The 44,709-nt window shown below is 71.7% G+C and carries 44 protein-coding genes and 2 pseudogenes; 28 read left to right on the top strand and 18 right to left on the bottom strand.

What is annotated here, in order from left to right; genetic code table 11:
• Window positions 1–304: 304 nt before the first annotated feature.
• The 3 genes and pseudogenes from ACZ45T_RS36260 to ACZ45T_RS36250 all read left to right on the top strand — a co-directional run.
• Window positions 305–637: pseudogene (locus tag ACZ45T_RS36260) on the top strand (acyl-CoA thioesterase); the annotation flags it as partial.
• Window positions 638–1,289: 652 nt separating this feature from the next.
• Window positions 1,290–2,693, top strand: coding sequence for a sulfatase family protein (locus tag ACZ45T_RS36255; RefSeq protein WP_468448406.1), 1,404 nt, complete (start codon window positions 1,290–1,292; stop codon window positions 2,691–2,693).
• Between the two features lie 81 nt (window positions 2,694–2,774).
• Window positions 2,775–3,686, top strand: a complete 912-nt coding sequence (locus ACZ45T_RS36250) for a formylglycine-generating enzyme family protein (protein ID WP_468448405.1) — start codon at window positions 2,775–2,777, stop codon at window positions 3,684–3,686.
• Window positions 3,687–3,716: 30 nt separating this feature from the next.
• Here the strand turns inward: ACZ45T_RS36250 and ACZ45T_RS36245 are convergent, their stop codons facing one another.
• A complete protein-coding gene (locus ACZ45T_RS36245; RefSeq protein WP_468448404.1) occupies window positions 3,717–5,963 on the bottom strand; it encodes a sulfatase-like hydrolase/transferase in 2,247 nt (748 codons plus the stop codon).
• 171 nt (window positions 5,964–6,134) lie between these two features.
• Here ACZ45T_RS36245 and ACZ45T_RS36240 point away from each other — a divergent pair, with 171 nt between their 5' ends.
• Window positions 6,135–6,713, top strand: coding sequence for a TIGR03086 family metal-binding protein (locus ACZ45T_RS36240; RefSeq protein WP_468448403.1), 579 nt, complete (start codon window positions 6,135–6,137; stop codon window positions 6,711–6,713).
• A 378-nt stretch (window positions 6,714–7,091) separates the two neighbouring features.
• Entirely contained in the window at window positions 7,092–7,667 is a 576-nt protein-coding gene (locus ACZ45T_RS36235) for a rhodanese-like domain-containing protein (RefSeq protein WP_468448402.1), read from the top strand.
• 60 nt (window positions 7,668–7,727) lie between these two features.
• On the opposite strand, the gene ACZ45T_RS36230 is transcribed toward ACZ45T_RS36235, so the two are convergent.
• On the bottom strand, window positions 7,728–8,300 hold the full coding sequence (locus ACZ45T_RS36230) for a TetR/AcrR family transcriptional regulator (RefSeq protein ID WP_468448401.1): 573 nt from the start codon (window positions 8,298–8,300) through the stop codon (window positions 7,728–7,730).
• A gap of 131 nt (window positions 8,301–8,431) precedes the next feature.
• Here ACZ45T_RS36230 and ACZ45T_RS36225 point away from each other — a divergent pair, with 131 nt between their 5' ends.
• Complete coding sequence (locus ACZ45T_RS36225) at window positions 8,432–9,289, top strand: class I SAM-dependent methyltransferase (RefSeq protein ID WP_468448400.1); 858 nt, start codon at window positions 8,432–8,434, stop codon at window positions 9,287–9,289.
• Between the two features lie 41 nt (window positions 9,290–9,330).
• Here the strand turns inward: ACZ45T_RS36225 and ACZ45T_RS36220 are convergent, their stop codons facing one another.
• Window positions 9,331–10,215 (bottom strand): MBL fold metallo-hydrolase, encoded by an 885-nt coding sequence (locus tag ACZ45T_RS36220; protein WP_468448399.1) that lies wholly within the window; start codon window positions 10,213–10,215, stop codon window positions 9,331–9,333.
• Between the two features lie 131 nt (window positions 10,216–10,346).
• Here ACZ45T_RS36220 and ACZ45T_RS36215 point away from each other — a divergent pair, with 131 nt between their 5' ends.
• On the top strand, window positions 10,347–10,775 hold the full coding sequence (locus ACZ45T_RS36215) for a MarR family winged helix-turn-helix transcriptional regulator (protein WP_468448398.1): 429 nt from the start codon (window positions 10,347–10,349) through the stop codon (window positions 10,773–10,775).
• Window positions 10,776–10,840: 65 nt separating this feature from the next.
• On the opposite strand, the gene ACZ45T_RS36210 is transcribed toward ACZ45T_RS36215, so the two are convergent.
• Window positions 10,841–11,488, bottom strand: a complete 648-nt coding sequence (locus tag ACZ45T_RS36210; protein ID WP_468448397.1) for an HAD family hydrolase — start codon at window positions 11,486–11,488, stop codon at window positions 10,841–10,843.
• A gap of 209 nt (window positions 11,489–11,697) precedes the next feature.
• On the opposite strand from ACZ45T_RS36210, the gene ACZ45T_RS36205 reads away from it, so the two are divergent.
• A complete protein-coding gene (locus ACZ45T_RS36205) occupies window positions 11,698–11,838 on the top strand; it encodes a hypothetical protein (RefSeq protein WP_468448396.1) in 141 nt (46 codons plus the stop codon).
• Between the two features lie 74 nt (window positions 11,839–11,912).
• Here ACZ45T_RS36205 and ACZ45T_RS36200 read toward each other — a convergent pair whose 3' ends face one another.
• Both ACZ45T_RS36200 and ACZ45T_RS36195 read right to left on the bottom strand, forming a co-directional pair.
• A complete protein-coding gene (locus ACZ45T_RS36200) occupies window positions 11,913–12,479 on the bottom strand; it encodes a DUF1062 domain-containing protein (RefSeq protein WP_468448395.1) in 567 nt (188 codons plus the stop codon).
• Between the two features lie 322 nt (window positions 12,480–12,801).
• Window positions 12,802–13,992 (bottom strand): FAD-dependent monooxygenase, encoded by a 1,191-nt coding sequence (locus ACZ45T_RS36195; RefSeq protein WP_468448394.1) that lies wholly within the window; start codon window positions 13,990–13,992, stop codon window positions 12,802–12,804.
• Window positions 13,993–14,184: 192 nt separating this feature from the next.
• Between ACZ45T_RS36195 and ACZ45T_RS36190 the strand changes: the two genes are divergently transcribed.
• The 10 genes from ACZ45T_RS36190 to ACZ45T_RS36145 all read left to right on the top strand — a co-directional run bounded on the left by ACZ45T_RS36190 (window position 14,185) and on the right by ACZ45T_RS36145 (window position 24,650).
• On the top strand, window positions 14,185–14,991 hold the full coding sequence (locus tag ACZ45T_RS36190; RefSeq protein WP_468448393.1) for a cupin domain-containing protein: 807 nt from the start codon (window positions 14,185–14,187) through the stop codon (window positions 14,989–14,991).
• Window positions 14,988–16,079 (top strand): hypothetical protein, encoded by a 1,092-nt coding sequence (locus ACZ45T_RS36185; RefSeq protein WP_468448392.1) that lies wholly within the window; start codon window positions 14,988–14,990, stop codon window positions 16,077–16,079. The genes ACZ45T_RS36190 and ACZ45T_RS36185 overlap by 4 nt, the downstream gene beginning before the upstream one ends.
• Window positions 16,076–17,209 (top strand): TFIIB-type zinc ribbon-containing protein, encoded by a 1,134-nt coding sequence (locus ACZ45T_RS36180; RefSeq protein WP_468448391.1) that lies wholly within the window; start codon window positions 16,076–16,078, stop codon window positions 17,207–17,209. The genes ACZ45T_RS36185 and ACZ45T_RS36180 overlap by 4 nt, the downstream gene beginning before the upstream one ends.
• A complete protein-coding gene (locus tag ACZ45T_RS36175) occupies window positions 17,206–18,159 on the top strand; it encodes a hypothetical protein (protein WP_468448390.1) in 954 nt (317 codons plus the stop codon). The genes ACZ45T_RS36180 and ACZ45T_RS36175 overlap by 4 nt, the downstream gene beginning before the upstream one ends.
• Before the next feature lie 43 nt (window positions 18,160–18,202).
• The gene (locus ACZ45T_RS36170; protein WP_468448389.1) at window positions 18,203–18,754 is read left to right on the top strand and encodes a hypothetical protein; all 552 of its coding nucleotides are present in this window, start codon (window positions 18,203–18,205) and stop codon (window positions 18,752–18,754) included.
• 112 nt (window positions 18,755–18,866) lie between these two features.
• Window positions 18,867–20,648 carry an asparagine synthetase B family protein gene (locus ACZ45T_RS36165; RefSeq protein ID WP_468448388.1) on the top strand — a complete coding sequence of 594 codons (1,782 nt, stop codon included), beginning with the start codon at window positions 18,867–18,869 and terminating at the stop codon, window positions 20,646–20,648.
• Between the two features lie 34 nt (window positions 20,649–20,682).
• Complete coding sequence (locus ACZ45T_RS36160) at window positions 20,683–22,074, top strand: aldehyde dehydrogenase family protein (RefSeq protein WP_468448387.1); 1,392 nt, start codon at window positions 20,683–20,685, stop codon at window positions 22,072–22,074.
• 152 nt (window positions 22,075–22,226) lie between these two features.
• Complete coding sequence (locus ACZ45T_RS36155) at window positions 22,227–23,591, top strand: (2,3-dihydroxybenzoyl)adenylate synthase (RefSeq protein ID WP_468448386.1); 1,365 nt, start codon at window positions 22,227–22,229, stop codon at window positions 23,589–23,591.
• 59 nt (window positions 23,592–23,650) lie between these two features.
• On the top strand, window positions 23,651–23,992 hold the full coding sequence (locus ACZ45T_RS36150; RefSeq protein ID WP_468448385.1) for an EF-hand domain-containing protein: 342 nt from the start codon (window positions 23,651–23,653) through the stop codon (window positions 23,990–23,992).
• Between the two features lie 172 nt (window positions 23,993–24,164).
• Window positions 24,165–24,650: a VOC family protein gene (locus ACZ45T_RS36145; protein WP_468448384.1), complete on the top strand. Its 486-nt coding sequence runs from the start codon at window positions 24,165–24,167 to the stop codon at window positions 24,648–24,650.
• 64 nt (window positions 24,651–24,714) lie between these two features.
• Here ACZ45T_RS36145 and ACZ45T_RS36140 read toward each other — a convergent pair whose 3' ends face one another.
• Entirely contained in the window at window positions 24,715–25,257 is a 543-nt protein-coding gene (locus ACZ45T_RS36140) for a GNAT family N-acetyltransferase (protein ID WP_468448383.1), read from the bottom strand.
• A gap of 94 nt (window positions 25,258–25,351) precedes the next feature.
• Between ACZ45T_RS36140 and ACZ45T_RS36135 the strand changes: the two genes are divergently transcribed.
• Window positions 25,352–25,705 (top strand): VOC family protein, encoded by a 354-nt coding sequence (locus ACZ45T_RS36135; RefSeq protein ID WP_468448382.1) that lies wholly within the window; start codon window positions 25,352–25,354, stop codon window positions 25,703–25,705.
• Between the two features lie 36 nt (window positions 25,706–25,741).
• Here the strand turns inward: ACZ45T_RS36135 and ACZ45T_RS36130 are convergent, their stop codons facing one another.
• From ACZ45T_RS36130 to ACZ45T_RS36120, 3 genes are all read right to left on the bottom strand, one after another.
• Window positions 25,742–26,203 (bottom strand): hypothetical protein, encoded by a 462-nt coding sequence (locus tag ACZ45T_RS36130; RefSeq protein ID WP_468448381.1) that lies wholly within the window; start codon window positions 26,201–26,203, stop codon window positions 25,742–25,744.
• A 5-nt stretch (window positions 26,204–26,208) separates the two neighbouring features.
• Window positions 26,209–26,451: a hypothetical protein gene (locus ACZ45T_RS36125; protein ID WP_468448380.1), complete on the bottom strand. Its 243-nt coding sequence runs from the start codon at window positions 26,449–26,451 to the stop codon at window positions 26,209–26,211.
• A gap of 189 nt (window positions 26,452–26,640) precedes the next feature.
• The gene (locus tag ACZ45T_RS36120) at window positions 26,641–27,117 is read right to left on the bottom strand and encodes a MarR family winged helix-turn-helix transcriptional regulator (RefSeq protein ID WP_468448379.1); all 477 of its coding nucleotides are present in this window, start codon (window positions 27,115–27,117) and stop codon (window positions 26,641–26,643) included.
• 88 nt (window positions 27,118–27,205) lie between these two features.
• Here ACZ45T_RS36120 and ACZ45T_RS36115 point away from each other — a divergent pair, with 88 nt between their 5' ends.
• Both ACZ45T_RS36115 and ACZ45T_RS36110 read left to right on the top strand, forming a co-directional pair.
• Window positions 27,206–28,075 (top strand): SDR family oxidoreductase, encoded by an 870-nt coding sequence (locus tag ACZ45T_RS36115; RefSeq protein ID WP_468448378.1) that lies wholly within the window; start codon window positions 27,206–27,208, stop codon window positions 28,073–28,075.
• 199 nt (window positions 28,076–28,274) lie between these two features.
• The gene (locus ACZ45T_RS36110) at window positions 28,275–30,653 is read left to right on the top strand and encodes an Orn/Lys/Arg family decarboxylase (RefSeq protein WP_468448377.1); all 2,379 of its coding nucleotides are present in this window, start codon (window positions 28,275–28,277) and stop codon (window positions 30,651–30,653) included.
• Here the strand turns inward: ACZ45T_RS36110 and ACZ45T_RS36105 are convergent.
• A complete protein-coding gene (locus ACZ45T_RS36105; protein WP_468448376.1) occupies window positions 30,639–31,622 on the bottom strand; it encodes an aldo/keto reductase in 984 nt (327 codons plus the stop codon). The genes ACZ45T_RS36110 and ACZ45T_RS36105 overlap by 15 nt on opposite strands.
• A 112-nt stretch (window positions 31,623–31,734) precedes the next feature.
• Here ACZ45T_RS36105 and ACZ45T_RS36100 point away from each other — a divergent pair, with 112 nt between their 5' ends.
• The 4 genes from ACZ45T_RS36100 to ACZ45T_RS36085 all read left to right on the top strand — a co-directional run bounded on the left by ACZ45T_RS36100 (window position 31,735) and on the right by ACZ45T_RS36085 (window position 36,170).
• Window positions 31,735–32,322, top strand: coding sequence for a TetR/AcrR family transcriptional regulator (locus tag ACZ45T_RS36100; RefSeq protein ID WP_468448375.1), 588 nt, complete (start codon window positions 31,735–31,737; stop codon window positions 32,320–32,322).
• A 143-nt stretch (window positions 32,323–32,465) separates the two neighbouring features.
• Window positions 32,466–33,110: a dihydrofolate reductase family protein gene (locus ACZ45T_RS36095; RefSeq protein WP_468448374.1), complete on the top strand. Its 645-nt coding sequence runs from the start codon at window positions 32,466–32,468 to the stop codon at window positions 33,108–33,110.
• Window positions 33,111–33,484: 374 nt separating this feature from the next.
• A complete protein-coding gene (locus tag ACZ45T_RS36090) occupies window positions 33,485–35,002 on the top strand; it encodes a flavin-containing monooxygenase (protein ID WP_468448373.1) in 1,518 nt (505 codons plus the stop codon).
• 91 nt (window positions 35,003–35,093) lie between these two features.
• Window positions 35,094–36,170 (top strand): Rieske 2Fe-2S domain-containing protein, encoded by a 1,077-nt coding sequence (locus ACZ45T_RS36085; protein WP_468448407.1) that lies wholly within the window; start codon window positions 35,094–35,096, stop codon window positions 36,168–36,170.
• On the opposite strand, the gene ACZ45T_RS36080 is transcribed toward ACZ45T_RS36085, so the two are convergent.
• From ACZ45T_RS36080 to ACZ45T_RS36070, 3 genes and pseudogenes are all read right to left on the bottom strand, one after another.
• Window positions 36,092–36,694: a GNAT family N-acetyltransferase gene (locus ACZ45T_RS36080; RefSeq protein WP_468448372.1), complete on the bottom strand. Its 603-nt coding sequence runs from the start codon at window positions 36,692–36,694 to the stop codon at window positions 36,092–36,094. The genes ACZ45T_RS36085 and ACZ45T_RS36080 overlap by 79 nt on opposite strands.
• Before the next feature lie 42 nt (window positions 36,695–36,736).
• Window positions 36,737–37,105: pseudogene (locus ACZ45T_RS36075) on the bottom strand (GNAT family N-acetyltransferase); the annotation flags it as partial.
• Between the two features lie 19 nt (window positions 37,106–37,124).
• On the bottom strand, window positions 37,125–38,063 hold the full coding sequence (locus ACZ45T_RS36070; protein ID WP_468448371.1) for a MerR family transcriptional regulator: 939 nt from the start codon (window positions 38,061–38,063) through the stop codon (window positions 37,125–37,127).
• A gap of 122 nt (window positions 38,064–38,185) precedes the next feature.
• Here ACZ45T_RS36070 and ACZ45T_RS36065 point away from each other — a divergent pair, with 122 nt between their 5' ends.
• From ACZ45T_RS36065 to ACZ45T_RS36055, 3 genes are all read left to right on the top strand, one after another.
• Entirely contained in the window at window positions 38,186–39,043 is an 858-nt protein-coding gene (locus ACZ45T_RS36065; RefSeq protein ID WP_468448370.1) for a GNAT family N-acetyltransferase, read from the top strand.
• Window positions 39,044–39,387: 344 nt separating this feature from the next.
• Window positions 39,388–40,374, top strand: a complete 987-nt coding sequence (locus tag ACZ45T_RS36060) for a hypothetical protein (protein ID WP_468448369.1) — start codon at window positions 39,388–39,390, stop codon at window positions 40,372–40,374.
• Window positions 40,375–40,415: 41 nt separating this feature from the next.
• The gene (locus tag ACZ45T_RS36055; RefSeq protein WP_468448368.1) at window positions 40,416–41,426 is read left to right on the top strand and encodes a TauD/TfdA family dioxygenase; all 1,011 of its coding nucleotides are present in this window, start codon (window positions 40,416–40,418) and stop codon (window positions 41,424–41,426) included.
• Between the two features lie 84 nt (window positions 41,427–41,510).
• Here the strand turns inward: ACZ45T_RS36055 and ACZ45T_RS36050 are convergent, their stop codons facing one another.
• The 4 genes from ACZ45T_RS36050 to ACZ45T_RS36035 are packed head-to-tail and all read right to left on the bottom strand — an operon-like array spanning window position 41,511 to window position 44,543.
• Window positions 41,511–41,897 carry an aldo/keto reductase gene (locus tag ACZ45T_RS36050; protein ID WP_468448367.1) on the bottom strand — a complete coding sequence of 129 codons (387 nt, stop codon included), beginning with the start codon at window positions 41,895–41,897 and terminating at the stop codon, window positions 41,511–41,513.
• Window positions 41,824–43,227, bottom strand: coding sequence for a sensor histidine kinase (locus tag ACZ45T_RS36045; protein ID WP_468448366.1), 1,404 nt, complete (start codon window positions 43,225–43,227; stop codon window positions 41,824–41,826). The genes ACZ45T_RS36050 and ACZ45T_RS36045 overlap by 74 nt, the downstream gene beginning before the upstream one ends.
• A complete protein-coding gene (locus ACZ45T_RS36040) occupies window positions 43,224–43,964 on the bottom strand; it encodes a response regulator transcription factor (protein WP_468448365.1) in 741 nt (246 codons plus the stop codon). Before ACZ45T_RS36040 ends, ACZ45T_RS36045 begins: the two co-directional genes overlap by 4 nt.
• A gap of 27 nt (window positions 43,965–43,991) precedes the next feature.
• The gene (locus ACZ45T_RS36035) at window positions 43,992–44,543 is read right to left on the bottom strand and encodes a hypothetical protein (protein ID WP_468448364.1); all 552 of its coding nucleotides are present in this window, start codon (window positions 44,541–44,543) and stop codon (window positions 43,992–43,994) included.
• Window positions 44,544–44,709 lie beyond the last annotated feature (166 nt).

Raw genomic sequence — 44,709 nt, 5'->3', positions numbered from 1 at the left:
AGCCCGCTGGGCATCGGTCACCGACAACGGCGGAATCTTCGGACCCGGACGACTCATACCGAACTAACGACAAACCTCCGACTCAGGTCACTAGGTGCCCGCCGGGAAACCGGCAGGCGTGCCCGCGAGTCCGAAGACCTGCCCGTTGCCCGCATGGCCGAAGTGTCATGCGGGGTCCCGCGGAACCCTCTCCGGGACCTTTCCGCCGCGACTCGCGAAGGAGAGTTGACGTGGCCGACCCGACCGTCCTCATGGGTGCGTTTCCAAGAATCCGGGTGAGTCCCGGGTGACGCTTGCCCACATCATGAGTGAGCACGACACCAACCTCTACGGCACCATCCATGGCGGCGTGGTGATGAAGCTCATCGACGACGCGGCCGCTGCAGCGGCAGGGCGGCATGCCGACGGCCCCGCCGTCACCGTGGCCGTGGACCGGATGTCATTCCTGGCACCGGTGCGCGCCGGTGACCTGCTCAGTGTCGACGCCGAGCTGGAACGTGCCGGCCGGACGTCGATGACGGTCGCCGTGCGCGTCGGGGCCGAACGCTGGAACGCGTCAGGGCCCACGACCGAAGTGGCCACGGCGAGACTGACCTTCGTCGCGATAGATGCCGACGGCAGGCCGCGTCCCGTCCCGGCCCTCGATGTCCCCGGGCCGATCGCCTCGTAGGGGAGGGGCCGGTACGCCGGCCAGTCGACGGCGGCGCTCGGCAGGCGCGCCGCCGCGCCACCCCGGCGGGCCGCCGCAGCCGCAGGTGGATTACGAACTGCGGCGGTTCGTCAACGACTGCGTGGCACCGCCGACGAGGCCGGCGAAGCTGTCCCTGGCGGCGCCGGCACTCGACGACCCCGCGTGGCAGGTCCGTGCGCCGGCGCCGCGACCACCCTCCGTTCGGCCCTGCCCGCCGAGGCGGTCCCCGCGCTCGCCAAGACCCCGGCAGGCCCCCCGCGCCCCGGCCGGCCCACGGCCATGCAAGCGGAGTTCGATTTCACATGCCGTACATGGACCGGCCTCACCCCTCGCCCCTAGCCTGATCCGCATGGCAGCAGGAAGCCTTCTCACTGCTCGCCGCCACCTCGATCTGGGCAGGCTGGCGAGCGCGCTGTGTCCGATCGCCTGGTCGCGACGGTAATCACGCCTCTTCGCACGGGATCCCCACCTGGCATCTCGCATGGGTCCGCCCCCGAGGGCCGGCCGGTCGATGCCTGATTCTCGTCTCTCTTCCATCCCTTCACGGCAGTTGATCTGCCGTGCCCGTATGAGCTGCGGAACCAGGAGAAGACATCCCATGAGCGACAACAGCAGACCGCGGGTGAGCCGCCGCGGATTCCTCGCCGGTACGGCGGCCGCCGCAGCCGCCGTGACGGTTCCCGCGATCACCCAGCCGGCGGCCGCCGGTCCCGCCGCTGCCGCGACCCGTCCCAACATCCTGCTCATCGTCACCGACGACCAGCCCAAGCACACCGAATGGGCGCTGCAGAAGACCACGGCCTGGCTGGCCGACCAGGGCGTGAAGTTCACCAACGGGCACGTCACCACCCCGCTCTGCTCGCCCTCCCGGTCGTCGGTCCTCACCGGCCGCTACGCCCACCACCACGGCGTCCGCAACAACACGGCCTCGTACCGGCTCGACCAGAGCACCACCCTGCCCCGGTACCTGAAGCAGGCCGGCTACCGCACCGGCCTCTTCGGCAAGTGGCTCAACTCCTGGACCCTGTCGGACAATCCCCCGCACTTCGAGGAGTTCGCCCTGCTCCAGCCGGGCTACGTCGACGCGCAGTGGAACGTCAACGGAACGGTCCAGACGATCAACGGCTACACCACCAACATCATCAAGAACCGCACCCTGAACTTCCTCGACAAGGCGGCGGCCGACTCCCGGCCCTGGTTCGCGTACGTCACCCCGTACGCCTCCCACGGCCCGCGCACGCCCGAGGCGAAGTACGCCGCCACGGCCGTCCCGGACTGGAGCGGCAGGCCGTCCGTCCCGGAGAGCGACCGCAGCGACAAGCCGGCCTACATCCGGAACGCGACCGGGACCCTCGCCGACGGGAAGGTGATCCGCGAGGAGCAGCTGCGCACACTGCTCTCCGTCGACGACACGGTCCAGGCGTTCAAGGACAAGCTCCAAGCGCTCGGACAGCTCGACAACACCCTGGTCATCTACATCGCGGACAACGGCTTCGGCTGGGCCGACCACGGCTGGACCAAGAAGTCGGTGCCCTACCGCCCGGCCCACGAGGTGCCGTTCTACCTCTCCTGGCCGGCCGGCGGCCTGAGCTCGGGGACCACCGACAGCCGCATCACCGCCAACATCGACATCGCCCCCACGATCCTCGACGCGGCGGGCATCACGCCCGCCCACTCGGTGGACGGCAGGTCCCTGCTCTCCTCGTACAGCCGCGACCACCTGCTCGTCGAGTGGTGGGCGCAGGGCGCGAACGCGGGCGGCCCGCCCACATGGGCGTCGTACGTCGCCAAGAACAAGCAGTACACGGAGTACTACGACCTCACCACCGACGGCAACGGCACCGTGTCCGGCACAGGACAGCTGAAGTTCCGCGAGTACTACGACCTGGCCACCGACCCGTACCAGCTGACGAACAAGCTGTACCAGGCCACCCCGGCGGACGAGCAGAACCTGGGCATCCCCGCCCTGGCCGCACAACTCGCCGCGGACCGCGCCGCGTAGCACGACCCGGCCGGGTGCCCCTCGGCATCGCCCGCGGGGCACCCGGCCCCCACCGCCCCCACCCACACTGAAGGAGCCGCCATGCAATCCTGCTGCACCCCCGGACACGGTGACGCCACCGCCGTCGCCCTCTCCCTGGCGCCGCCGCCGGACGCCGCTGCCGCCGAGCGAGCCGCCCGGCGACTGATCGACCTTCCGGGCGGGCGCTTCCTCATGGGCACGGAGGACCCGGACGCCTTCCCGGCCGACGGCGAAGGTCCGGTACGCGAGGTCGCCGTCGACGCGTTCCGTATCGCCACGACGACGGTGACCAACGCCCAGTTCGCCACCTTCGTCAAAGCCACCGGCCACGTCACCGAGGCCGAACTCTTCGGTGTCTCCTTCGTCTTCGGCGGCTTCCTGCCCGAGGACGTCGCCGCCGAGTCCCCGGCCGTGGCGGCCGTCCCCTGGTGGCGGGCGGTCCCCGGCGCGAGCTGGCGCCACCCCGAGGGCGCCGGCTCGTCCGTCACCGCCCGCCAGAACCACCCCGTGGTCCACGTCTCCTGGATCGACGCCCAGGCGTACTGTGCCTGGTCCGGTACCCGTCTGCCCACCGAAGCCGAATGGGAGTACGCGGCCCGCGGCGGCCTCGAGCAGCGGCGCTACCCGTGGGGCGACGACCTCGCCCCGGGCGGCCGGCACATGTGCAACATCTGGCGGGGCGACTTCCCCACCCTGAACACCGCGGCGGACGGCTACGAGGGCACGGCGCCGGCGAAGTCCTTCCGCCCCAACGGCTTCGGGCTCTACAACGTCGTCGGCAACGTATGGGAATGGTGCGCCGACTGGTTCACACCCGGAACCAGCCGCGTGATGCGCGGCGGTTCCTACCTCTGCCACGACTCGTACTGCAACCGCTACCGCGTCGCGGCCCGCAGCTCCAACACGCCCGACAGCTCCACCGGCAACATCGGCTTCCGCGTGGCCGCGGACAGCCTCACGCCCGGCCCGTAGGCCGGCGGCGGGACATCACGCCCCACACGCTCACGGCCGCACGGTCACCCGGGCGAGGGCCCAGGAGGTGTGATCGAACGCCGTGTTGGCGTTGGCGTCCTCGACGACCAGGTGCAGCAGCTTCACCCCCCGTACGTCGAGATCCACCTGTACGGGACCGCCCGCGCCGGTCAGCTGGCCGCTGGTGAACAGCACCTTCCCGTCGCCCCGCACCGAGGCCTTCGTCGCGCCGGTGGCGGCCTGGTTCGTCGAGAAGTCGTCGATGCCGACGAGCGCGGTGAAGCGGTCCGCCTTTCCGCCGAGGTGGTAGACGATCTCGGAGGGTGCGTGGACGCCGAGGCCCTTCGCGTACGTCACTCCACCGAACGAGATCGGCGTGCCGTCCCCGGCCGCCTTTCGCCCGTTGGACCGGTCGCGTTCCACCGGACCCCAGCCGTTGGTGGCCGACACCCACGCGAGGTCGCTCAGATAGGCGTCGGCGACCGGAGCCGGCGGCACCGTGGAGACCCGTTCCGTGGCGGAGTAGCGCAGCGGCCCGGTCGGTGACTCGGCGGTGCCGTCGACGGTCAGCGGCCACTGCGTGCCGGTGGCGGCCGTCGCCGGCGGGGTGACCCGCCAGGTCGTGGTCAGCGTGGCACCGGCGGCCAGCAGGTCCTGACCGGTCGCGGTGGTCGCCTGGACCTGCCAGCCTGCCGGGGCGTGCAGCGCGAGGAGTGCGCGGGTCCAGGGCTTGCCCGACCCGTTGCCCAGGGTCGCGGTGACCGTGAAGGCCTCACCGGGGACGGCCGGCTCCTGGATCTGCGCGCGGACTCCGAAGGGCTTGCGGACGTACGTGTCCACCCAAGAGGAACGCATGAGGGCGACCAGGCCGGACACCACGGACGGGTTGACCTCGGCGACGTCGCGTCGCTCACCGAGGTCGGAGGCGAGGTCGTAGAGCTCGACCTGCCACTGTGCATCGGGCAGCGCGTGGTCCCTGACGGGCGCGAACCGCACGGCCTTCCAGTTGTCCTTGCGTACGGCCTCGGCGAGCCAGGTGGCGCGGCCGTCGTCCTCGGTGTTGGCGCGGCTGGTGACGCCGCGTTCGTCCCGGTACCAGTACAGGTGGTTGTGGCGTGCGGCGTCCGGGCCTCCGGCGAGCAGCGGGGCGGCGGACAGTCCGTCGATGTCCGTGGGTGCGGGTGCGCCGCCGAGTTCCGCCAGGGTGGGCAGCACATCGGTGAGCGAGGTGGGACGGTCGCTGGTGCTCGCGCCGATCCGGCCCGGGGACCAGGCGATCAGCGGGACGCGGATGCCGCCCTCGTACAGGTTGCGCTTGTAGCCGCGCAGTGGGCCGTTCGCGTCGAACAGGTCGGGGTTGACGCCGCCTTCTTCGTGCGGGCCGTTGTCGCTGGTGACGAGGACGACGGTGTTCTCGGCGATACCGAGCTCGCGCAGCCGGTCGGTGACCTTCCCGACGAGCGTGTCGAAGTAGGTGATCTGGGCGGCGTGGCCCTTGTTCTGCTGGGTCCAGGTACGGGAGGCGTACGCGCCGACGTCGGGGATGTCGCTCGGTGCATGGGGCACGGTCGGCGTGAGGAAGAGCAGGAAGGGCTCGGCGGCGTGGGCGCCGATGAAGTCCAGCGCGCGCTGCTCGATGAGCTGGGGTGCGTAAGCGCCCTTCGCGCCGTCCGCGTTGGCGGCGATCGTCTCCTTCGCGCCGTTGTGCCAGAGGTACTGCGGGTAGTACTCGTGCGCATGCCCGTGGTCGATGTATCCGTAGAACTCCTCGAAACCGCGGGAGTTGGGGTGGCTGGGCTGGTCGCCCTCCTCCGGCCCGAAGCCCCACTTCCCGATCACCGCGGTCCGGTAGCCGCGGGCGCGCAGCACTTCGGCGAAGGTGGTGTCGCCGGCCTTCAGCGCGCCGGGGACGGCGCCCGGATTGGCCCGGACGGCGGAGTGGCCGGTGTGCAGGCCGGTCAGCAGCGAGCAGCGGGACGGCGCGCAGACTGCGGCCGTCGAGTAGGCGTCGGTGAACCTCAGGCCCTCGGCGGCGAGCTGGTCGATCCGCGGCGTGGTGATCAGCTTCTGGCCGTACGCGCCGAGGTCGCCGTAGCCGAGGTCGTCGGCGAGGATCACGACGAGGTTCGGAGTCGCCGTGCCGGCGGCCGTTGCGGCCGTTGCGGCATGGGTTGCCTGGGTTGCCTGGGCCGCCGCCTGGGCCTCCGGTGCGGCGGGGAGCGAGCCGAGGCCGAGGGCGGCCGCGGACCCGGCGAGGAAGTGACGGCGGGTGGGCATCAGGGGGCTCCTTGGCTCTCGCGGACGGGATTCGATCATGCGGAGAGCACCGGCCCGAAGGCCATGCACACGGCATTAAGAGCGTGTGACAGCACGTGTCCCGGCGCGTGTGGCGGGGCGGGCCGGGCGAGGCTCCTCGTCGCAGGCGGGGAAGGGGCATACGGTCGGGGAATGGACGACAGCAGCATCAGTTCTCTGCTCGCCTCGGCCGTCGCGCGGGCCGTGCCGGTCGTACGGACGGTGCGGCAGGAGCAGCTCGGCGATCCGACGCCCTGCGCCGGATACGACGTACGGGAGTTGATCGACCACCTCTTGGACGTGGTCGTGAACTTCACCCTGCTCGCGCGGAAGAAGCCCAGCGCCTTCAAGGAGGATCCGGACTACCTGAGCACAGGCGACTGGCGTGAACTGTTCGCCGACGAGGCAGACCGACTGGTCGCGGCCTGGGCCGAGCCGGGCGCCGAGGAGGGCACGACCGGCGGGATGCACCAGCCCGCCCGCGTCGTCGGAACCATGGTGCTGCTCGACATGACCGTGCACGTATGGGATCTCGCGCGGGCAACGGGGCAGGACTTCACCCCGGATCCGGTGGGCGTGGAGGTGCTTTCCGGGGTGATCGGAGACCTGGCTCCGGCCGCCCGGGACGCGGGGATGTTCGATGAGCCGAAGCGGGTCGCGGCGGAGGCCTCCCGCTTCGAGGCGCTCCTGGCCGCGACCGGACGGGACCCCGACTGGCACCCGTCCGCCTGAACTCCGCTCCGGCTCAGGCTGGACCGTGCGGCAGCAACGCACCATGGCCTGCGTGCCCTGCCCGGCCCGAGACGCGGCCGGGACTGCGCATGGTCTCCCCGCGGGTGCAGCTCCATCACCCGCGCGTGCGGAACAGAGGTGGTGTGGCGGTCGGCGCCGTTGTCGAGGACCAAGATGATGCCGCCCGCTCCCGCGCGGCTGTGTCTATCATCCCGGCATGGCTCTCACGTCGCGTGGCATCCCGCGCCTCTGTTGTTGTCGCTGAAGCCTGCCCCCTCCTGCTGCCCCCGCCCGGGCCCCCAACGGTTCGCGGCGGGCCCGGCCGCGTGCGCCGCCCGCGTGTGCCCACTCCCCCCTCTGCCAAGGATCTGATCCGCCATGAGCGATCCCGTCGCCACACTGAGCGTCAGCGAGGCGCAGCCCCGCCTCCACGAGCTGACCGTCGTCGATGTCCGTACCCCCGCCGAGTTCGCGTCCGGCCATGTGCCGGACGCCGTCAACGTCCCGCTCGACCGCATCGGGCGGGCGCTGCCGGAGCTGCGGCAGGCCTCCGGGCGCAAACCGCTTCTCCTGGTGTGCGCCTCGGGCGCCCGCTCGGACAACGCCGCCGGGACCCTGGCCTCCCACGGCATCCCCGCCTCGAGTCTGACCGGCGGCACCACGGCCTGGGCTGCCGCGGGTCACGGCCTCCAGTACCCGGACGGCCGGCCGCGGGCCGTCTGGGCCATGGAACGCCAGGTCCGCTTCACCGCGGGCAGCATCGTGCTGCTGGGCCTGGTCCTGGGCCTGTTCGTCCATCCGGCGTTCCAGCTGCTGTCCGCGGGGATCGCGGCCGGTCTGGTCTTCTCCGCCCTCACCAACACCTGCGGCATGGCCGTCGTACTCGGCAAACTGCCGCTCAACCAGCGGGGGAAGGAGCACCTGGACAGCGCGCTGAAGACGCTGCGGGGCTGACCCCGACGCCGGTGATCCGCCTTCGGTGGTCCCGGCCGGCCAAGGCCGGGACGGCGCCGTCTACGGTCCGAGCAGAACGGTGAGCAGGCGTTCGGTCGTGCTCCGCACATCCGCGCTCTCGCCTGGCGCGCGCGTCATCAGCAGGTGGTGGATGGTGCCGACGAGAGCGAGTGCGATCGTGGCCACGTCGGCATCCGGCGCTGTCCGTCCGATGCTCCGCTCCTCCTGGAGGTACGCGGTGAACGAGTGCTGGATCGCATCGAACGCCGGCGCGCCGGACCGAAAGCCCTCCCGGGTGTGGAGCGCGGCCGCCGGGCGGGTCATGGCCAGGCCAACCACCGCAGGGGGCAGGGATTCCAGCAGCGCGAGCGCGATCTCCTGGAGGTTGCCCACGACGCTGCCCTGCCCCACCCGGCCGGCCAGCCCCTCGGCGTGGCGGGCGCTACGGGCGAAACGGTCCAGGACCAGTTCGGCGACGAACTCGTCCAGGCCGGCGAAGTGCGTGTGCAGGACCCCCTTCCCGCAGTCGGCTTCCGTCGTGACCGCGCGGCTGGTCAAGCCCGCGGCCCCGTCCCGCGCGACCACGCGTTCCGCGGCCGCGAACAGCCGCTCCCGCAGATCCGGAATCGCCACTCCACGAGGTGACACAACAGCCCCTTCCACAAAGCCCATTGCAAGTATGGGCATCCGCCCATACTGTTTGGGCACTTGCCCATACTAGGGGTCGGGGATGCTCGGCGTCCCCGCCGGGACGGATGTGCCGCATGGATCAGGTCGCCAACACCGCGCAGGCGCAAGCATGGAACGGTTACGAGGGCGCGCAATGGGCCCGCAGCCAGGAACGCTGGGACGCCATCAACGACGGCTTCAACGAGCCGCTGCTCGACGCCGCCGACATCGGCCGCGGCGACCACGTGCTCGACATCGGCTGCGGCGCCGGCCGCACCACCCGCCTGGCCGCCCAGCGGGCGAGCGAAGGCCGGGCCGTGGGGCTGGACCTTTCAGGTCCCATGCTCGAGCGGGCCCGGGTGAGCGCCGAACACGAGGGGGTCCACCATGCGTCCTTCACCCAAGGCGATGCCCAGGTGCACCCGTTCGAGCCAGGGTCCTTCGATGCGGCCATCAGCCGCTACGGCATGACCTTCTTCGCCGACCCGGTCGCCGCCTTCACCAACATCCGCGGCGCGCTGCGCCCGGGCGGAAGGCTGGCGTTCATCTGCGCGGCGGAAGCCGCGGCCAACGAGTGGCTCCACGCACTGACTTCGCTGAGCGGCATCCTGCCGCTCGGAGGCTTCGGCGCGCCCGGCGCTCCGGGGATGTTCTCGCTCACCGACCCCGACCACACGCTCGCCCTGCTGACCTCGGCCGGTTTCGGGAATGCCCGCGCGCAGCGGGTGGAAGCCGCCGGGAACTGGGGGAAGGACGCCGAGGACGCAGCGGCATTCCTGCTCGGCTCCGGCCCCGGCCACCACCTGCTCAGCCAGGTGACGCCCGAGGCGCAGGAGCATGCCCGCCGGGCACTGATCGAGGCCCTGCGCCCCTACGAGGACGCCGGGGCGGTGTGGCTGCGCAGCAGTTCCTGGCTGATCACCGCCGTACGGGAGCGGACTGCGCACAGCTGACACCGCCGTCCGATCCGCCGATGGCACCCGGCTCCGGCGGATCAGGCGTCCAGGGGCCGCCAGGCGGGGCCGTCGCCATCCTGCTGTACGTGCCCGAACACCACGTCGGCGAAGTGGACGCCGAAGCCGATCGTGCCGGGCTCCGCCAGCTCGGCGACGAGGCGGCGGCGGTGGTCGGCGGTCAGGGCGGGGTCGTGGTCGAAGCCCGCGGACCAGTCGGGGTGGTCGATCTGGATCGGCGAGTGCACGGCGTCACCGAAGGCGATCAGACGCCGTCCGCCGCCGGTGATGACGTACTCGGCGTGCCCGACGGTGTGGCCGGGGGTGATCCGTACGCGCACGCCGGGGAAGATCTCCTGCCCGTCCGTGACCGTACGTACGCGGGGCGCGAGGGCCGCGACCTGCTCGGCCATGCCCTGGGCCTCCAGGAGGTCGCGCCGGTCCCACTCCGGCTCGGAGATCAGGTAGTCGGCGTGTGCGAACAGGAGCCGGTCACTGCCGGGGGCGGGGTGGCAGGCCCAGCCGAGGTGGTCGGCGTGGAGGTGGGTGAAGGCCACCGCTTCGATGTCCTCGGGGCCGCGGCCGAGTTCGGCCAGGCTGTGCGGGAGCGCACCTCCGTGGATCGCGCTGATGAGGCCGTCCGGACCCTCGTGCGACTGGGGGCCGAAGCCCGTGTCGATCAGCAGCGCGCGGTCGCCGTGCTCCACCAGCAGACCGCCGACGCTCCCCACGAGGTGACCCGTGGCGTCCAGGTACTCCGGGTGTGCGGCCCACACCTCGTCGGTGGTGTCCTGGAGCAGTTCCAGCGGCCGGAGCCGGACGTCGCCGTCCGGCACGTACGACACCTTCGTGTCGCCCAGCCGGATCGAGCGGATTCCCGCCGGCCGGCGCAGTCGCTCGTCCTGGTTCACCATCAAGTCAGCCATGGGTTCTCTCCTGTGAGTGGTCGTCAGGTCGTCGCAGGGCTTCCTGCGGCGACGACGCCAACCATAAGCATCAAGCTCGAATCATTCAAGCTGTAAATGTTTTGTCTTGACGGACTTGCTAGGGTGATGGCATGACGACGCCCCCCGAGCAGCAGGCCATCGCCGAGCGACAGCTGTGCGGTCTGGTGAACGGACTGGCCCAGCGGATCGCCGAGCACGTACGGGAGCGCGCCGCCACGCTGGGCCTCACCGCGTCCCAGGCGACCGCGCTGCGGGAGATGAGCGGGCCGATGACCATGCGGGAGCTCTCCGAACGCATGAGCTGCGAGCCCTCCAACACCACCTTCGTCGTCGACAAGCTGGAGAAGCAGAGCCTGGTCGAGCGCCACCCGCACCCCACCGACCGCCGCGCCAAGCACCTCGTCCTCACGGCCGAGGGCACCGCACTGCGGACGCGTCTCCTCGAACTCCTCGCTGTGGACTCCCCGCTGTCCGGCCTCACCCCGCAGGAGCAGCGCGTCCTTCACGGCCTCCTGGAGCAGGCCATCACCTCTCCGTGAAGGCCGGCGCGGCGTGGACCTGCTGGGCAGCCGCTCCCCCGCCCCTTGCCAGACCATCCCAACCCCTACTGCATGAGCAGTGCCGGCAATTCCCTCATCTCATGGAAGACAACCGTGTGGGGCCCTGCGAGCCACTCGGCGGGGGTCAGACCGCCGGCGTAGCCGAAGGCTCGCATCCCTGCGGCGCGGGCCGCCTCCACGCCGGACCGGCTGTCCTCGACCACGGCGCAGGCTGCCGGATCCACGCCCATTCGCTCCGCGGCGTGCAGGAAGAGGTCAGGGGCCGGTTTGCCCCGGGCGACGTCGGTGGCACTGTGCAGGCGGCCCTCGAAACGTTCGTACAAGCCGGTGCGACCCAGGACATGGCGCAGCTTCTCGTGGCGGCTGTTGGACGCTACGCAGACCGGCAGCGAGATCGCGTCGAGTGCTTCGACGACTCCGTCGATCGGCGTGATCTCGACGTCGACCGCCTCTTTGTGTCTGCGCAGGAGTTGCTCCCACCAGATCCCAGCCGTCTCGTCGCCGAGCCGCACGGCGATCTGCTCCATGATCGACTCCTTGGAGCGGCCGACGAAGCGCTCGATCGCCTCGCTCTGGGTGAGCGGCCAACCCAGCTCCGCGCCGAGGGCGATCTGGAGGCGTACGAAAATGCGCTCGCTGTCGACGAGTACGCCGTCACAGTCGAATATCACGAGCTCAATGGGATTGATCATCCCCATAGGGTAGGCAGGGCCTGCCGGCTACTTGCGTGAGCGGACGGAGCACGGAGCGGGTGGGTGAGGGCGTCGCCGAGAGCGAGGTCCACAGGGCCGGTGTGCAGCAGGGCCCAGCCGGCCAGCGTGGCCGGCGCGTGGAAGGCAACCGCCAATCCGTAGCCACAGCAGATGCGGGTCGGGAGAGGTGAGCCCATGGACAACGCGATATGGCCGCTGAGCAGGTCTGCGCGGGCTCGATCTTTGGTGCGGACGCAACATCCATGGACGACGCTGAGCGCGACTTCATCAACGCCACAGACGAGTTCAACTCACTGGCGAAACAAAGAATCACGCTCAGCACGGGGTAGCCGGAGAGTTTCGTGGGTTCTTGGGGCCTGTCCGGCGGATGGGATGCCACCGGACAGGCCCCGGGCCGGGAGGATCAGCGCTTGAGCGTGAAGGTGAAGTCGCCCGAGAGCTTGCCGCTCAGGCGGACCGTCGACACGAGGTTCCCCTCGGCGAGCAGTCGCTCGACTTCGGCTCGCGAAAAGCCGAAACCTTCGGCGATCAGTCGCACCGGCCGCACAGGAACCCGCGCCGCAAAGCGGACCGAGACCTCGATCGCCTCACCCTCCGGCCGATGCGGCTGATGCGGCTGATCCGGCGCGCCGCTGTCGAGGCGCCAGGCGTTGTCCCAGTCGAGGGCGATGCGATTGCGGCGCCGTACGACCGGGTCCTGGAGCAGTTCGGCTGCCAGGCCGGGGTCGTTGTCGTGCAGCAGGTTCAGGAGCTCGGGTGGTACGGAACGCACGTTCATCCGCTCCAGGACAGTGAGCTTGGTGGTGTCCCCGCACACGGTGCACAGTGCGAGGAGCCAGGCGTCGAGGAGCTTGTGGTTCGCGTTGACGCGGAATTTGCCGTTCGCCCGGAAGCGCCCGGAGGCGCACCTGTGGCAGCGGCGGAGAAGTATCGGCAGGCAGGTGGGCACGACCACCCAGTTTTCGGACACAGAAATACACCGGTTCCAGTGAGAAGACCGCAGCGAAAAGGAGCGCGGCGCACATGTGCGACGCGCGACGGATCAGCGCTCGGGGGGTCTCACTTGGTGTACAACGGCACGTCCTTGACAGGGCGACTGTGGGCGGGAGCACGGTAACGGGACACGGAAACGCGGCTCCACTGATTTTTTCGGGCGGGTGGCGATGCCTCGCGACGGGCGCCCGCACCACCCTCAGCCCACCGGGACGGCGGCCCATTGGGCGGTCGAGAACGAGGACGCCGAGAGCCTGCGTCGTCTGCTGGCGGGTTCGGCGGGTTCGGCGGGTCCCCCGCTACCCGGGGAGGCGGAAGCCGTTGAACAGGTCGTCCATGCCGCGCAGGGCCAGGCGGGCCGGCGTGGCGCGGACCGCGAGGTCGCGGGCCGCCACCGCGAGCGGGTTGCGCAGGGCGCCCAGACGGCCGACCCGGCGGGCGCGGACGCGCACGGAGTCGGTGCGGTCGCGTCGGGCCGCCGTGTACGCGGCGAGGGCGGCCGGGATGGAATCCGAGCTGCCGCCGCTGCCACCGCAGTCTCCGGCGGGCAGCAGGTGGGCGAGGACCGCCGCGTCTTCGATGGCCTGGCAGCCACCCTGGCCGAGGTTGGGGGCCATGGCGTGGGCGGCGTCGCCGAGCCAGGCGATCCGGCCGTGGTGCAGGCGTGGAAGCGGGGCGGCCAGGTCGTAGAGGTCGTTGCGGAGGACGTCGGCGGGGTCGAGGCGGCCGACGCGGTCCAGCAGCGCCGGAATCGGGTCGTGCCACGAGCCGAAGCGATGGCGGAGTTCGGCGCGGGGGTCGGCTGACCGGGTGCCGGCCGGGACGACTGCGGTGGCGTAGAGGTAGTACCGGCCGTCGGAGAGCGGGGTCACCCCGAACCGCTCGCCCCGTCCCCAGGTCTCGCTCATGGCTGGGATCTGGAGGTCCGGGGCGTCCACGAGGGCCCGCCAGGCGATCTCGCCGATGTAGTGCAGGCCGGGATGGGCGGGGAAGTACGCGCGGCGCAGCGGGCTGTGGATGCCGTCGGCGGCGACGACCAGGTCGGCGGGAAGGTCCGGGCCGGCTGCCGTACGGATGGTCGGGCGGCCCGCGGCGTCGTCGACGGCGGTCACGGCGGTGCCGTAGCGGAGGGCCTCCGGCGGCAGGGCGGCGGCCAGGGCTGCGGTGAGGGCCGGGCGCGGGACGGCGATCGGGGGTATGCCGTAGCGGGCTGCCAGGTCGGCCGTGTCGGTCCGGATGAGCCACTGGCCGTCGGAGCGGCGAAGGCCCATCGTTGTGGGTACGGCGCTGCCCGCGGCGTAGGCGGCGTCGACGCCCATGGCGTCGAGTGCGCGCAGGGCGTTGGGCGCGAGGCCGATGCCGGCGCCGGTGGTGGGGGGTTCGGGGGCGCGTTCGCAGATGGTGACGTGCCAGCCGCGGCGGTGCAGTGCGACGGCGGCCGTCAGGCCGCCTATGCCGGCCCCGGCCACCACCGCGTGCCGTTTCGGCATGGAACACCGCTCCGTTCGGTTCAGGCACCCTCTGCAGTCGCAGGGCCCACTGTAGAGCGAGGAGTGCAACTGAGCGGTCATCTGCCGGTAGTGCCGGGTTGGTTCCGAGTGCTCCCGCTCGTGGCGATCAGGGCCTTACCATGCGCGTGCGAGGCGCGTGGAGCGCACTGCTGGGCGTCAGGGGGAGGCGCGATGGCCGCACGACCGTACGACCGCACACCCGGACCGCGCGAGATGTCCGAGGGCCTGCCCGACCACGCCGGGCGCGGGCTGCCGGGCGGGGTGGAGCTGTACCACCTGAGGCCGGACGGAGGCATCGTGCTGGCCGACCGGGAGGGGTCCCGGGAACTCGGGCCGGAGCGGGAGTTCCTGCCGTTCATCGACGACGGGCAGTTCGCGCACTATCTCGTGGGCGACGCCGGCACCTCGCCGGAGCGGCCCTCCAACGCCACCGTGAAACTCGGGGTGGTGGGCCCGCGCAGCGCCTTCACCCCGCACGCGCACGGGGGCGAGCACTTCGTCCTCAGCCTCGGCCACGCCGCCTGCGGACTCTACGACCCGGAACGCGGCCGCGTCGCCCAAGTCCGGCTCGCGCCCGGCATGTTGATCCGCATCCCGGAAATGATGCCGCACTCCTTCGCGAACCGGGGTGACGTCCCGCTGACCATCCTCGCCGCCAACACGGGATACGGGATCGACCACGAGGACTACGCGATCACCGCGGCGCAAGCCGAGCACCGGGCCGCCGGGAGCGCCGCTCCATCTCCTCCACGGCGTGGCCGAAGGCCCGGCCGGGCGGGGCGCGCCGCTCCGACCGCCGCCACGACCAAAGCCACCGTCACCGCCACCAGCGCCTCCACCGACTACCTGGTCCTCGCCGCCGCGCTGCGCGACATCGAACGCTCCCAGCGGGTCCACGGCATCGCCGGCACCACCGTCCGCGAGCGGCTGGCCGCACGGCTGCGGCGGGTGGCGACGGCTCTGGAGGTCCGCCGGTGATCTGCCCGAACTGCGAACGCAACCTGCTGCGCAAGGAGCGCACCGACAACATCTGCAGCCACTGCAAGCGCCGCTACGCACTGGACCCCAAGACCAACTCCCTGCGCCTCAGCGACCTCCGGGTACGCCGGATCGTCGCCGGGCTGACGGACGACGGCCGGATCGCGGTCACCCCGGGCCAGTTGTGGTACGCGCTGTCGCGCAAGAGGCTCAGGGAGGGGAAGTTCGCGCCCGGATGCGCGGGCGGGGCATTCTTCGGCGGCGTGGTCGTCGGTTTCTGGGCCGTCTTCGGCGCACTGGCGTTCATGCTGTACGTCTCCGGAGCCCTGCTGGCCGCCGCACTCGGCATCCTGATCGCCCGACGGATGGGAGCGGGCCGGGGCATCCCGCCCATGACCCGCGGAGCCTTCCGCTCCGAGTCCCTCGCCGAGTGGCTGCGCGTGTACGGGAGGCTGCCCCCCGGCGTGGTCGACGACAGCGGCCACCCCTGGCCCCGGCGGCCGGCCGACGCACCGCAGCCGTCGGCGTCGGCGTCGCCCAACGCCGTGCTCGTCTGCCCCGATCCCTCCATCGCCGCCTTCCTCGTCGCCGACGGCCTGCCCGAGCGCCACGGCATCGCCCTCGTCCAGGGCCCCGCGCACGTCACGGCCCTGCTCCCCGCCCTGCCACCGCGCGGTCCGGTCCTGGTGCTCCACGACGCCGACGCGAGCGGTGAACTGCTCCTGCGGCAACTCCGCGAGAACCTCCCCGGGCGCCCGGTCGTCGACGCCGGAGTGTCGCTGCGTACGGTCCGCGGCCTGCCGAACGCCGTGGCGTACCGCGACCCCGGACGCAAGCCCGCAGCGGAGGAGATGCACCGGCTCACCGCCTTCGGCGAGTTCACTCCGGAGGAGCTGAAGTGGCTGGCGCAGGGCTGGCGGTTCCCGCTCGTCGGCGTCCCCCCGGTCCGGCTGCTCACCGTGCTCGACCGGCTCGCCGAACAGGTCGGCCGCAGTGTCGACGCCGAACGGCGCCACGCCGCGGAGGTCGGCTTCATGACCTGGCCCGGGGCGGCCGGGCACGGCCCGGATCCGGCGGGTGGGCGGTGATCTGCCCGAACTGCTCGACCGAGCTGAAGCGCACGGAGCGCACGGGCCAGGTGTGCTCCCACTGCCACCGCCGCTTCGCCCTGGACCCCAAGGTGCACGGCAGCGGCATGCACGACCTGCGGATCCGCCGCCGCGTGGACTCCGTCACCGACCGCGGCCGGCTCAAGGTGACCGTCACCCAGCTCTGGTACGGCTCCCGTACGCACAGCAGCTCCTGGAGGGCGCGCGAGGCGCGTGGGATCCGGCCCGGCGTCCGCCGGCTGGTGGCGCTGACGGTGTGCGCCGGGCTCCTCGTGTACGCGGCCCTCGGCAGCGGTACCCCCGCCTTCCTGGCCGGGACCGCCGCCGTCCTCGTCGTCGTGGTGCCAGGGCGCATCCCGTACGAGCGGGCCCGGCCCGCGGGCTCGTCCCTCAGCCCGCCCGAGGAGCGCTTCCGGCAGCTGGTGACCGGCGACTGGCGTCGGGCGTACGGGGCGCTGCCGCCGGGTGTGGTCGACGACGCGGGGCGCATCCGCGGGTACGCGGCCCCGCAGCCGCGCCGGCCCAGGGCCGTGATCCTGTGCACCGATCACGCCGTCGCGGTGTTCCTCGAGGCCAACGACATGCCCGTGCGGCTGCGGGCGGTGCTGGTGGAGGCGGACCCGGGCTCCGCCCACGACGCCCTGGTGGACCTCCCGGGCCGGCTCCCCGTCGTGGTACTGCACGACGCGAGCGCACTGGGCTCGCTGCTGGCACCGCTCCTGCGCATCGCCCACCCGGACCGGGCCGTGGTGGACGCCGGGCTGCCGGTGGCCGCGGTCCGGTGCCGGCGCGGCGCCGTCCACCGGTTCTCGCCCGTCCCGTCCGACGCGCACGCCCCGGCCGCGGGCACCGGGGAGCTGCGGGCCCTGGCGGGCCTGTCCGAGGAGGACGCCGCCTGGCTGGCCGAGGGCTTCTGGAGCCCGGTCGCGGCCGTGCCCCCACCGCTGCTCGCCACCGTCGTCGAGGAGGCGGTGGAACGGGCCGCCGCCACGGCCGAGGCTGCGGCGCGGCCCGGATCCGCCCCGGTGTACGGCTTCTTGACCTGGCCGGACACGGACGGGGCGGCGGACGCGGACACTTCCGGGAAGAAAGGCACGCCCACCGCATGAGCACGAGCACGAGTACGAATAGGTCGAGTACGAATAGGTCGAGTACGAGTTCGTCGAGTACGGGCCGGCCTCGCTCCCCGTCGGCCCGCGCCGGATCCCCCGCCTTCGGCGAGCGGCTGCTCTACCGGGCGATCGGCGCGGCAGCCGCCCGCGCGGCCGACCCCGGCGGACTCCGGTTCACGGAGCGGCAGCTCTACTACGAGACCTGCCGCGTCCTCAGCCCGGCCGCGCCGCTCCTGCGCCGAGTCCCCGGCACCCCGCCACCACCGCTGCGCCTGCCCTCCTTCACCCGAGCCCTGGACGCGCGGGGCCGGGAGTCCGTACCGGGCCTGCTGCCGGCCGCTGTGCCTCCCCCGACCCCGGCCGACCCTGCTCGGCGCCCTCCGTCCGAGCCTGACCTCTACGACTACGGGCTCCCCCGCCTGCTGCTGTGCCAGGACCGCTCGATCGCCGCGATGCTGCTCGCCAACCACGTCCACCTGGAAGCGGCCTGCCCCGTTCTCGCGGCGCCCGACGCGCTGCCCCTGGCCCCGCGCCTCCTCGCGGCCCTGGAACGGGCGGACGGCGCCACGGTGCACGTCCTGCACGACGCGAGCCCCGAGGGCGTGACGCTCCCGGCCCGGGTACGAGCCGCAGTCGGCCCCGTCCCGGGAGTACGGGTCAGCTCCCTGGGGCTCGTACCGCGGCACGCCGCCGCCCTGCGGCTGCCGTCGGGACGCGGCCCGGCCCCCGCCCCGGCGGCAGGCGGCGACTGGCCGGCCGCGCTGCGGGCGCGCGAGGCCGCGTGGCTGGCGCGGGGCCGGTTCGCCGAGGTGGCCGCCGTACCGCCGGCCCGGCTCGTACGGACGGTGCTGCGCCTGACCCGGGGTCCGCGGCCGCCCCGCGATTCCATGTGGGGCGAGCTGAGCGGTCTGCGCACCGCCGGATTCATGACCTGGCCCGCCGCGTGAACGGCCCCCGTGACCCCTTCCACACACCCGAGGTACGCACACGATGATCCGGCCCCAAGAGATCGGCTACGCGGACGAACTCCTCGCCGACGGTACGGTCCACCGGCGGTACGAAGGCGGCCTGGAGGAGTGGCGCAGCCGCACCCCCGGCCGCCCCCACCTGGTGCGCTGGCACGACAACCGGGGTGCCTCGGGAACCGACGAGCTGCTCGGCAACCGCGTCATCAAACGCACCCTCGCGGACGGCACCGCCACCTACGCCCGGGACATCGGCTACGGCCGCACCGTGTGGCCGCGCGGCGAACGGGTGACCGTCAACCGGAGTTCCTTCGGCGGCCGGATGGGGGCGCTGCTCGCCGGTCTGGGGGTGGCGACCCTCGCCATCACGGCCGCCCATCTGCCGCCGCTGAACATGACCCCGGAGGAGGAAGAGGCCCTGCGCCGCCAACAGGAGCAGAGCCAGGCCTCGTCGTCGGGCTCGGGCGGCGACGGCGGGGGCGGGGACTCCGGAGGCGACGGGGATTCCGGCGACGACAGCTGGGAAGCGGGCTGGGACGGCGACGAGGACGCCTGGAGCGACGACGACTTCGGCTGAGGCGAAGTACGCAGCACGACAACACGGCGACACGGCGACACGAAGCACGAGCACGAAGCACGGCGACCCAGAGCACGGAGCCGCGCGCGAGCACGAAGGGAAGGAACCGCCCGTGGCACGTTTCTGCGCCTGCCTGGCCGACACCACCGGCCAGGCCCGTGCCCATCTCGACGCGATGGGCGCCACCGGACCGGGAAACGTCCCCGTGGACGTACCGGGAGCCTGGCTGAGTCTCATCACCGGCGAACCCGGCCGCGCCACCGGCCCGTTCACGGCGCACGGACGCACCGCGGTCGGCGAGGTCACCCTCCACAACCGCCCGGTGCTGCTCGCCGCCCTCGCGGCCGAAGCCGGCACCGCCCCGCCGCGGCCCGACTGCTCCGACGGCGAACTCCTCCTCCACTGCTGGGCGTTGCTCGGTGAGGCCGGAGTGGCGCTCGCCGAGGGGATGTTCGTGCTGGCCGTGCTCGACGGGCCCGACCTGGTCCTGATCCGCGACCACGTCGGCGCCCGGACCCTCTACTACGCGCGGGCCGACGGCGCCTGGGCCGCCTCGACCTCGCTGCGGGCGCTGCGCCGCTGGCCGGCGCTCGGCACGTCCATGAACCTGTCGGCGGTCCGCTCCTTCCTCACCTTCGCCTATCTGCCGGGCGAGGAGACCCTGCTCACCGGGGTCCGCGAGGTGCTGCCCGGCCGGGTGCTGCGGCTGGCCCGCGACGGCGGGATCACCGAAAGGGTCCACTGGGAGCCCCGCGAGCACCTCGAGGACCCCGGCCCCGCCGACCCGACCGGTCATGTCCTGGGCCTGCGCGCCCTGTTGGAGCAGGCCACGGCGACGCGGCTGCCCGTGGCGGAGCCCGCCGCGGTGCTGTTGTCCGGCGGCATCGACAGCTCCCTGGTCACGGCCCTGGCGGCGAAGCTCCACACCCACCCGGTCCACACGTACTCGATCAGCTTCGGCGACGACCTGCCCAACGAGCTGGGCTACTCCGGCCTGGTGGCCTCCCACTGCCACACCCGGCACCGGATCCTGAACGTCTCGGGGGCGGCAGTGGCGGCGCGGCTCGCCGAGGCCGCGGCGCTGCTCGACAGTCCGGTGGGAGACCCGCTGACGGTGCCGAACCTGATGCTGGCCGAGGCCGTCGCCGCGGACGGCGCCTCCGTGGTCCTCAACGGCGAGGGCGGCGACCCCGTCTTCGGCGGGCCCAAGAACCTCCCCATGCTGGTGCAGGAGATGCACCGGACGCCGGGCGCGCCCTGGGACGAGGACCGGGCGACCGCGTACCTGCGCTCGTACCGCAAGTGCTGGACGGACCTCCCGGTGCTGCTGACGACGCCGGTCCTCGACGCGCTACGGGACGCCCCGCGCCTGGAGCGGCACGTGGAGCCGTACCTGCTCCGGGAGGCCGGCGGCCCGTACGCCATGCAACACCTCCTCAACCGCCTGCTCCACTGCAACCTGCGGACCAAAGGGGCGCACCACATCCTGACGAAGGTCGAACGCCTGACCTCCTCCCAGGGCGTGGAGGGCCGCTCCCCGCTCTTCGACCGGTCGGTCATCGACCACGCCTTCGCCACTCCACCCGTTTACAAACTCCGCGGCACGGCCGAGAAGTGGATCCTGAAGGAGGCCGTACGGGACCTGCTGCCGGGCACGGTGGTGGACCGCCCGAAGAGCGGGATGCGGGTGCCGGTCCAGCAGTGGCTGACCGGTCCGCTGCGCGATCTCGGCCACGAGCTCCTCCTCGGCCGCCGCTCCCGCCAGCGGGGCCTGTTCCGTCCGGAGACCATCCGCACCTGGCTGAAGGGCGAGGGCGCGCTGCTGCCCCGCCAGGGCGGCAAGCTCTGGCTGGTCCTGACCCTGGAGCTGTGGCTGAGGTCGTACGACGTATGAGTTCCGATCACACCCCGATCCGCGAAAGGCGCACATGACCACCGCACGCACCGCACCCACCGGACGCACCGAAATGGCCGAGTCGACCGAGTTGACCGATCCCCGGAGCGGGCGGGCGCGCGGAACGGCTCCCCTCTCCCGGGAACGGGACGTGGCGGCCACCGTGGCGGCGGCCCGCACGGCCCTCCCCGGCTGGAGCGCCCTGACCCCGAAGGAGCGCGGTCGCCGGCTGGACCGCCTCGCCGGCCTGATCGAGGAGCACGCGGATCAGTACGCGGCCCGCGAGCAGGCCGGTACGGGCAAGCCCGACACGGAGACGGCGGGCGAGATCGAGCAGGTGGCGGACCTGTTCCGGTTCTACGCGACGGCCGCGCGCACGCGGACCGCCCCGGCCTCGGGCCATCTGGTGGCGGGCCACGAGAGCTGGGTGCGATGGGAACCGATCGGCGTGGTCGGGGTGATCGTGCCGTGGAACTACCCGCTCCTGATGGCCGCCTGGCGCTGCGCGCCGGCCCTCGCGGCGGGCAACACGGTGGTGGCGAAGCCCGCCGAGACGACTCCCGACGGCCTGGAGCTGCTCGCGGAACACGCGGCGCGGGTCCTGGGCGCGGGCGTGCTCCAGTGCCTGCCGGGCGACCGGCACACCGGCCGCCTGCTCGTGGAGTCCGCGGTGGACATGGTCGCGTTCACCGGCAGCGCCCGGGCCGGAGCCGACGTGGCGGCGCGCGCGGGGACCCGCCGCGTCAGCCTGGAACTGGGCGGCAACGCACCGGCGATCGTCCTCCCGGACGCCCCCGCCGACACCTACGCCTCCCTCGCGGAAGCGGCCACGTACAACGCGGGCCAGAGCTGCGCCGCCCCGGCCCGGGTGATCACCCTCGCGGAGAACTACGAGGGCACCGTCGCCGGGCTGGCGGCGGCGCTGGGATCCCGGCTGGCCGGCCGCGACTTCGGACCGCTGAACAATCCGGACCAGGCGGCCCGTTACGACCGTCTGGTCGCCTCCTCCGCGGCCAAACGGAACCTCGCGGCCGACATGGCCCCCGACGCCGACGGGGAGCAGGGGTACTGGCGCCCGGCCCGCCTGCTGGCGGATCTCCCGTACGACGACCCGGCGGTCATCGAGGAGGTGTTCGGTCCCCTCCTCACCGTCCAGCAGGCGCAGGACGTGGAGGCGGCCCTGGCCCTGGCGAACAGCGTCCCGCAGGCGCTCGGGGCGAGCGTGTGGACCAGCGACCTCGCGACCGGACTCGACCTGGTCGCCCGGCTGAACGCGGGCGAGGCCTGGCTCAACTGCCATCTGGTGCAGACGGCCGAACTCCCGCACGGGGGCCGGGGGACGTCCGGCCACGGCACCGACCTGAGCATCCTGGCCCTGCACGAGTACCAGCGGCCGAAGACGGTGACGGTACGGGTGAGCTCCTAGGCCAGACCATTCCTCCTGGTCAGCGGCGCCCATTGGGCCTTCCGCTGAGGGAATTCAGCGTCCTTGGTTTGGACAGCGGATTGCGTACAGGGGTGTTGACGGCTTGGACTGGCCAGGTCAAGACGGCCCTTAGCTGGTACAGAAGGAAGCGAATGCCATCCCTGCTCGACGGCTGTACGCCCTGGCCCGAGGAATTCGCCGACCGCTACTGGGCAGCCGGGCACTGGCGTGGCAACACGCTGGACAACCTGCTGCGCGGCTGGGCCCTGCAGTACGGACCGCGGACCGCGCTCGTGCACGACGGCACCCGCATCACGTACGCGAACCTGAACCGGCGCGTGGACCGCATGGCCGCCGGATTCCGGCTGCGCGGCCTCCGGCCCGGGCAACGGGTCGTCGTCCAGCTGCCGAACGTTCCCGAGTTCGTCATCACGGTGTTCGCGCTGATGCGCGCCGGCGCGGTCCCCGTGTTCTGCCCGCTCTCGCACCGCGCGCCCGAGGTGGCCCACCTCGTACGGGTCACCCAGGCCGTCGGCTACGTCGGTCCCTCGACGTACCAGGGCTTCGACCACACGGCGATGGCCGCCGACATCGCCGCCCGAGGGCCCTTCCTGCGGCGGGTGTTCACCCTTGAGGCGCCGGGCGCCGCGTCCCCGTACGGCGGCCTGACGACCGACCCGTCGGGCTGCCAGTACAGCCCGCTGGGCTCCATCGACGCCGCGCCCGAGCCGGCGCTCGCGCAGAGCGCCGACCAGGTGGCGTTCTTCCTGCTCTCCGGCGATGCCACCGCGGCGCCCCAGCTCATTCCGCGCACCCACAACGACTACACCTACCAGGCGCGGGCCGCCGCCGAGCTGGTGTCGCTCACCGAGAACGACGTGTATCTCGCCGCGCTGCCCGCCGAGTTCAACTTCACCTTCGGCTGCCCCGGCATCGTCGGCACCCTCTCCGTCGGCGGCACCGTCGTCCTGGTCGAGAACCCGGAACCCGCCGAATGCCTTCCGGCCATCGAACGCGAGCGGGTCACCCTCACATCGGTGACGCCCGCCGTCGCCCGGCTCTGGCTCGATGCGCTTCCCACGGTCCAGGCCGACTTGAGCAGTCTGCGTCTGGTCCAGATCGGCGGCGGTCCCTTGGACCGGGCGACCGCCGAACGGATGGCCCCCGAATGGGGCTGTCGCCTCCAGCAGGTCTTCGGCAGGGCCGAGGGGCTGCTCACCCTCACCCGGCCCGGCGATCCGGACGGGACCGTGCTCACCACGCAGGGCCGCCCGCTCTCGCCCGACGATGAGATCCGCATCGTCGACGCCGACGGCAAGGACGTGCCCGAGGGGGAGCCCGGCGAACTCCTCGCCCGTGGTCCCTACACCCTGCGGGGCTACTACCGGGCGCCCGACCACAACGCACGCTCCTTCACCGCCGACGGCTACTTCCGCACCGGCGACCTCGCGCGGCGCACCCCGGACGGCAACCTGGTGGTGATGGGCCGCCCAGAGGAGGTCCCGCACCGGGCATGACACGCCCCCGGGCGCGGGAATCCGCCGGTGCGGGGAAGGGCTCGGCCTAGCCTCGTGGCATGGGTACCGAGAGGGTGGCAGCCGCCGACAAGATCTTCGACCGGCTTCCTGCCTCGGATTCCGGCAAACCCTCGGGTTCGTCGGAGGTGATGGCCGTGCTGCACGCGCAGTTCAATGTGGCCGACCGGGACGGGGACGGGCTGATGGACCGCCGTGAGTTCGTGGCGTGGCGGGAGCTCAAGGACGTGCCGGTGCAGGCGGCGGACGCCGCGTTCGAGCTGATCGACTCGGACGGGGACGGTGAGATCAGCTGGAAGGACTTCAACGGCGCGGGGCACGAGCACGGCCTGGCGGCGCTGCTGTACGGGCCGGGCTGGCCGTCTCCTTCGGATCCTGCCTGACCCCGCCGCCCGACACCGCGTCGCGCCCGCACACCGGGCGGGTCGAGGCCCTTCGGGGCATCCGGTGCCCGCCTGCCGCGCGGCGCGGGCCCGTGCGCCGCGGGTTCGGGATATCTGTGGTCGCAGGCGGCGGTCGGCGGTGACCGTCACTGTCCGGAAAGGCAGGAGGCCGGTGACTGTCCAACCCGTTCCCGAGGGATATCCGCGCGTCACGCCGTACCTCTGTATCGACGGAGCCGCGGCCGCGATCGACTTCTACGTCTCCGTCCTCGGCGCACACGAGCGCATGAGGATGGCCGCACCCGAAGGCAAGATCGGCCACGCCGAGCTGGAGCTCGGAAACTCGGTCATCATGCTCGCGGACGAGTACCCCGACATCGGATTCCGCTCGCCGAAGGCGGTGGGCGGCACGCCGGTCACCCTGCATGTGTACGTCGAAGACGTCGACGCGGTCTTCGCCAAGGCCCTCGCCCGGGGCGCCACCGAGCTGTCACCGGTCAAGGACGAGTTCTACGGCGACCGCACCGGCCAGTTCGAGGACCCCTTCGGCCACCGGTGGAACATCGCCACGCACATCGAGGACGTCCCGCCGGACGAGATGGAGAAACGCTCCGAGGAAGCCATGCGATCCATGGAGTCCACGCCGGACGGCACGTGACCCCTCTGCCGTGAGCGAGCCCGCATCCGCTGCGGCCCGATCGAGCGCGCCTGTGCGCAGTACGTCAGGTCCTCGTACCACCGGCGGTGATGCGGTACAGCACGTTGGGTCGCAGTGGGCCCGCCGGCACGGTGGGGTCGTCGAAGTCGTCGGCCGGGTTCCGGGTCATGCCGATCCGGCGCATCACCGCCTGGGAGCGGAGGTTGGTGGCCGTGGTCACGGCGAGGATCTCGGGAAGCTCGATACTGTCGAAGCCGTGGGCCAGGGCTGCCCGCGCGGCCTCGGTGGCGTAGCCGTGTCCCCAGGCCGAGCGGGCGAGCCTCCAGCCGATCTCCACTCCGGTGAACGGCAGGCCGTCATCCACCTGGTCCAAGCCCGCGAACCCGATGAACTCCCCCGTGGCCTGCACCTCAACCGCCCACCAGCCGTAACCTCGCCGGTCGAACTCGGCCTGGAACCGAGCCACGGAGTCATCGCTCTGTTCGCGGGTGAGCAGGCCGCCCAGGTGCTCCCGGACCTCGGGATCGGCGTTCATCGCCGCCCATGGTTCAAGGTCGGAGTCACGCCAGCGGCGGAGGGTGAGTCGATCGGTGCGCAGTTCAGCCATGCCGCCCAGCCAACGTGAGCTCTGGCCGAGAGGCAATCCCTTTTTCTCCCGATCGACACCGCCGGCCCGATCGCCGTCCTGGCAAGATGGCGGCATGGAACGTGTGCTTGGAATCGGTGGTTACTTCATGCGGGCCGCCGACCCGGCGGCCCTGGGCGCGTGGTACCGCGATTGCCTGGGCCTGGACGCCGATGAGAACGGCCTGTGGCGTCAGGGAGCCGGGCTGACGGTGTTCGCGACGTTCGAGTCCGAGACCGACTACTTCGGGTCCCGCGCCCAGCGGACCATGCTCAACTTCCGGGTCCGCGACCTGGATGCGATGCTCGCGCAATTGCGCGCCAAGGGAGCGGACGTGGCCAAGGACACGCAGGACATGGAGGGGGTCGGCCGATTCGGCTGGGTCACCGACCCCGAGGGCAACCGGATCGAGCTGTGGCAGCCCGCCTGACCAACTCGCGCCCCAGTGACGAGCACGGTGCGATTCCTATCCGTGCGTCGAGCGGTAGGTAGCCGTTCCGCCGGTATCCGCGACGATCGTCGGGCAGACCGCGCAGGCGGCCGGGCCTCGTTGCGAGAACCACCGGCAGGTACGTCGGATGCCGCAGGCCGGAAGCGACCGGTCTTCCTGCACCGTGTCCGAGCCTTGGTCAGTGCGCTCGGCAGGGGGCGCATCATCAAGGATGTGGTCGATCACTCCGCAGTCGGTCCCCGTCCATTGCGGGCACGCGCCCTCGGAGCAGGGACCTGTGAACCGGTACCGGCTCTCAGGACGGCCCGACGCCTCCAGCTTGTCGGCGAAGGCGCCGTCGATGAGCACGGGCATGGGCAGGTATGCCAGCCGACCTGATCCGGTCATGACACCCACCAGTGAGGCGCCCTCGTGGCAGGCGGCGCTCGGGCACGCGCGTGGCTGTCCGAGTGCCTCCTCATCGTGGCCGGTGGTCACCGGACTCACCTCTTCAACCCGACCTCCGCAGCAGCGAACTCCTGGAGCTGCTGGACCACGACCTCCTTCGGGATGCCGTGCCACCAGATCCTCGGATCCAGCCGCACGCCGACCGCGTCGCGCGGCGCGAGGTCGCCCAACGCCAGCGCACCGGCCTGGGCGATGGCGAGACTCACCTGGGCTTGCTGCTCTTCCGTCAGATCAACACCGGTGACGACGAACTTGAACTCGCTCTTGCTGTTCTTCATGGAATCCCCTTCGGGACGGTCGGCGCTCTCAGCGTCTGCGATGCCGGGATGCCGCCTCCGAGGCGGGCAATCCCCACACGCGACGCTAGAAGAGGCACCGCGGAGCCGCGATTCTCCCGGCCCGAACGGGTGAGCCCGAGGGCTGTGAACGGCCGCCTGGCAGACCCGGCACCTCCCCGGCGGGCGCCCCTACTCGCCCTCCGCGGTCTCCGCAGCCTTCGCGGCCTTGAGCTTGCGCCACACCACGCCCAGGGCCTCCAGGTCCTCGGCGTCGAGAAGGTCCGTGAAGACCGGCGCCAAGGCCTCGCGGCGGGTGGCGTCCGCCGCGGCGAACACCGTACGCCCGGCCGGTGTGAGCGCGACCTCCACCGACCGCGCGTCCCGCGCCGACGGCGTGCGCGCCACCAGGCCCCGGCCCTGGAGGGCGTCCACGACCCGGGAGACCTGGCTGCGGCTGAGCAGCGTGCTGTTGCCGAGTACGGACGCGGGCACGGGCTCGGGGCTGGACGCCAGCCACAGCATGACCTCGAACCAGGACACGGGGAGGTCATGGGCCTTCACGAGGGCCTTGTCGACACGGTCCGTCATCGTCGTACCGGCCCAGACGAGCCCGTAGAACGCGTAGTCGGCGGCCGGCATCTCGGCCTCTGTGAGCTTCTTCGCCATGTCACACAGTCTAGGGGTTGCGTGCACGCGCACATAAATTTAAAGTGTGTGTGCACGCACATAAATCTCGCTCCTTTGAGAGGCCCCCATGCACACCTTCCCCGCCACCCCCGACACAGCCCTCCGTACCGTCCTGATCACCGGCACCTCCTCCGGCATCGGGCTGGCCGCCGCCATCGCCGCCGCCCGGGCCGGATGGCGCACGGTGGCCACCCTGCGCGACACCGGCAGGGCCGACGCCTTGCGCAAGGCGGCCGCCGAGGCGGGCGTCGAGATCGACATCCGCCGGCTCGACGTGGTCGACGAGGACTCCGTCACCGCCGCGGTGAACGGCGTGATCGCCGACTACGGCCGCCTGGACGCCGTCGTGAACAACGCCGGCGCCGGACACCTCGGCACACTCGAACTGGAAACCGTCGCCGACGTCCGCCAGGTCATGGAGGTCAACTTCTTCGGCGTGCTGAACGTCTCCAAGGCCGCACTCCCCCACCTGCGGGCCACCGGAGGCCGCCTGATCACGGTCACCAGCGTCGGCGGGGTCATCGGCCAGCCCTTCAACGAGGCCTACTGCGCGGCCAAGTTCGCCGTGGAGGGGTACATGGAGAGCCTGGCGCCCGTCGCGCGCGCCGTCGGCGTGAGCGTGTCCGTCGTCGAACCGGGCGCGGTGGCGACCGAGTTCGTCAACAACATCGGGCTCGACCTCGACGCCCGGATCGCGGCGGCCGGACCGTACGCCGACACCCTGCGCCACTACATCGACCGCACGGTCGGCCAGTTCCTGGGCGACGCCGCCCAGACCCCGGCCGGCGCGGCCGAGGCCGTCATGGAGGCCCTGACCGCCGAACGCCCCGCCTTCCGCCTCCAGACCTCGCAGTGGGCCCGCGACTTCACCGGGACCAAACTGGCCGACCAGGACGGCGCGGCCGTCCTCGGCATGACGGGAACCTGGGTCGCCTGACGCCACCCCGGGGGCTCGATGGGGGGCGCTTTTTGCGCAGCGCCCCGCCGCCGGACACCGCGGCCATCGCGTCACGGCGGCGCGCCGCCACGCCCACCTGCGGGTGAAGCCCCGCCGAAGATCGGCGGGGGCACCGCGGGCGCCGGGACACTGGGGCTCGGTACGGGCGGCCGTACCTCTGGCGTGGGGAGCGGAAGAGATGGCCAACGGCACGGTCCTGCTGGCATTGCGGGAGAACCCGATGGGCGGCGGCGTCAGCGCCGAGCAACTGCGGCGCATCGGAAAGGACTTGGAGAACCAGGGCCTGGAGCTGCGCTGGGCGCCCAGTGCGCGCGACGCGCAGGCCGCCCTGCAGACCGAAGCCGGTCTCGCCGCGGCCGTGGTCGCCTGGGACCTGCCGCGTACGGCGGGCGGCGCGGTCGAGGAGGGTGGCGGCGGGGAGGTCCTGCGGCACATCGGGCGCCGTTTCAAGGGCCTGCCCGTCTTCCTGGTGATGGCGGACGACGCGGACCAGGACCTGGAACGGCTGCCGCTGTGGGTCTCGGAGACCGTGGTGGGCTACATCTGGCCGCTGGAGGACACGCCGTCCTTCATCGCGGGCCGGGTCGCGACGGCGGCCCGCAGCTACCACCGGGACCTCCTGCCGCCGTTCTTCAAGGCCCTGCGCCGGTTCGACGACTCCCACGAATACTCCTGGCACACTCCCGCCCACTCCGGCGGGGTCGCCTTCCTCAAGTCCCCGGCCGGGCGGGCGTTCTTCGACTACTACGGGGAGCGGCTGTTCCGCACCGACCTGTCGGTCTCGGTCGGGGAGCTCGGGTCGCTCTTCGAGCACAACGGTCCGATCGGCGAGGCCGAGCGCAACGCCGCACGGGTCTTCGGTTCCGACCGCACCTATTTCGTCCTGCACGGCGACTCCACCGCGGACCGGATGGTCGGCCACTACAGCGTGACGACCGACGAGATCGCGCTCGTGGACCGCAACTGCCACAAGTCGGTGCTGCACGGGCTCGTGATCTCCGGGGCGCGCCCGGTCTACCTGGTGCCGACCCGCAACGGCTACGGGCTCGCCGGCCCCCTGCCGCCCGCCGTGACCGACCCGGCGGCGGTGGCCGCGCGGATCGCCGCGAACCCGCTCACGGCCGGAGCGCTCTCCCCCGCAGCCCAGTACGCGGTGGTGACCAACTCCACCTACGACGGCCTGTGTTACGACACCATCGCGGCGGCCCGGGCCCTCGCGCCGAGCACGCCGCGCCTGCACTTCGACGAGGCCTGGTTCGCGTACGCCCGCTTCCATCCGCTGTACGCGGGCCGCTACGGCATGGCGGTCGGGCCGGACACCTTCCCGGACAGCGACGCGGAGCCGGGGCCGGGGCGGCCCACGGTCTTCGCGACGCAGTCCACGCACAAGCTGCTGGCCGCCCTCTCCCAGTGCGCGATGGTCCACGTCAGGTCGGCGCCGCGGGCCCCGGTCGAACACGAGCGGTTCAACGAGGCGTTCATGATGCACGGCACCACCTCGCCGCTGTATCCCGCGATCGCTTCCCTCGACGTGGCCACCGCCATGATGGACGGCCCGCAGGGCCAGTGGCTGATCGACGAGGCCGTGACCGAGGCGATCCGGTTCCGGCAGGCCGTGGTCCGCACCGGGCGCCGCATCGCCGCCGCCGGGGACCGGCCGGGCTGGTTCTTCGGGGTGTGGCAGCCCGAGTCGGTCACCGATCCGGCGACCGGGGCGCGCGTCGCGTTCGCGGACGCACCGCAGTCCCTGCTGAGCCGCCAGCCGTCCTGCTGGCACCTGGAGCCGGGTGCCGACTGGCACGGCTTCGCCGGGCTCGGCGAGGGCTACTGCATGCTGGACCCGGTCAAGGTCACCCTGACCTGCCCCGGGGTGACGGCCACCGGTGAGACCGGCGACTGGGGCATCCCCGCGCGGATCCTCACCGCCTACCTGGCGGCGCGCGGGATCGTCGTGGAGAAGACCGACAGCTACACCACGCTGATCCTGTTCTCCATGGGCATCACCAAGGGCAAGTGGGGCACCCTGATGGACGCCCTCATGGACTTCAAGGCCCTCCACGACGCGGACGCCCCGCTGGACCGGGTCCTTCCGGAGCTGGTCGAGCGGTTCCCACGCCGCTACGGCCACACCACCCTCGGCGCCCTGTGCCGCGAGATGCACGAGCACCTGACCCGCGCCGAGCTGATCGACGCCCTCGACGCGGCCTTCCAGGAGCTCCCGGAGCCGGTGGCCCCGCCGCGCCACTGCTACCAGTTGCTGATCCGGGGCGGCACGGAGCGCGTACGGCTGGCCGAGGCGGCCGGGCGGGTGGCCGCCGCGATGGTGACCGTGACCCCGCCGGGGATCCCCGTACTGATGCCCGGGGAGTCCACCGGCGCTCCTGACGGGCCGCTGCTGCGGTACCTGCGCGCCCTGGAGGCCTTCGACCGGGCCTTCCCGGGCTTCCACAGCGAGGCCCACGGGGTCACCGTGGATCCGGAGAACGGCGACTACCTGATCGAATGCGTCCGCACGGGCCGCGACGGGGCGCCGGGCACCGGCTCAGCCGTTCAGTGACGTCATGAGCTCGGGTGCGTACCGGTCCCCCGAGACCACGCCGTACGGCGCGACGGCGTCGATGGAGGCCAGGTCGGAGTCGGTGAGCGTGACCGCGGTCGCGGCGACGTTCTCCTCCAGGTAGCGGCGGCGCTTGGTCCCGGGGATCGGCACGGCGCCCTTGCGCAGGGTCCAGGCCAGCGCGAGCTGCGAGGGGGTGACCCCCTTCTCCGCGGCGAGGTGGCGGACCCGGTCGACGACGGCCAGGTTGCGGTCGAAGTTCTCGCCCTGGAATCGGGGGTCCGTGCGGCGGAAGTCGTCGTCGGCGAAGTCGTCCGAGCTGGTCACGGCTCCGGAGAGGAAGCCGCGGCCGAGCGGGGAGTAGGCGACGAGACCGATCCCGAGCTCGCGCAGGGTGTCCAGCACGCCGTCGTGCTCGATGCCGCGCTCGAAGAGGCTGTACTCGGTCTGTACGGCGGCCAGCGGGTGGACGGCGTGGGCGCGGGCGATGGTGGTCGCGGCGGCCTCGCAGATCCCGATGTGGCCGACCTTGCCGGCGGCGACGAGCTCGGCCATGGCGCCGACGCTCTCCTCGATCGGCACGTTCGGGTCGACGCGGTGGAGGTAGTACAGGTCGATGTGGTCGGTGCCGAGGTGGCGCAGGGAGCGGTCGGCGGAGCGGCGGATGTACTCGGGGGTGGCGTTGTGGCCCAGGAAGGCCCCCTCGTCGGTGAACTCGACGCCGGTCTTCGTGGCGATGACGGCGGCGTCGCGGCGGCCGGCGAGGGCCTTGCCGAGGAGCTGCTCGTTGCGGAAGGGGCCGTAGCCCTCGGCGGTGTCGAGCAGGGTCACGCCCAGTTCGAGGGCGCGGTCGATGGTGGCGAGGGACTCGGTCTCGTCGGTGGCTCCGTAGTGGGCGCTCATGCCCATGAGGCCGAGGCCTTCGGCGCCGACCTTCAGTCCTTGGCCGCCCAGTGCGCGGATCTCCATGGTGTCCTCCGTGGGGTGGTGGATTAGTAAGTAACTAACTGGATAGTTCGAGTCTGCGCCCAAGGTGCGACGGATGTCAATAACTAGATAGTTACTTGCTAGGCTGCCCGCCATGGCACGGGATTCCAGCGCAACGAAGGCACGGCTGCTCGACGCGGCCTTCTGCGAGTTCGCCGCGTACGGCATCGCGGGGGCGCGCGTCGACCGCATCGCGGAGACCGCCCAGGCGAACAAGCGGCTCATCTACGTCTACTACGGAAACAAGGAGCAGCTGTTCGACGCCGTGCTCCAGCGGGCGCTGGAGACGGGCTCGGAGTCGGTGCCCTTCGACGCGCGCGACCTGCCCGGGTACGTGGGGGCGGTCTTCGACCATCTCGTGGCGCGACCGGACCTGATGCGGCTGGTGCAGTGGAAGCAGCTGGAGCGGCCGGGCACCACCGACGCCGAGGCGGAGTCCTACCGGGGCAAGATCGCGGCGGTGGAGCGGGCACAGGAGGCGGGACTGATCGACCCGGGGCTCGATCCGGCGGACCTGCTCGCGCTGGTGATGGGCCTGGCGCAGGCGTGGACGGGCACGGTGGACGGCGCGGCGGCGGGCGGCCCGGGCGCCGCCTGGCCCCCGGAGCGGCTGGCCCGCCACCGCGAGACGGTGGTCGAATCCGTCCGCCGCCTGATCCGGCCACCGCGACCGGCGGGCTAGGCCCTGTCCGAGCGATCTTCGCGGGCCCGCGGTGCCTGGCCCCACTACGGCACCTGCCCGAATCCGACCGGTCACGGACACAGCGATGAGTTTTCCCGGCGCGCAGAGTCTCACCACTGTTACCGACCACACAGGAGGAACAGGTGGCTCAGCTACTGAGAGTCCAGAACTTCAACGTCTCGAGTGACGGAATCGGCGCCGGTGAGGACCAGAGCCTCGAGAGGCCGTTCGGCCACGCCGATCCCGAGAGGCTGTTCGCCTGGGCCGGCGCCACGGCGAGCTGGCCCATGCGCACCGACCCCGGGGGGAGCCGGGGCCTCGACGACTACTTCACGCGGGACTACGCACGCAACATCGGCGCCGAGATCATGGGCCGCAACAAGTTCGGACCCCAGCGCGGGCCCTGGCACGATCATGAGTGGCAGGGCTGGTGGGGGGACGAGCCCCCGTTCCGCACCCCGGTGTTCGTCATGACCCACCACTTGCGTCCTTCGTTCACCCTCTCCGACACCACCTTCCACTTCGTCGACGGCGACCCTGCCACGGTCCTCGAGCAGGCACGGGAGGCCGCGCAGGGCAAGGACGTCCGTCTCGGCGGCGGAACCACCACCATCCGGCAGTTCCTCGACGCCGACCTCATCGACACCCTGCACGTGGTGGTCTCGCCGATGACGCTCGGGTCCGGAGTGCGGCTCTGGGAGTCACCTGATGAGCTGCTCGACCGGTTCCACCTGGACGTCGTGCCCAGCCCGAGCGGCGTGACGCACCACCTGTTCTGGCGAAAGTGACGCGTGGCTGCGGGCGAGTTGCCGATACAGGCCGTGGTACTCGTCCGCAGCTACCGAACGACGCCACCACGCCCCCTGACACCACGCCGGATCAGGAGTCACACCGAACGTGGTGACCTCACCGTGCTCCGTTCGAGTGCCGTCGGCGACGGCTGGAGTTGATCGGAACCCCAGCTCGGAAGGTTTCTTCAGCACCTTCCGCACCAGCCGTGCGTGCTCTGCCCGGGTGAGCGGTTCGGGATCATGCGGCGCATGGCGTCAACGACACGAAACAGGCATCCGTGGTTCAAGCGCACGATCACTGCCCGCGCGTCGGCCGGAGCCGTGCTGTGATCCCGGCGCAGGCTGCACGGCCCGGACGGAACGTGCGCGTCGTGGTCGTCGGAGCCGGGTTCTCCGGTATCGGCGCCGCCATCCGGCTGCGTCAGGCAGGGCACCGCGATGTCCTCATCCTGGAGAAGGCATCCCAACTCGGCGGGACATGGAGGGAGAACACCTACCCGGGCTGTGCCTGCGATGTGCCCTCGACGCTCTACAGCTACTCGTTCACCCCGGGCGCCGCCTGGAGCAGGGTCTTCGCCGGACAGCGGGAGATCCATGCGTACCTGCGGACGACGGCCGAACAGCACGGGCTCGGCGATGTCCTGCGCTGTGGGGTGCACGTGCGCGAAGCCCGGTGGGATCCGGCGGCCGGGCGTTGGCTGCTGGAGACCAGCGACGGGCCCTACAGCGCCGCCGTACTGGTCCTGGCCACCGGGCCGTGGCATGTTCCGCGCCGCCTCGACGTCCCCGGGATCGAGGAGTTCGCCGGGCCCGTGCTCCACACTGCCCGGTGGGACGGCAGCGTCGACCTGGCCGGGCGGCGCGTGACCGTGGTGGGGAGCGGCGCCTCCGCCGTCCAGGTCGTCCCGGCCATCGAGGCCCGGGCGGCAGCCGTGCACCTCTTCCAGCGGACCGCCCCGTGGGTGCTGCCCAAGCCCGACCTGCCGGTACCGGCGGCGTTCAACTGGGGCCTGGACCGCTTACCCGGTGCCCGCCGCGCCTTGCGCGCCGGGCAGTACACGCTGCAGGAGGGCTTCGGATTCGCCTTTCGTCACCCGCAGGTCGCCCGCCTCGTCGAGGCGGGGGCCCGTGCACACCTGCGGCTCGCGGTCCATGACCGGGGCCTGCGCCAGGCGCTCACGCCGGACTACCGGCTGGGCTGCAAGCGTCTCCTCACCTCCAGCACCTACTACCGGGCCCTGGCTCAGCCGCATGTCCGCCTGCACCCCACCGCCGTGACCGCCGTACGCGGGAACGAGGTCATCGGCGCCGACGGCAGCACGGCCCCGACCGACGTCCTCATCACGGCCACCGGATTCCGCGTCGGTGAGCCGCCGCTGGCCGGCAGTCTGTACGGCACGGACGGCCGGACGCTGCACGAGACCTGGGGCGGCGAACCGCAGGCGTACCTGGGGACCACCGTCAGCGGATTCCCCAACCTCTTCCTGCTTCTGGGGCCGAATCTGCTCGGCGGCTCCACCTCGGCGATCACGGTCCTGGAAGCCCAGCTGACGTACCTCACCACCGCCCTGGCCCACCTCGACCGCGGCGGCCACCGTGCCCTGGACGTCCGGCCGGACACGCAGGCCGCGCACAACACGGCGGTGCAGGAGGCGCTGCGGACCACCGTCTACAACTCCGGCGGCTGCACGAGCTACTACTTCAGCCCCAGCGGGCGGAACACCTTCGCCTGGCCGTGGTCCACCGGGCGGCTGGTGCGCCGCCTGAACCGCTTCGACCCCAGTTCCTACACCTGGTACGCATCACCGGCCCGGCCCGCCCCCCTGCCCGCCCAGGCGAGGCCGCGGCACGACGACCGTACGGTGCCCACGAAGGGAGAGCAGCCATGACCCGGCCCCCGAAAGCGCGACCCTACGACCGGGAGCTCCACCGGCACTTGCCCCCGGGTGGCGACCTCGATCCGGTCACCGCTCCCACCGGCTGGTAGCCCGCTTCGGCAGGGACCTGCGGCGCGGACAGGTGACACCGGTGACCTACATGTCGTACGAGTACGCGCTGTTCAGGACGGACAGCGGACAGGTCGGCATGGTCGAAAGCCAGTGCTGCCACATGGGGGCGCATCTGGCCCGCGGCGGATACGTCCGGAAGGAAAGCCTGACCTGCGGCTTCCACGCCTGGGAATTCGACATCAGCGGCCGCTGCGTGAAGATCCCCGGCGGCTGCCGCATCCCGTCGCGGGCCGTCCAGCGCAGCCTGACCGTGGTGGAACACAGCGGATGCATCTGGTTCTGGCACGGGCCGGGCCCGGCACAGCCGTTCACCGAACTCGACCACGCCCAGGACCACCGCCGCTACCTGCACGTCTCCGGTGAGGTGCACGTGTGCCACTCGGACCTGCTGACCGTCAGCGAGCACGTCACCGACGTGGCGCACTGGCCCTGCGCGCACGGGGCGCCGGGGCCGATGAAGTACGTTCCCCTGCGGGACGAAGGCCGCCACTTCGCCTTCATGATCCAGCCCGTCGATCCGAACGTCACCCGAGTCCAGCGCTTCCGCCCCTACGCCCGGGTCACGATGGCGAGCCCGACACTGGCCCTGGTCACCGCCCAATCACAGCCCGAGCAGGACACCCGGCCACCACTGCTGACCGTGATCGCCGCCGTGAGTCCGGTGGGACCCGGGCTGACGATCGCGATGTGGGCCATCGTCGTACGCAAGCTCGGACCGGACTGGCTCCTGTGGCCGGTCAACCGGCTGTGGGCGGCGTTCCTGCGGCGCCTGGTGCGGCGCAACGCCGCATCGGACGTGGATGTCCTGCGGTGGCGGCGGCCCGTGGCAAAGGACCTGTGGTCAGCGGCAGACGGCCCCTCGGTGCGCGCGTACCGAAGCTTCTACCGGCGCAACCTTCCACCGGACGAGGGAGGAGTCGGGGCTGACGAGAGCGGCCGGCCGGCTCGGTCGGCCCGGTCGGCAATCCCTCAAGGGCGCCGCGCCGAGCGGGTCGAGGACCACGCGGTGGAGCTCCGCCCGCACCCGAGCGGCAACTCCCGTCCGTGAAGCGAGGTTCGGTACAGCACACACGGGCGAAGCGGCCCTTCGGGCACGCTCGGATCCTCGAAGTCGTCAGCCGCGTCCCGGGTCATGCCGATCCGGCGCATCACCGCCTGGGAACGCACGTTGCCGACGGTCGTCGACGCGACGACCTCCGGCAGCCCGAGGGTCTCGAACCCGAACGCCAGGCAGGCCAAGGCGGCCTCGGTGGCGTAACCGTGACCCCACGCCGAACGCATCAACCGCCACCCGATGTCCACCCCTGCGAACGGCATGTTCTCGTCGACCTCGTCCAAGCCGGCACGGCCGATGAACTCGCCGGTCTCCCGTGCTTCCAGCGCCCACCACCCAAATCCTCGGTGGTCGAACTCGGCTTGCATGGATGCCACCTCGGCATAGCTCTGCTCACGCCTCAGCAGGCCCCCGAGGTGCTCTCGGACTTCGGGATCGGCGTTCATCGCCGCCCACGGCTCGAGATCGGACTCCCGCCACGGACGGAGCAGGAGACGGTCGGTACGCAGTTCAGGCATGACGCCCAGCCAACACACTCCAGATCAGGGTGTCGATCGGTTTACCGCGCCGCGAGCGCGTGGGGCCACGCCCCGCCCGCGAGCGTGCGCTGCGCTCCAATAGCCCACCTCGGCGGACGGCTTGCCGGATGCGACTTCCTTGAGGACCACGTTCCGGACCAACTGCCCCTGAAGTGAATCGGGTTGAGCGTCAAGGACGGCGAAGCCGAATCGGTCTCCTGCCGCCCAACCATGCTGCTGGGCTTGCACCCACCGCGCCCCGTCGGCTTCGTTTTCCACGGAAAAGCCGGTCCAATGCCGCAACAGAGCGGGATCCCGGCACACCTCGACCAGTGCGGCAGCGTCCTGCATGCACCAGGGTCGGAGAATGAGAGCGGGTGCGGACGGCGTCGCGTCCGCCCGTAGTTCCACGGCAGCGTTGACCAACTGACTACCTCTGCCCCCTGACGCGCAAAGCCTGGATGGACCACTCGAACACCGGCGCCAGACTCTCCGGGGCCGGCCAGCCGTTGATCTCTGCTAGGAGCTGAAAGTACCGCTCTCTCCGGGGGTCGTTCATGCCCTCCAGGCGGGTCAGCAGCCGACGGCGATGTCCGACGTCGTCCGGACGGCCGAGGACGTGAGCGTGGTGAGCCGTGAGCGCCTCGACTATCGCATCGGCTTGGGGAGAAGCCGGTTCGATGCCGGCCGTCAGGGCTGGGCCCACGTGGTCACGGACGGTCGCGGCAAGGTCCCGGTGCAGCCGCGTGCCGTCCCGCTGGGCGTGGTCGACCGCTTCCTCCTCGGCAAGCCGGCGTACGGCGGCTTGGAAATCCGGGTCCTGGGACAGCTCGGCCCATTCCACCCACGCGTGGATCTGCTCGGCCTCGGGATGGGCGGGCAGTTCGGGGGTCATGGACCGCCTGATCCCCGCGAATACGGTGTCGGCGCCGAGGCCGCCGAAGACCGCGTCGAGGAAGTCGCCGATCAGACGCCGCCGTTGGTCCTCGGAGAGGCGGGCCAGTTTGTGCATGAGATCCGTCTCCTCAGGGGTGGAGCCGCGTTCGGCCACCGCCGTCAGTACCGCGCGCCGCAGGCGCAGGGTGCTGATCTGGAGCGCGAGTGCTTCCGCATGCACCGCGGCGACCTCGGGAAGTGAGATCTCCCGGTCCATCACCTTCCGGATCGTGGGAAGGTCCAGTCCCAGGTCGCGCAGGGTCCTCACGAGGTCCAAGCGTGCGACGGCGTCGACGGTGTAGAGGCGGTAGCCGGCCGGGCTGCGGTCAGTCGGCGTCACGATTCCGCGATCCGAGTAGAACCGGATGGTCTTGACCGTGAAGCCGGTCCGCCGGGCCAGTTCACCGATCGAATAGAGCGTGTCGTCGTCCATGCCCCCAGCTTCTCGTCTCCCCCTACTGGAGACTCAAGTCGCTTCTGCTGCACGGCAGTCGCGGATGTCGTCGACACGTCCGGAGATCGGGCTCCGTCGGCGCTTCTGCCTAAGGTGGAAGCATGAACGAGATAGCGATCGTGGCCGACCAGGGCGAGTGGCGAGACGGGTTCGAGGAGCGGGTGCTGGCCGGGTACCGGGCTGCGGGGTGCTCGGAGCCCCTGGCCCGGGCCCTCCTGGAGTGGGCGGTGAAGGGAATCGACGACTGGACGGTGGCCACGGACGGCACCGGGTGGATCGCGGTCGGAGTGACGGAGGAGAACGGGGCGACCGTGGGTCGGATCCACGACCTGACGGTCCCGGGCGGGCGCGAGTGGGCCGAGCGGTGGTGCGCCGAGCACGGCGCGCAGCGGGTGGAGGTCCGGCTCACCGGCGGAGCGGGGGTGTTCGCCGACTACGCGGTAGTGAGACAGAACCGGATGTGCGCCGTGGCCGAGCAGCCCGAGCTGCCGACGGGCCTGACGGTACGTCGGCTCACCGAGGAGGAGTACCCGGGCTGGTACGCCGGTCAGGAGGCGGCGTACATCGCGGACATCGTCCGGGCCGGAGCTCTGACCCCGGAGCAGGCCAAGGCGAAGTCCGACCAGGACTTCGCCCGCCACCTCCCGCAGGGATACCTCACCCCGGGTCACGCCTTCTACGCGATGGAGGCCGACGGCCAGGTGGTCGGCACCGGCTGGGTCAACCACGGCTTCCTGCCGGGCGTGACCTTCGGCTTTTCGCTGGACGTGCACAAGGAGCACCGCGGCAAGGGATACGGCCGGGCCGCGATGACCGTCGGCGCGTGGGCCACCCGGCAGGGCGGCGACGAGGCGATGATGCTCAACGTCTTCGGCGGCAACGAGGTCGCGATGAGCCTGTACGACAGCACTGGCTTCGCCGTGCTGGACCAGTACCGCTCGATCGACCTAGTGCTGTAGCGGGCAAGTCGTCGGCTCGGGTGGTCGGGCTGCTGTGCGTAGCGGTCTGACCTGGCGGCCTGACCTCGGCGGACGAGGCCGTCGCCGGGCGGGCCGTGCTCGTGAACTGGTGGCACCACGCCACCGCACCAGGCCAACTCCCGTGCATCACACAGGAATTGTCGTGCCGATCAAGGTTTCGCATGCGGTGTTCCTGGCGAAGAACTTCAACCATGGGCTTATCACCGGTTGCCGGTCATCCTGCTGTCGCTGTCTTCCGTGAGCCCCGAGGCGGGCGCCCCGTCCCGGAGCTGGGCCCACGGGTCGATGCCGAGGCGAAGCGGGCCGCGCGCGTCCTGGACGGGGTGGCGACCCATGCCGGGCCCGTCGAGCGGACCCTCGCGCTGCGGCAGGCCGCCGTGGTCGCCGGTGAGTTGGTGGCCTCGCTGTCGGCTCTGGCTCCGGCCGTGGCCGGTGAGGGACTGCCTGCGGAGTCGACCAGTCAGTCGTACTTCCGGGTCCGTGAGGAGGAACTGTCGGATCAGCAGGCCGCCCTGCACGGTGCCCTGGTCGTCCACCGCGGTCTGGAAGACCTGTGTGATGCTCCCCTGTCAGGTGCCGACCTGGCCCTGGAGGTCGCCGGCATGCGGCAGTCGGTGCTCGACCTCATGGGCGCAGCGCCGGACGGCGAGCCCGACGACGTACCGCCGGTGGCCGTCCCCGAGCCCACCGCCGGGGCATCGCTGGAGAGTGTGTGGAGCGCTCGGTGGCTCATCGGCCACCAGGTTCACGTCCTGTTCAACGTCTGCGCCGCGGTGGCCGTGGCCGACGCCACCCGCCACCTCCGGCACGGCGCCCGCGAGGCCGCGCTGCTGCGGCTGGCGGACGCGACGGTGTACGTACGCGGTTTCCCGGCGGCCATGACCCACGCCAGTACGATCCCGGCCGATTACTACATGGCGGCGATACGCCACACCATGGCGCCCCCGTCGGTGGACATCCCGTTGAGCGGGCGCCAGCACCGCGGATACAAGCTGTTCCGGGCGGCGATGAAGGACCTGCTGTCCGTGGTTCCCGACTCCTACGAGCACGTGGCGGCCCGCGCCCCCGAGCTGGCCGAGGCACGGGGAGCGCTCCTGGAAGCCGACATCGTGGACGGTGAACGGCACGTCACCCTCGCGTACTCGATGGTGCATCTGCGTCGCTCGATCGCTCAGAAACCCGAGGGTCCCGACAACGCCGTCGCCGAGCTTCGGCTCATGCGCCATCGCCGCGCGGCCCAGTACGCCTCCCTGATCCGATTCGGGGACCACTACGTCGCCGACGCCGTGGCCGGGCTGCGCCACTCGTGAGTCCGCGCGTCCGCCGCCCACACCCCCGGCAGGAGACCCTGATGCCCGAGACGACGCCCGACACCCCCCGAAGCACCGCAGTCGCCGCCGACCGGGAACTGGACCCGGCCGATACCGACGCCTGCGAGCGGCTCGCCCGCGCCCTGTGCAGCGACGGGAACGAGCAGGTCGACAACCCCGAGTGGGTGGCACGGGCCCGGGACGCCTGGGACGACCTTCCGCTGCTGCTGCGTCGTGGGATACGCCGTTTCCGACGGCATTCCGGCCCGCACGGCACCTTGGTGATCGGCGGCCTGCCCGTTGATCAGGCGGCCCTGCCCGCGACACCGGCCGTGGCCGGCTCGGTCCAGCGCCAGGCCTCCGTCTCGGCCGCGGTGCTCACCATGGTGGCCTGTGGGCTCGGTGATCCTCTCGCCTACCTGGCGGAGAAGTCCGGCGCCCTCGTGCAGGACGTCGTGCCCGTGCCCGGGCAGGAGGCCTTCCACGGCAACGCCGGGTCGGTGCCGCTGTCCTTCCACACCGAGAACGGCTTCCACCCCCATCCACCCGACTACGTGGTCTTCCTGTGCCTGCGCGCCGACCACGACCTGATCGCCGGCATGCGCGTCGCCGGAATCCGTGAGGCACTGCCGCTGCTCACCCCCGCCAGCCGCCAGGCCCTGTTCGCACCGGAGTTCATCACCACGCCACCGCCCTCCTTCGGCCCCGCCTCCGACTCGGGTGGGTCCGATGTCAGGCCCCGACCGGTGCTGTCGGGAGCAGTCGAGGATCCCGACATTCGCATGGCCCAGCTCGTCACCACCCCGCTCACCCCGCGGGCCGCTGCGGCACTGGCCGAATTCGGCCGCGCCTGCGAGGCGACCGCCCGCACCCTGCGCTTGACCCCCGGCGACCTCGTCGTCATCGACAACCGCGTCACCGTGCACGGCCGCACCGCCTTCCACCCCCGGTACGACGGAGCGGACCGCTGGCTGCAACGCACCTACGTCACCACCGACCTGCGCCGCTCCCGCGACCACCGCCCCCACGACGGCCACGTACTCGCCCGCTGACGGCACGCAAGGAAGGAGTCGTTCGCGCATGCCCCCCGGCTGTCTCCGCGGAACTGCGCACGGCGGGGCCGGTCCGAACGGTCCTCACTGCTCCAGGCGGGAAAGATCCGGAGCCCGCGCGCCGGCCGCTTCAGGGATCGCCTGCGTGATCGACCGCAGTTGCTCGGTGGAAGGCCGAACGGTTGCGGCCCCGGCGTTCTCCTCTACGTGGACGCGCCTTCGCATGCCGGGCAGCGGGATGACGGCCGTGCCGGCGTCGCCTTGGGCGAGCAACCAGGCCAGGGCCAGCTGGGCCACGGTGCAGCCGATCTCCTCCCCGATCGCCTTCACCCTCTGCACCAGGCCGAGGTTGGCCGCCAGGTGCGGCCCGCTGAAGCGCGGCTGCTCACGCCGGACGTCACCGGCCGCGCGGCCAGCCCGTACGCCGTCGGGAGGTGCGGGGCCTGCGCCCGGACGGCAGGGGTGGGGCAAGGGCGAAGACCACGGTGATGTGCGCGCCTCCCTCGGGGCCGCGGGCGATCCGCATCGAGCCGCCGGTGACGGCCGCGGCCCTCCGCGCGATGTCGAGACCGAGCCCCGAGGAACCGGTACTGCTCCCGCGGGAGAGGGCCCGGTCCGGTTCCGGGATGCCCGGACCGGCGTCCTCCACCACCAGTTCCACGGCCTGCGCGGTGCGGACGACGCGAACGCCGAACGGGGTCCCGGCCGGGGTGTGGCGGAAGACGTTGCCGATGAGCGCGTCCACCACGGCGGCGATGTCGTCGTCGGAGAGGCTGACGGCCGAGGGCTCCTGGGTGACGTCGAGGGAGCAGGGCCGGCTCTGCTGCTCTGCCAGGACCGCCCAGAAGGCGGTGCGGCGGCGGACGACGTCGGCCGCCTCGCAGCGGGGGCCGGACGATCCCGCGCCGGTGGCGTGGTGACCCGTACCCGCTTCCGTACCGAGCATGCCCTGGCCCATCGGCCCCACGGCCAGCGGGGTGCGCGCCGCGGTGATGATGGCCTGGAGTTCCGCCTCCAGTTCGCCCACCGCCGCCTCGACCCTGGCCGACTCCGGTGAGCCCGCCATGCGCTCGGATGCCAGGTGCAGGGCGGTCAGCGGGGTCCGCAGCCGGTGGGAAAGGTCGGCGACCAGTTCGCGTTCGACGGCGAGCAGCTCGGTCATCCGGTGGGCCATGGCGTTGAAGGCGATGCCTGCGTCGCGCAGTTCCTTGGGACCCATGGGGTCCACGCGGGCGTCCAGGTTGCCCTCGCCCAGCGCGTGGGAAGCGTGGGCGAGTCTCCTGGAGGACCTGACGACCTTCGCGCCGAGGCGGTCGGCCACCAGCACCGAACCGCCGATCAGGCCCACCGCGAGCAGGAACATGACCGCCCAGGAGGCCTTGACGCCGCGGGTCAGCTCCTCCTCGGGGACGAAGTTCTCGATGACGGCGACCTGGTCGCCGGGCAGCACCACCGGCTGCAGGCATATCCAGCCGCTGGGTATCTGCTGGGAGATGGACTCGCGTCCGTGCTGTGCCCGTTCGAGCAGTGCCGCGGGTGCTCGGGAGCGGCCGAGGGCAGGGGCGTCCGGCAGGTGGACGACCAGGTGCTCGGTCGCGTCCAGACTGGCGGCGGATTCCCGCAGGGCGGAGGGATCCGTGGTCAACGTCAGTACGGGGGCCAGCGCGGCGGCCCGCTGCTCGGCCGCGGTGACGCTCTGCTCCTTGACGAGCGACATCACCAGCGCGGCCAGCGGTATGAGGAAGGAGAGGGCGACCATGGACGTCACGGCGAGCGCCACTCCGGCCAGTGAGCGTCTCAACGCGGCGCCACCAGTTTGATGCCGACGCCGCGGACGGTCAGCAGGTAGCGCGGGGCCGCCGCGCGTTCGCCGAGCTTGCGGCGCAGGGACGACAGGTGCACGTCGACGGTCTGGTCGTCCACGTACGGCTCGCGCCAGACCTCGGTCAGCAGCCGGCGTTTGGAGACGACCTGGCCGGCGTGGTGGGCGAGGAAGGCGAGGAGGTCGAACTCCCGGCGGGTGAGGTGGAGCTCCCGGCCGGCCAGGTACGCGGTGCGCGCGCCGGGGTCCACGGCCAGCTCGCCCACGGTGGTGGCGCGCAGCGGTTCGGCTGCCGGCGCCGGCCGCGAACCCTGAGCGGCATGCGCGGAGTGTGCGGCATGGGCGGGGGGAAGGTGGCTGGTGCGCCGCAGGACGGCGGAGAGGCGTGCGATGAGTTGTCCCCCTGAGAAGGGCTTGACCAGGTAGTCGTCGGCGCCCGCGTTCAGGAGCTTGATGATTTCCGTCTCGTCGTCGCGGGCGGTGGCCACCAGTACGGGAACGGAGGAAATGCCCCGGATCATTCGCAGTGCGTCTCCTCCGTCCAAATCGGGCAGCCCCAGGTCGAGGACGACCGCGTCGACGGGTGTCTGGGTGACCTCGCGCAGGGCGCCGAACCCGTCACCCACGCTGCGTACGGCATACCCGTGCTCCGCCAGGACCTCGATCAGTGACTGGCGGATGCTGGGGTCGTCTTCCACGACCAGGACGCTGGGCATGGGCACACCTTAGGTGAACGCCCGTTCCTAGTGGACACCGAAGGCCGGGCCGTCGTCGGTGACGCGCAGGTGCACGGGGCGGTCGGAGACCGGGATGGTGCAGCCCTCCTGCGAACTGCAGCTCGCGTACCCGAGCAGGACCGTCGCGTCCCCGTTGCCATCGGCGCGGATGGGCAGCGTGGTGGTGACCGGGCCGTCCGGGTAGACCGGGAGCGGGGCGTCGACACCGGGCACGCTGATCGTCCGTACGTCGGCGGCGGCCGTCAGTCTCCCGTCCGCCCGCAGGACCCCGGTGACGCTCACCGCGGTCGGTCTGCCCACGCCCTCGATCCCGGTGGGTGGCAGATCGGTGCTGTAGAGGTGGAAGCCCTTCTCGGGGGTGAAGACCGCGGTCAGGGTGCCCTGCGGGGCATGCCAGTCGGACACCGAGAGCGTGACGGTGACCCCGTTCTCGGTGAAGCTCGTCGTGGGTGCGGCCACGCCGCCCTTGGCGGCGGGCTGCTCGCCGCATGCCGAGAGCGCGGCCAAAGTCAGCAGGGTGGCCGCGATCCCGGCCTTCCGGGAATGCCGCACATCCATGGAAACGTTCACCTGTGCCTCTGTATCAGGGGAAAGGACGGGGAAGAGAGAGGAGGGGGCCAATACCGGCCCTAGGCCGTCTCTTTCGGATCTTGTCGGGCCCGCGACGCCTGGCACCGCACCTGGCCGCGTTGTCGGGGCGCCCGAGTACGTCCAGTACGCGGCA

The sequence above is a fragment of the Streptomyces sp. NPDC030995 genome, assembly GCF_055571215.1.
Note: the sequence above shows the minus strand (reverse complement) of the source record. Positions and strands in the feature narration are given on the sequence as shown.

Bases quoted from the DNA above. Each gene is read 5' to 3' on its own strand.
- ACZ45T_RS36255 (WP_468448406.1), top strand. From the start codon at position 1,290: ATGAGCGACAACAGCAGACCGCGGGTGAGCCGCCGCGGATTCCTCGCC.
- ACZ45T_RS36110 (WP_468448377.1), top strand. From the start codon at position 28,275: ATGGCCAACGGCACGGTCCTGCTGGCATTGCGGGAGAACCCGATGGGC.
- ACZ45T_RS36100 (WP_468448375.1), top strand. From the start codon at position 31,735: ATGGCACGGGATTCCAGCGCAACGAAGGCACGGCTGCTCGACGCGGCC.
- ACZ45T_RS36195 (WP_468448394.1), bottom strand. From the start codon at position 13,992: ATGCCGAAACGGCACGCGGTGGTGGCCGGGGCCGGCATAGGCGGCCTG.
- ACZ45T_RS36135 (WP_468448382.1), top strand. From the start codon at position 25,352: ATGGAACGTGTGCTTGGAATCGGTGGTTACTTCATGCGGGCCGCCGAC.
- ACZ45T_RS36040 (WP_468448365.1), bottom strand. From the start codon at position 43,964: ATGCCCAGCGTCCTGGTCGTGGAAGACGACCCCAGCATCCGCCAGTCA.
- ACZ45T_RS36115 (WP_468448378.1), top strand. From the start codon at position 27,206: ATGCACACCTTCCCCGCCACCCCCGACACAGCCCTCCGTACCGTCCTG.
- ACZ45T_RS36035 (WP_468448364.1), bottom strand. From the start codon at position 44,543: ATGGATGTGCGGCATTCCCGGAAGGCCGGGATCGCGGCCACCCTGCTG.
- ACZ45T_RS36140 (WP_468448383.1), bottom strand. From the start codon at position 25,257: ATGGCTGAACTGCGCACCGATCGACTCACCCTCCGCCGCTGGCGTGAC.
- ACZ45T_RS36235 (WP_468448402.1), top strand. From the start codon at position 7,092: ATGAGCGATCCCGTCGCCACACTGAGCGTCAGCGAGGCGCAGCCCCGC.
- ACZ45T_RS36240 (WP_468448403.1), top strand. From the start codon at position 6,135: ATGGACGACAGCAGCATCAGTTCTCTGCTCGCCTCGGCCGTCGCGCGG.
- ACZ45T_RS36190 (WP_468448393.1), top strand. From the start codon at position 14,185: ATGGCCGCACGACCGTACGACCGCACACCCGGACCGCGCGAGATGTCC.
- ACZ45T_RS36175 (WP_468448390.1), top strand. From the start codon at position 17,206: ATGAGCACGAGCACGAGTACGAATAGGTCGAGTACGAATAGGTCGAGT.
- ACZ45T_RS36205 (WP_468448396.1), top strand. From the start codon at position 11,698: ATGGCCGCTGAGCAGGTCTGCGCGGGCTCGATCTTTGGTGCGGACGCA.
- ACZ45T_RS36105 (WP_468448376.1), bottom strand. From the start codon at position 31,622: ATGGAGATCCGCGCACTGGGCGGCCAAGGACTGAAGGTCGGCGCCGAA.
- ACZ45T_RS36210 (WP_468448397.1), bottom strand. From the start codon at position 11,488: ATGATCAATCCCATTGAGCTCGTGATATTCGACTGTGACGGCGTACTC.
- ACZ45T_RS36225 (WP_468448400.1), top strand. From the start codon at position 8,432: ATGGATCAGGTCGCCAACACCGCGCAGGCGCAAGCATGGAACGGTTAC.
- ACZ45T_RS36250 (WP_468448405.1), top strand. From the start codon at position 2,775: ATGCAATCCTGCTGCACCCCCGGACACGGTGACGCCACCGCCGTCGCC.
- ACZ45T_RS36220 (WP_468448399.1), bottom strand. From the start codon at position 10,215: ATGGCTGACTTGATGGTGAACCAGGACGAGCGACTGCGCCGGCCGGCG.
- ACZ45T_RS36170 (WP_468448389.1), top strand. From the start codon at position 18,203: ATGATCCGGCCCCAAGAGATCGGCTACGCGGACGAACTCCTCGCCGAC.
- ACZ45T_RS36215 (WP_468448398.1), top strand. From the start codon at position 10,347: ATGACGACGCCCCCCGAGCAGCAGGCCATCGCCGAGCGACAGCTGTGC.
- ACZ45T_RS36155 (WP_468448386.1), top strand. From the start codon at position 22,227: ATGCCATCCCTGCTCGACGGCTGTACGCCCTGGCCCGAGGAATTCGCC.
- ACZ45T_RS36245 (WP_468448404.1), bottom strand. From the start codon at position 5,963: ATGCCCACCCGCCGTCACTTCCTCGCCGGGTCCGCGGCCGCCCTCGGC.
- ACZ45T_RS36150 (WP_468448385.1), top strand. From the start codon at position 23,651: ATGGGTACCGAGAGGGTGGCAGCCGCCGACAAGATCTTCGACCGGCTT.
- ACZ45T_RS36070 (WP_468448371.1), bottom strand. From the start codon at position 38,063: ATGGACGACGACACGCTCTATTCGATCGGTGAACTGGCCCGGCGGACC.
- ACZ45T_RS36055 (WP_468448368.1), top strand. From the start codon at position 40,416: ATGCCCGAGACGACGCCCGACACCCCCCGAAGCACCGCAGTCGCCGCC.
- ACZ45T_RS36120 (WP_468448379.1), bottom strand. From the start codon at position 27,117: ATGGCGAAGAAGCTCACAGAGGCCGAGATGCCGGCCGCCGACTACGCG.
- ACZ45T_RS36125 (WP_468448380.1), bottom strand. From the start codon at position 26,451: ATGAAGAACAGCAAGAGCGAGTTCAAGTTCGTCGTCACCGGTGTTGAT.
- ACZ45T_RS36080 (WP_468448372.1), bottom strand. From the start codon at position 36,694: ATGCCTGAACTGCGTACCGACCGTCTCCTGCTCCGTCCGTGGCGGGAG.
- ACZ45T_RS36160 (WP_468448387.1), top strand. From the start codon at position 20,683: ATGACCACCGCACGCACCGCACCCACCGGACGCACCGAAATGGCCGAG.
- ACZ45T_RS36065 (WP_468448370.1), top strand. From the start codon at position 38,186: ATGAACGAGATAGCGATCGTGGCCGACCAGGGCGAGTGGCGAGACGGG.